This window comes from Pseudomonas sp. TWR2-1-1 (assembly GCF_049897045.1).
Taxonomy (GTDB): domain Bacteria; phylum Pseudomonadota; class Gammaproteobacteria; order Pseudomonadales; family Pseudomonadaceae; genus Aquipseudomonas; species Aquipseudomonas versuta.
Map to the genome: position 1 here is coordinate 647,268 of NZ_JAFCVM010000003.1, position 57,671 is coordinate 704,938.

The window sequence follows — 57,671 nt, forward strand, 5'->3', positions numbered from 1 at the left end:
GTAGTGGCTATTTACAAAGCCCTGGGCGGCGGCTGGCAGGCAGAGACCGTCGCCAGCGCCCATTGATTTAACAGCAGGTTCAAGAGCTCCTTTGGTTGGTCGCATCCAGCCATTTTTAGCCCCGTGGTCATTCGGTCACGGGGCTTTTTTTGCTTCTGGTTTTTACTGTTCGCAACCCTGTAGTCGCGGCCAAAGGCTGCGATCTGGCGCGTAGGGCCCGTACGGCTTTGCCGGATCAGGGTTTGACTCCAACCGGCTACTGTCCCAATCTTGTCCCTCATCCGCACGCCTGTTTCTGGATATTGCATGACCCAGCCTCGCCGTTACCTCGCTATCAGTCTTCTGTCAGCGCTTATCGCAGCCGGTCTTTGGTATTGGATGCGCCCCGCACCCAGCGCAAAAATCCCCGCTGCAAGCAGCAGTTATTCGGCTGCCCTTGCTCAGGCACATAACGGTCAACCCGGAGCCGCCCGAGTGCTTTATCAGCAGTTGGCCCGCACTGACCTGTCCGATACCCGGCGCGTGAGCCTGCATGCAGAATTGCCCAACTATCCCAGCCCCCAGGCGCTGAAACTGGCAGACGCTGACTTGCAGCACCCTTCACCGCAGGTACGCCAGGCGGCCATCCAGAGCATTGTCGGCCTGGTGCCGGGTGCTCAGCGCACACTATTGCTTGGCCCGTTGCTCGATGATGCGGAGCAAAGCGTACGTTTTGCCGCCGCCAATGCACTGCTGGGCCTGTCTCCTGATGAGCAGGGCCTTTACTTCGGGCCGTTGCAGCAGGTGATCGACGAATTCGAACGCGAACTCAAAACCCGTCCCGACGATCCGCAGGCCCAGGGCCAGCTCGCCCGGCTTTATCTGCATGAAGGTCAACTGGATGAGGCCCGGGCTGCACTGGAAAAAGTCACGGCACTGGACCCGCAGAATCTCAAGGCCGTGGTGGCTCAGATAGAGTTGCTGGATAAACGCGGCCAGACCGACACCGCACGTCAACTGCTGGCCAGACAGCTCGAAGCCCATCCCGAGTCTGCATATCTGCAGCATGCGCTTGGCATTTGGCTGCTTAACCACGGGCAGACGGAATACGCCCTGCTCGGCCTGGCCAAAGCCGTGGAACTTGAGCCTGACAACAGTGAGTACCGCTACAGACTGGCGATAGCCCTGCACGATCTCGATCAACTGGAAGCCGCACAACGTCAGCTCGAAGAGCTGTTACAGCGCCAGCCCGCCAATCGCAAGGCGCGCGTGCTGTTGATTCGCTACTGGAAAGAGTCGGGGCAGATCCAGAATGTGCAGGTGCTGCTGGCGCAGATGGAGCAGTTGAACCCGGATGATCCGGCACTGCAGCAAGGGCTTTGAACCCCCCTTCCCGTCTTTACCTGTAGGAGCGAGCTTGCTCGCGAGCGGTTAAAAGCTCGCGAGCAAGCTCGCTCCTACAGTCGGGGGTGGGGCTTGTCAGGCCAGCAGTTTCGTCAGGGTGAAAGGGCTTGCGGTTTCGCGGATTTCTGCCGGGCAGGCGAAAGTCGGTAACCATCAGGTCCATTAGAATGCCTGCTCGCCATTCTCTGCCTGCAGCACTCTATATCCTTCACCGGATGATGTACCTGTAGGAGCGAGCTTGCTCGCGAGCGGTTAAAAGCTCGCGAGGCAAGCTCGCTCCTACTGTCGGGGTGGGCTTGTCAGGCCAGCAGTTTCTGGATTTGTTCTTGAAGGGTGTCGAGGTCGAACGGTTTGGCCAGGATCGGCGCCGTCAGGGTGATAGGGCTTCCGGTTTCGCGGATTTCTGCCGGATAACCACTGATGAAGATAACCTTCAGGTCGGGACGCAACTTGAGTGCCGGTTCGGCAATTTGCACCCCCGAAATCCCGCCAGGCAGGCGAAAGTCGGTAACCATCAGGTCCAGATGCGGTTTGCTCGCCAAAATTTCGAATGCCTGCTCGCCGTTTTCTGCCTGCAGCACTCTATATCCTTCACCGGATAGATAGGCGCTCAGAACCATCAGGATCGAGGGATCGTCTTCGACAATCAGAACAACATCTTGCGCATCTTCACTCATGGGAAACCTTAATCCGGACAATAGCTGCAATTACGACCTCCGGACGGGCCATAGGTTGCGACAAATTCAAGTCTTTTGTTCAAGCGGCAGACATACCCTGAACATGGCGCCTTCGCCCAATGTACTGCGAACCGTTATTTGCCCGTTGTGGGCAGCAACGATCTGCTCCGAGATGAACAGCCCCAAGCCCAGCCCGGTGACCACATGGCTGCCAGCAACACGCTCAAACTGTTGAAAAATTCGTTGCTGGTTTTCTTCACTGATGCCTATGCCCTGGTCAGTGACTTCTATCACTGCCTGATCACCCTGCACATACACAGACACATCAATCGGCTTTTTTGCCCCATAACGCAAGGCATTGGTCAGTAAGTTGGACACCACTTGTTCAATTCTGAACTCGTCCCATTGCCCGATCACCGGTTGCCCTGCCCGGTAGTTGACGCTCGATTGCGCTGCGCTGACCTGGGCCGCAAAGCTCTCCAGCAAATTGCCTACAGCAACCGACAAGTCAAACCTTGAAGGCCGGATCGACAGCTTGCCGGTGCGTATACGCGACACATCAAGCATGTCTTCTATGAGCCGGATAAGGCTCTGGATCTGACGCTCATCGCGCTCGACCATGGCCTTCATCTTGTCCAGCGTGAAGGCAGCCGCGTTATCGCGGGCCAGGTGCATCTTGCGCAGCTGGGTTTCCAGGATCAGGCCGTTGAGCGGCGTGCGCACCTCATGGGAGACAATCGACATGAAGTCGTCCCGCATGCGTACTGCATGCTCAAGCTCGACCTGGGTGACTTGCAGTTGCGCCAGCAGCACTTCCTGTTCGCGCCGGCTGTGCTCGAGGGCCTCGACCTGTTGCCTGACCTCCTTGCGCTGGCGATAAAGGTCAACAAACACGTTGACCTTGCTCTTCACCGCATGGATATCCAGCGGCTTGTGCAAGAAGTCCACGGCCCCACTTTCATAGCCCTTGAAGGCGTAGTTCATCTCGCGCCCGGCGGCGCTGACAAACACGATCGGGATACTTTTGGTTTTTTCGGTACCGCGCATCAACTCGGCCAGTTCAAAACCGTTCATGCCGGGCATTTGCACATCAAGAATGGCCATGGCGAATTCATGCTGCAGCAACAATGACAATGCTTCGTCCGCAGACAACGCTTTGTAGACAGTGCGATCCTCGCGTTTGATCAACGCTTCCAGCGCCAGCAAGTTTTCCGGCAGATCATCGACGATCAGCAACTTGGTTTGAATATCACTTATCAGCATTCGATTCGTTCCAGCTCGCAAAGCAGACGGCCGATGCCGCACAAAGGGAGGATGTAGTCCGGCTGGATGCGATCCAGTGCCGCTTGCGGCATGGTTGCAACCAACGCTTCTTCAGGGTCCTGAACAATGGTCAAACCGCCACGCAGCTTGATCGTTTCCAGGCCCTGAGCACCGTCCTGATTGGCGCCAGTCAGTAATATGGCGGCCAGGCGCTGTTGATACGCATCGGCCGCTGATTCAAACAGATAGTCAATCGAGGGCCGCGAATAATGCACCCGGGCCTCCTGACTGAAGGAAAAGCTGTAATCGTCCTCCACCGACAAATGATAGCCGGGGGCTGCGAAGTACAAGGTGCCGGGGATGATCGGTTCCTTGTCGCCCGCTTCCTTGACCGCTATCGACAAGCGCCGGTCGAACACCTCTGCCAGCTGGCTGCGGCGCTCATCGGGTATATGCAGGACCACAATGATCGGCAGGCCGAAATCGGCGGGCAGGTCCTTGAAGATAGTCAGCAAGGCTTCAACTCCGCCGGCAGATGCCCCTACTACCACGGCATCCACAGGTCTCAAGCGCGAAGTCTCTTCGGTTAAGACACTCATAGCTTTCGGTAGATCCGTTCATGTTTGAGCACGGGTGTGAATTGCTTGCTGTAGTCAGAAAAATCCAGGGTTTCCTTGCTGCCCAACATCAGGAAACCTCGGTGGCACAATGACTCATGAAACAATCCAAACGCCCTATTTTGAAGATTTTTATTGAAGTAAATCAATACGTTGCGACACGAAATTAAATGAGTTTCTGAGAACACGCTATCGGTCGCCAGGCTGTGATCGGCAAAGGTCACGTTCTCACGCAGCGTCTTGTCGAAAATCGCGTAGTCATAGGCCGCGGTGTAGTAATCGGCAAACGATCGCTGGCCCCCGGATTGCTGATAGTTCTGGGTATAGGCACGAATATTTTCAAGAGAAAATATCCCTTGCTTGGCCTTTTCCAGCGATCGCGGATTGATATCGGTCGCGTAAATGATGGTCCGGTCCAGCAGGCCCTCTTCACGCAGCAAGATGGCCATTGAGTAAACCTCTTCTCCGGTGCTGCAACCCGCAATCCAGATTTTCAGCGAGGGATAGGTCTTGAGGATCGGCACCACTTCCTGGCGAATGGCCAGGAAGTGTTCCGGGTCGCGAAACATCTCGCTGACGGGAATGGTCAAGAACTGCAGCAATTGCATGAACATCGTCGGGTCATGCAGAACCCGCTCCTGCAAGGCCGAAATGGTATTGCAGTCGAACTGGCGCAGCGCATGCTGCACCCGGCGCTTGATGGACGCGCCGGAGTAATCGCGAAAGTCATAGCTGTATTTGAGATAGATCGCTTCGATCAGAAGGCGTAACTCGATGTCGGTGTTTCGCTGCACTTAAAGTCGTTCCATTTTCGGTAGCCAGACACGGATCAACGAAAAGAGTCGATCCAGATCAATCGGTTTAGCCAGGTAATCATTGGAGCCTGCCTGCAGGCACCGTTCCTGATCGTCCTTCATTGCCTTGGCCGTGACCGCAATGATCGGCAGCTTGCGCCAGCGCGGGTCTTTGCGAATTTCGACAGTGGCTTCATAGCCATCCATCTCCGGCATCATTACGTCCATCAACACCAGGTCGATATCTTCCACCTCGTTCAGGCGTTCGATGGCTTCCCGGCCGTTACGGCCAATGACCACGATAGCTCCTTTATGCTCAAGCGCACTGGTAAGGGCGAAGATGTTTCGTACGTCATCGTCCACCAGCAAGATCTTGCGCCCTTCGAACACCTTGTCCCGGCTACGGGCGGTTTTGAGCATTGCCTGGCGCTCATGGGACAACCGGGATTCAACTTTGTGCAGAAATAATGTCACTTCATCCAGAAGGCGTTCGGGTGAACGCGCGCCCTTGATGATGATCGAGCGCGAATACTTGCGCAGCTCTGCCTCTTCATCGCGGGTCAGGTTGCGCCCGGTGTAGACGATGACCGGCGGGAACGAGCAGATATCCTCGGTGGACATGCGCTTGAGCAATTCGTTGCCCAACATGTCAGGCAGCTTGAGGTCGATGATCATGCAGTCATAGATGTGGTTGCGCAGCAGGTCCAGCGCCTCCTGGGCCAAGCCAACGGCGGTAATTTCTATATCATCGTCGCCGATCAGGCGGGCAATGCTGTCGCGCTGCAGATCATCATCCTCGACCAGCAACACCCGTTTGACCTTCTGCGTGAGCTTGCCTTCCAGGCGTGCGAATACATTCTTGAGCTCCTCGCGGGAGGTCGGCTTGACCGCATAGCCCACGGCGCCCATGTGCATCGCCGCCTCGACCCGGTCTTCGACGGAAATGACGTGCACCGGGATATGCCGGGTCGGCGCCAACGCCTTCAGACGCTGCAACACTGTCAGCCCGGAATGGTCCGGCAAGCGCATGTCGAGCAAAATCGCATCGGGAATAAACTGTGTCGCCAGGCTGAAGCCTTCATCAGCGCCATGGGCCACCAGGCAGTGATAACCCAGTTCATGCGCCAGATCGAAGAGGATGCCCGCAAAGTTGGGCTCATCTTCAATCACCAGGATACAACGGGTGGTAAAAGGGCCCTTTTCCCGGTCATCCATGAACCGCGGTATGTCCAGAGGGGTCACGATTGCAGGCGGTGCATGCGGTTGTACTACGACCGGGACTACTCTGGTTGCGGCGCTGACAGGCACTGGAACCTCAGGTTCGGCGTGCTCCACAAATTGTTCAGGCAAGACCAGGGTGAATACGCTGCCCTGCCCCGGCGTGCTGCTGACGGTGATGGAGCCGCCGAGCAAGGTCGCCAGATCACGGGAGATCGACAAGCCCAGCCCGGTACCGCCATAACGCCGGTTGGTGGTGCCGTCGGCCTGGCGGAACGCTTCGAAAATGCTTTCCTGCTCCTCGGGGGCGATGCCGATTCCGGAGTCCTGGACCCGGAACGCTATCCCTTGCCCCGGCGCACGGGAGACGCTCAGGCTGACCTGGCCCTTAGCAGTGAACTTGATCGCATTGGACAACAGGTTCTTGAGGACTTGCTCCAGACGCTGGCTGTCGGTGTAGATCATGGCCGGTGTACCTGGCTCTACATCAACCTGGAACTGAAGGGACTTGTCCCCCGCCAACGGTTCGAACATTCCCCGCAGACCTTCGACCACACGGATGACGCTGGTGTTTTCGGGACGCACCTCCAGCTTGCCGGCTTCAACTTTGGAGATGTCCAGAATGTCATTGATCAGGTTGAGCAAGTCATTGCCCGCCGAGTAGATCGACTCGGCGAACTTGACCTGCTCGGCGGTGAGATTCTCTTGCGGGTTTTCCGACAGCAACTTGGCCAGAATCAACGAGCTGTTGAGTGGAGTTCTTAGTTCGTGGGACATGTTGGCCAGGAATTCGGACTTGTACTTGCTGGAGCGCTGAAGCTCCAGGGCCCGTTCTTCAAGTTGCACCTGGGCGTGATTGAGTTCGGTATTCTTGAGGTCCATCGCGTCACGCTGACCGGCCAGCGCCAGCGCCTGGTCCGCCAACTGCTCGTTGGTTTGCTCAAGCTCCGCCTGCTGAGTTTCAAGATGGGTCTGGGATTCCTTGAGAATCCGCGATTGCTCTTCGAGTTCTTCGTTCGCGGTTTTCAACTCTTCCTGCTGCACTTGCAGCTCTTCATTGAGTTGCTGGGTCTCGGCCAGCACTTCTTGCAGGCGCTGACGATAACGGGCGGCTTCAATCGACATGCCGATATTGTCGGCAATCAACTCAAACAGTTCGACGTCACGTTCAGTGAGCGGGCGCAGGAAGCCAAGTTCAATCACGCCATTGACCCGATCATCGTCGCTGGTCGGCACCACCAGCACGCTGCGCGGAGTGCCTTGCCCCAGGCCGGAGCTGACTTTAAGGAAATAGTCCTCAGGCACATCATCCAGGCGTATCAGCTTGTCTTGCTGAGCGGCCTGCCCGACAAGGCCTTCTTCATTGTGGATCAGTTGATGCCGGGCCTCTTCCTCGCGGGAAAACCCGTAACTGGCCACCCGCTTGAGGCCGCCGTGGTCTTCGCGCACATACACGGCGGCAACCACAGTACCCAGATACTGGGCGCAAAATTGCAGAATATTGCGCCCCAGCATATTGAGCGTCAGGCGACCCAATACCTGTTCCGCCAGCTCGGTCTGGCCGTTGCGCAACCAGGCCTGTTGCTCCAGGCGCTGCGCAGTCTGCATTTTCAACTCGAGGTTGTCACCGTAACTCTTTGAAAGATCTAGTAAGTCACGACGACCTCGGTAAGCCAGAAAACCACTCAACCCGAGTACAAAAACCAGATAAAGACCGATGCTGACGATCGTGGTTCTACTCACACTTTCATTGCGGGCAACCCGCAGTTGCTGCTCCATGGCAATGAATTCATCGAACTCTCTGCGGATTTCATCGGTCAGGCGCTTGCCACGTCCGGATTGCACCGCCCCTTTGTAGTCACCGCTCTGGCGGCGCATATCGATCATCGACTGGGCATAGGCACTCCAGTCCGATTGCAGGGCTTCAAGTCGTTTGAGCCGATCAATTTGCTGCGGATTGTCGCTGACCAACTGTTCCAGCCCCTGTAACTGGGCCATGATTTGTGGCTTTGCCACTTCATACGGGTCAAGAAAATGCTCATCACCAGTGATCAGGAAACCCCGCATGCCGGTTTCAAGATCCACGGAGAGCTTTACAGCCTCGTTGGCGTTGTTAATCACCCGGTCGGTGTGCTCAACCCACTGAATGACCGACAGCAGGTAGCTGATCATTGCCACAAACAGTACGGCGCTGAGCACACCTACACCCAAGGGCAATCCGACGTTGCGGCTCAGGAGCTTGCGAAAGCTCTGCTCATCTACCGATGCTGGTGCATTCATATTTCAGTCCCGTGTACGGTGGTCAAAATCGAGAGTCTGACGGATTCTCGAGTAAAAATTCTATTTTCTTATGAAGTAATAGCCAATTCCTACAGTGAAAAAGGATTTAGCTGCTTGCAACGGCTATCCTAACAAAACTTGTACAGCCATTTTTTTTGTACAACTGCGGAACTTGGTTGGGGTTCCAGCTTACTGATAGAGCAAGCAAATTCAGGTTTGCCCCCACCCGCGCTCAATTTTCATTCGGGATAACCATTATGTCTGCAACACCCTCTACCATTCTGGTAGTCGAAGACGACGCCATTGTTCGTATGTTGATCGTTGACGTACTGGAAGAGTTGAAGTTCAACGTGCTCGAAGCCGAGGATGGCGATAGCGCCCTGGCGCTGCTCGAAAACCGGGGCAACACGATAGATTTGCTGATGACCGATGTGGGCCTGCCGGGGATGAATGGCAAGACCCTTGCCAATAAAGCCCGGGAGTTGCGACCACAGTTACCCGTGCTGTTTGCCAGCGGCTATGCCGAGAACATCGATGTGCCTGCCGGCATGCTTGTGATCGGCAAACCATTTTCCATCGACCAACTGCGCGACAAGGTTAAAAGCATCCTCGCCGTCTGAAGTTAAATCTGTAGCCGCTACCCATTGCACGGGCAGCTGATTTGACGGCTCCCGCGCAGCTGTGCTCTCCTACACATCTTGTATCAGGTGCCCTTCACAGGGTGAAACGGGAAACCGGTGCGTCAGGCATTTATTGTCCGACCAGTCCGGTGCTGCCCCCGCAACGGTAAGCGAGAGAAACATCACAACCACTGTGCATCTGCATGGGAAGGAGATGTTTGCAGGCCCACAGCACGTGAGCCCCTCGCAAGCCCGGAGACCGGCCTGGTCATTTCAAAAACAAACCCGCGGTGGGCGGGCGCTGTTAAACCCTGCGATCTTCGTTCGCGGGGTTTTCTTGCGCTTGCACGCCCGCTGTCTGACCAGAGGGAAGCGCCATGTCCATCAGCACCAGCCGTACTCACTCCGCTGCTACCAGTTCCACCCAAAGCCAACGAATCGTAGCCGCTGTCGGTGCTGCCGTGCTGGGTGCCTTGCTGGTTTACTTCGCCGGTTTCTCGCATATTGCAGCGGTGCACAATGCTGCCCATGACACCCGCCACAGCTCAGCCTTCCCGTGCCATTGAGATTGCCTGCCATGATTAAGCGTATTGCTCAAACCGCAGGCTTCACCGGCTTGCTTGGCGCTTTGCTGCTCACTCTGCTGCAAAGCTTTTGGGTCGCACCGCTGATCCTGCAGGCGGAAACCTACGAGAAACCCGCTGCCAGTGAAGTGCACGAACACGCCAGCATGGCTGGTCACACCCACGACGCAGAAGCCTGGGAGCCTGAAGACGGGTGGCAGCGCGTCCTGTCGACAACGGGTGGCAATCTGGTGGTAGCGGTCGGTTTTGCCCTGATGCTGGCGGGCTTGTATACCTTGCGCGCCCCTACCCGCACCTCCCAGGGCCTGCTGTGGGGGCTGGCCGGTTATGCCGTGTTTTGCCTGGCGCCTACCCTTGGCCTGCCGCCTGAATTGCCGGGTACCGCCGCTGCCGATTTACTGCAGCGTCAACTCTGGTGGGTCACCACTGCGGCATCCACTGCAGTGGCCATCGCGCTGCTGGTGTTCGGCAAGCACTGGGCGCTTAAAGTGCTGGGCGTTGCGATTGTGCTGGTGCCGCATATTTTTGGTGCGCCGCAGCCGCTTGTGCATTCCAGCCTGGCACCGCAAGAACTGGAATCGCAGTTCAAGATCGCTTCGCAACTGACCAACTTCGCCTTCTGGCTGGCACTGGGTGTGATCAGCGCCTGGCTGTTCCGCCGCAAGTCTGAAGGCCAGTACTCGGCATGATTGCTGGCGGCACAGCGCCAATTCTGGTCATTGGCCTGGGCTGCCGTCAGGGCTGCAGCGTCGATGAGCTGTTGGCCCTGATTGAACGATCCCTGAGCCAGGCGGGGATCGCACTGCAATCGATTCATGCTTTGGCCAGCATTGATCTCAAGCGCGATGAAACGGGGTTAATCCAGTTGGCGACGCAGTTGAATCTTCAGTTTGAGGTGTTCAGCGCCCGGCAACTGGCCCCGTTTGCGTCGCAACTGAGCCAGCAATCGGCCCGGGCGTTTGAGGCAACCGGCTGTTTTGGCATCGCCGAAAGTGCCGCACTGGCACTTGCCGAACAGCTGAGTGGCGCTACGGCCAGACTGCTGATCACCCGCAAGAACTCCTCTGCGGCCACCTTTGCATTGGCCTGCACCGGATAAAAACCGCGATACTCTCCCGCTTCACTATGAGCGTTGTTCACGAACAGCTCTATCCAGACCCTTTCAAGAGACTGCCATGACTGTTTATTTCATCGGCGCCGGGCCCGGCGACCCAGAGCTGATTACCGTCAAGGGCCAGCGTTTGATCCGCAGTTGCCCGGTGATTATTTACGCCGGCTCGCTGGTGCCGGCCGCCGTGCTTGACGGCCATCAGGCGGTGCAGGTGGTCAACAGTGCAGAACTGCACCTTGAGCAAATCATCAGCCTGATCAAGACGGCAGACGCCAAAGGCCAGGATGTGGCCCGCGTGCACTCCGGCGATCCGAGCCTGTATGGCGCCATTGGCGAGCAAATCCGTTGTTTACGTGAGCTTGGCATCGCCTTTGAAATCATTCCGGGTGTCACCGCTACCGCAGCCTGCGCGGCCATTTTAGGTGCGGAACTGACCCTGCCGGACATTTCACAAACGGTGATTCTGACCCGCTATGCGGACAAGACCGTAATGCCTGCGGGCGAAGAGCTGGCCAGCCTGGCGCAACACAAAGCGACCATGGCGATTCATCTAGGGGTCAAGAATCTGCAAAAAATCATCGATGAATTGAGCCCGCATTACGGCAGCGACTGCCCGATTGCGGTCATTCATCGCGCCAGCTGGCCGGATCAGGACTGGGTACAAGGGACCCTGGAAGACATTCTGGCCAAGGTTCAGGCCAAGGGTTTCAAGCGCACGGCACTGATTCTGGTGGGCCGGGTGCTGTCCAATGACAACTTCTCCGACTCATCGCTGTACCGTGCCGGGCATGCTCACCTCTATCGCCCATGATAGAAGCGATTGCAGCCTCGTTCCTCGCCAGCGGCCACGGGAACCACAGCGGTCGCGGATCGCGGGCATAAAAAAACGGTGCTCACGGGGCACCGTTTTTTCATCAGCTTCGCAGCGGACGCCCTGTTACCGATAACTCAGTAGTAGGCGTTTTCTTTCTGCGAGTGGTCGGTCACGTCACGTACGCCCTTGAGCTCCGGCACACGCTCGAGCAGTGTGCGCTCGATGCCTTCACGCAGGGTAACGTCAGCCTGGCCACAGCCCTGGCAACCACCGCCGAACTTGAGGACAGCAATACCGTCTTCAACCACTTCAATCAGGCTGACCTGACCGCCGTGACTGGCCAGGCCGGGATTGATCTCGGTCTGCAGGTAGTAGTTGATACGCTCGTTGATCGGGCTGTCGGCGGTAACCGTCGGCACCTTGGCGTTTGGCGCCTTGATGGTCAGTTGACCCCCCATGCGGTCAGTGGCGTAGTCCACCACGGCATCGTCAAGGAAAGGCTCGCTGACCGAGTCAATCCAGGCCGTGAAGGTTTTCAGGCCCAGGGCGGTATCTTCGGGTTTCACTTCATTGGGCTTGCAGTAGGCAATGCAGGTTTCAGCATACTGGGTGCCGGGCTGGGTGATGAAGACGCGGATGCCGATTCCCGGGGTGTTCTGCTTGGATAGCAGATCAGCCAGGTAATCGTGGGCGGCGTCGGTAATCGTTATGGCGCTCATGGAATCTCCTCGCAGACATGTGGGGCAGTTTACGCCAATCGGCGCGCCTGACAAAGTCCTAGTATTTTTGTCAGGAAAGCGCCCCCGTCCAGTTCTGAATAATCGGTACGGCTACAGGTTTTCGTAACGGTTCATATCCAGCACACCTGCTTCGACCGGGTCGGTCTCATTGATGTACTGGCCAATATCATGGAAGTAATGCCAAAACTGCGGGTTGCTGCGGCGAATCCCCCAGCGCTCGACAATGGTGTCGAAGGTCTCTTGGTCCTTGCATTGCTCCATCGCCTGAACAAACTCTGGCACCTCGCTTGCCGGAATATTGAACATAAAGTTCGGATAACTGCTGAGCACCCCCGGGTAGATGGTCAAGGTGTCCAGCCCCGGCTGCAACCGGTATTCCTCACCGAGCATGAACGCAACGTTGGTGTGCGCGCGATTGCGCAGCATGCTGTACATCTCGCGTTTGCCGTTGGCACCCTCGATCCGCAGCATGCTGGCTTCGGGCAACTGATTGATCACTGCCAGGCCCGCTGCGGGACGCGAGGTCAGGTGGCTGAGGGATTGCTCGGCATACTTGAACTCCTGCGCAATATCGGGCCGTGAGCAATACGCCCCCGAGCACCGGTTGATCGGGTCCGGCCGCGCATTCAGGGTGCCTGTGCGCTCTATCAACTTGAGCGCAAAGTCCCGCTTGGGATCGACCGGATCCAGCTTCATGCCCGTCGGCGTGTCGGTATCGATCTTCTGATAGTCCATCCACATTTTCAGTTTGCCGCTGTTCTGATACCAGTCGCTCAAGATGGCCGAGCGGGAATCAGCCGGCATCAAACGCAGGAAGTTGACCTCGGCGCCATTACGGATGAGGTCAAAGTACAAGCGCGTCTGCGCCTGATGGGACACATTGCCGAACACATCAAAGTTGACTGCCAACTGGTAATAGGTGCGCTCCAGCAAGGGGTAGTCGAACAGCCACATGGTTTGCGGCACGTCACCGATCAGGCCCTTACTGACGCTCGCGCTGTCAAAGTGCCGAAAGATGGTTAGTAAGGCGTTGTCGTTACCCGCCCACAAGGTCGACCAGCTGGGCGGCGGCATCTCGGCGTAAGCTTGCTGGCGCAACTTCTCATAGTCGTTGCGCTTGTCGCGATAGTTGTGCCACAGCGAAATCACACTGCCCACATCGTCGATTTGCCCCGGCATGGCCAGTAACGGCGTAGCCTTGCCGCGATAAACTGCATCCGTGACATAGCGATCGCGGGCAGGCTCCTGGAACACGGTCCAGAAGTTATCGCGAATTACATCTGTCGCAATTTGCCCCCGGCATACCGGGCCGCGGATAAAGGTACGTACGAAATATTCCGCGTTATCGAGCATGAACTGATAACGCGCAACCGCCGGAATCGCCTCGAAGGTTTCAAACGGGTTGGCCCGCCCGCGCGGCCCGTAGCCCGGCAATGACGTGGCATGCCAATCACCGCTGTAGAACAGTTGTTTGACCCGCTCCAGCTTGCGCGAGCCCATCGGATAAGTGATGTGGGTCTTGTGGACGATCACCCCCTGGACCGGCATCAACCGATAGTAAAAACCGGTGCCCGGATCATCATTCGGACGGCGTGTCGCAATCAGGTCAACCGGCTGGCCGCTGGGCGTGCGCGAACGTACCCATTGAAAGTAATGACCCGGCACACCGTTGTCGAAATAGGCATGGGCCAAAAACAAATGCTCATACAACCAGCGCGCGACAAGGGCTTCAGTGGAGCCCGGGCGATTGAGCAACTCTTCCCACTGCGCGACCTGTGCTGCCTCACCGGCGCTTGGCTTGATTGCGTTCTGATCCACCGGCGCGCCCTGGGCGAGCCAGGTTTGCACGGTCATATATTGCTGATCGGTAAGCCCGGTCACGGCTAATGGCATCCCTTCCTTGGGATGATTTTGCGCATAAACATTGAATTCACCCGGCGCCGGGCAGGCGTTCTCGCGATTGAGGCCCAGCACAATCTCTTCAGGCAATTTGGCATTGGGTGTCAGCGGTGCGCTGTGGCCCAGCTCCAGCATCCGTGCCATCAACGCCGCTTGCGCGCCCTGGGCATCAAGAACCGAGTAAAAGCCTTTGTTGCGCCATTCTGAAGGGCCACTGGCGTCATAGAAAATTCGCGTTGGCGTTACTGCGGTGCTTCGATCGCCCTTATACACAGGGACTTTGCTGGCACCACGGGTGGCACCTTCTGCGCTGCCTAGGTTGAGCTGGCAGGCGGCGTCGTTGCAGGCGTGACAGGCAACGCATTTCTCAGTGAGGATCGGCTGTATGTCCTGGGTGTAGGAAATAGCCGGACTGACCAGCGGGGTTTGTCCCAACGCTGTACTGCACACCACCAGCGTCACGGCGCTGGTGAGTAGGCGAAAAAACATGTGCCATTGTCCTGATATCAAAATATGGAGCAATTCTACCCATGGAGTTGTCGCTTCAACATGAATCAAATTCATGTAAATTAGCGAACGCTCAAATCCCACGCAGGTTTGTTATGATTTCGCATCTTTTGCATGGCTCTAACAGGTAGTCCTATGTCTGACCGCAGCGCTCGTCTCCAAGCACTTCAGCAAGCCCTCAAAGAGCGCATTCTGATTCTCGATGGCGGCATGGGCACTATGATCCAAAGCTACCGCCTAGAGGAACACGACTATCGTGGAACACGCTTCGCCGACTGGCCGAGTGACGTCAAAGGCAATAACGACCTTTTGATCCTCAGCCGCCCGGATGTAATCGGGGCCATTGAGAAGGCGTATCTGGATGCCGGGGCCGATATCCTCGAAACCAACACCTTCAACGCCACTCAGGTGTCCCAGGCCGACTACGGCATGCAGGCACTTGCCTACGAACTCAACGTAGAAGGCGCACGCCTGGCCCGCAAGGTGGCCGACGCCAAAACTCTCGAAACCCCGGACAAGCCGCGTTTTGTCGCTGGCGTGCTCGGGCCGACCAGCCGAACCTGCTCGCTGTCGCCGGATGTGAACAACCCCGGCTATCGCAACGTGACCTTCGATGAGCTGGTAGAAAACTACACCGAAGCCACCAAAGGCCTGATCGAAGGCGGCGCCGACCTGATTCTGATCGAGACCATTTTCGACACCCTCAACGCCAAAGCCGCGATCTTTGCCGTTCAGGGCGTGTTTGAGGCGTTGGGTGTCGAACTGCCGATCATGATCTCCGGGACAATCACCGATGCTTCCGGGCGTACGCTGTCGGGTCAGACCACCGAAGCATTCTGGAACTCCATCAGCCATGCCAAGCCGATTTCGGTCGGTTTGAACTGCGCCCTGGGTGCCCGTGAATTGCGCCCGTATCTCGAAGAGTTGTCGAACAAGGCCGATACCTATGTTTCGGCTCACCCCAACGCGGGCCTGCCCAACGAGTTCGGTGAATACGACGAACTGCCGGCTGAAACTGCCAAGGTCATTGAAGAGTTCGCCCAAAGCGGCTTTCTCAACATTGTGGGAGGCTGCTGCGGCACCACCCCGGGCCATATCGAAGCCATCGCCAAGGCGGTGGCCGGCTATGCCCCGCGCCAGATCCCGGATATCCCGAAAGCCTGCCGCCTGTCCGGTCTTGAGCCGTTCACCATCGATCGCAGCTCACTGTTCGTAAACGTTGGCGAGCGTACCAACATCACCGGTTCGGCCCGCTTCGCCCGGCTGATCCGTGAAGACAATTACACCGAAGCCCTGGAAGTGGCGCTGCAACAGGTTGAAGCCGGTGCGCAGATCATCGACATCAACATGGACGAGGGCATGCTGGACTCGAAGAAGGCGATGGTCACCTTCCTCAACCTGATTGCCGGCGAACCGGATATCTCCCGCGTGCCGATCATGATCGACTCCTCCAAGTGGGAAGTCATCGAAGCGGGCCTCAAGTGCATTCAGGGCAAGGGCATCGTTAACTCGATCAGCATGAAGGAAGGCGTTGAGCAGTTCATTCATCACGCCAAACTGTGCAAGCGCTATGGCGCTGCCGTGGTGGTGATGGCGTTTGACGAAGCCGGCCAGGCCGATACTGAAGCGCGCAAAAAGGAAATCTGCAAACGCTCCTACGACATCCTGGTCAATGAAGTCGGCTTCCCGCCGCAAGACATCATTTTCGACCCGAACATCTTTGCCGTGGCCACCGGTATTGAAGAACACAACAACTACGCCGTGGACTTCATCAACGCCTGCGCCTACATCCGCGACGAGCTGCCGTATGCTCTGACTTCGGGCGGCGTGTCCAACGTGTCCTTCTCGTTCCGTGGCAACAACCCGGTACGTGAAGCCATCCACTCGGTGTTTTTGCTGCACGCGATCCGCAATGGCCTGACCATGGGCATCGTCAACGCCGGCCAGTTGGAGATTTACGACCAGATCCCGGCTGAATTGCGCGACGCCGTGGAAGACGTGGTGCTCAACCGCACCCCGGACGGCACCGATAACCTGCTGGCAATCGCCGACAAGTACAAAGGTGACGGCAGCGTCAAAGAGGCCGAGACCGAAGAGTGGCGTGGCTGGGAAGTCAACAAGCGCCTTGAGCACGCGCTGGTCAAGGGCATCACCACCCATATCGTCGAAGACACCGAAGAGTCGCGCCAGTCGTTCAAACGCCCTATCGAAGTCATCGAAGGGCCGCTGATGTCGGGCATGAACATCGTGGGCGATCTGTTTGGTGCGGGCAAAATGTTCCTGCCCCAGGTGGTGAAATCCGCCCGCGTGATGAAACAGGCAGTGGCGCACCTGATCCCGTTTATCGAACTGGAAAAGGGCGACAAGCCAGAGGCCAAGGGCAAGATCCTGATGGCTACCGTTAAAGGCGACGTGCACGACATCGGCAAGAACATTGTCGGCGTGGTACTGGGCTGTAACGGCTACGACATTGTTGACCTGGGCGTGATGGTGCCGGCAGAGAAAATCCTGCAGGTGGCCAAGGAACAGAAGTGCGACATTATCGGCCTGTCCGGCCTGATTACCCCGTCGCTGGATGAAATGGTCCACGTGGCCCGCGAGATGCAGCGTCAGGATTTCCATCTGCCGCTAATGATCGGTGGCGCAACCACGTCCAAGGCTCACACAGCGGTCAAGATCGAGCCCAAGTATCAGAATGATGCCGTGATCTACGTCACCGATGCCTCGCGCGCCGTAGGTGTAGCCACCCAGTTGCTGTCCAAGGAACTGAAGCCCGGTTTCGTCGAGAAAACCCGCCTTGAATACATTGAAGTGCGCGAACGCACCGCTAACCGCAGTGCCCGTACCGAGCGTTTGAGCTACCCCGCAGCCATTGCCAAAAAGCCACAGTTCGACTGGAGCACCTACGAGCCGGTCAAACCGACGTTTACCGGGGCCAAGGTGCTGGACAATATCGACCTCAAAGTGCTGGCCGAGTACATCGACTGGACGCCGTTCTTCATCTCCTGGGACCTGGCAGGCAAGTTCCCGCGCATCCTGACCGACGAAGTGGTCGGCGAAGCTGCCACCGCGCTGTATGCCGATGCTCAGGAAATGCTCGCCAAACTGATCGACGAGAAGCTGATCAGTGCCCGTGCGGTGTTTGGCTTCTGGCCGGCCAACCAGGTCAACGATGATGATCTGGAACTGTACGGCGACGATGGCCAGCCATTGGCAAAACTGCACCACCTGCGCCAGCAAATCATCAAGACCGACGGCAAGCCGAACTTCTCGCTGGCCGACTTTGTCGCGCCCAAAGACAGCGGCGTCACCGACTACGTAGGGGGGTTTATTACCACCGCCGGTATTGGTGCCGAAGAAGTGGCCAAGGCGTATCAGGATGCGGGCGACGATTACAACTCGATCATGGTCAAGGCGCTGGCAGACCGTCTGGCCGAAGCCTGCGCCGAATGGTTGCACCAACAGGTGCGGACCAAATACTGGGGGTATGCCAAGGATGAGCAACTGGCCAATGACGAACTGATCAAAGAGCAATACAGCGGCATCCGCCCTGCCCCGGGTTACCCGGCCTGCCCGGACCACACGGAAAAAGGCACCCTGTTCGCCCTGCTGGACCCTGAAGCACAAGAGATGCGCGCAGGCCAGAGCGGTGTTTTCCTGACCGAACACTACGCCATGTTCCCGGCTGCTGCGGTCAGCGGGTGGTACTTTGCTCACCCGCAAGCGCAATACTTTGCCGTGGGCAAGGTCGACAAGGATCAGATTGAAAGTTACACGGCCCGTAAAGGTCAGGACCTGAGCGTGACGGAGCGCTGGCTGGCGCCGAATCTGGGTTACGACAACTAAAACCCCTGCCTCTGTAGGAGCGAGCTTGCTCGCGAGCCGTTAAAGCTCGCGAGCAAGCTCGCTCCTACGGTTAAGTGGTATGCATCCCTTGAACTATGCTGTGCTCACAGCAACTCAATAGCGCAGGGATGTATGGACGATCCAGCCAACAAGCCACCTACCTTCTGGCAAGTGCTGCACAGCGTGATGGCTGCAGCTTTTGGCGTGCAAAGCGCAAAAAACCGCTCCCGTGATTTCACCCACGGCAAGCCCGGTCAGTTTCTGATACTGGGCTTGTTGTTTACCCTGTGCTTCGCGCTCGCCCTGTTCGGGATCGTGAAGCTGGTGCTGTATCTGGCAGGGGTTTGATTACTGATGACTCACCCAGAAAATGGCCGTTGAGACCACCAGGATAATCAGAAAAAGAATGGCCCATGCATCGACCTTGCTGTCGCTTTTACGCACTTTGACTGGAGTACTCATCGCATCGCCTTTTTTCGGTTTTATGGGTGAATGCTTGAAGACTTGCGCTCAGTTAAGTTCAGTAATGTCCTCCTCACAAGTAAGGCATTGAGAATCAGACTCTTATAGTCGTTTTGGTTCTTTGCATATGCTTAAACATCACTTTTGCGCATAACTACAAACTGGTATCGTGCCTCGCTCCGTGGGGAGTGCGCGGCCGTGCGCGCAGATAAGCTGTTAGCAGCCTGAGAACAGGACCTATATGTACGTATATGACGAGTACGATCAGCGGATCATCGAGGACCGCGTCAAGCAGTTCCGGGATCAGACCCGACGCTATCTGGCAGGTGAGCTGAGCGAAGAAGAGTTCCGCCCCCTGCGCCTGCAAAATGGCCTTTATGTTCAACGTTTTGCCCCGATGCTGCGGGTTGCCGTGCCTTATGGCCAGTTGACCTCGCGTCAAGCGCGAATGATGGCCAAAATTGCCCGCGACTATGACAAGGGCTACGCCCACATCAGTACCCGCCAGAACGTGCAATTCAACTGGCCGGCGCTGGAAGACGTGCCGGACATCCTGGAAGAACTGGCGACTGTGCAAATGCACGCCATTCAAACCAGCGGCAACTGCCTGCGTAACGTCACCACCGACCAGTTTGCCGGTGTGGCTGCCGATGAACTGATCGATTCGCGCCCATGGTGCGAGATTGTGCGTCAGTGGACCACGTTCCACCCTGAATTCGCCTATTTGCCGCGTAAATTCAAAATCGCCATCAATGGCTCTGCCTCTGACCGTGCCGCCATTGAAGTGCACGATATCGGCCTGGAGCCGGTATTCAACGACGCCGGCGAACTGGGCTTCCGCGTACTCGTGGGCGGCGGTCTTGGCCGTACTCCGGTGATCGGCGCATTCATCAACGAATTCCTGCCGTGGCAAGACTTGCTGAGCTACCTCGAAGCCATCCTGCGGGTTTACAACCGCTACGGCCGTCGTGACAACAAGTACAAGGCCCGGATCAAGATCCTGGTAAAAGCCCTGACCCCGGAAGTGTTCGCCGAGCGCGTTGAAGCCGAGATGGTTCACCTGCGCGGTGGTTCGAACACCCTGACCGAGGCTGAAGTCCAGCGCATCGCCAGGCACTTCGTCGACCCTGACTACAAAGTACTGCCCGACTTCAGCGCTGAACTGGCTGAACTCGACCAGCAGCACCCGGGTTTCGCCCGCTGGCGCAGCCGCAACACCCTGGCCCACAAAAAGCCGGGCTATGTCGCCGTGACCCTGTCGCTCAAACCTACGGGTGTAGCGCCGGGTGACGTGACAGACAAACAGTGGGACGGCATCGCAGACATGGCCGATCGCTACAGCTTCGGTCAACTGCGCACCTCCCACGAACAGAACATCATCCTGGCCGACGTCGAACAAAACCAGTTGTTCACCATGTGGGGCGAGTTGCGCGAGCAAGGCTTCGCCACGCCGAACATCGGCCTGCTGACCGACATGATTTGCTGCCCTGGCGGTGATTTCTGCTCGCTGGCCAATGCCAAGTCGATCCCGATTGCCGAATCGATCCAGCGTCGCTTTGACAACCTGGATTACCTGTTCGACATCGGCGAACTGGACCTCAACATCTCCGGCTGCATGAACGCCTGTGGTCACCACCACGTCGGTCACATCGGGATTCTGGGCGTAGACAAAAAAGGCGCCGAGTTCTACCAGGTCTCTCTGGGTGGCAGCGCCAGCCGTGATGCCAGCCTGGGCAAAATTCTCGGCCCCTCGTTCGCCCAGGACGCCATGCCGGACGTGATCGAAAAGCTGATCGATGTGTACGTTGAAAGACGTACCGAAGATGAGCGCTTCATCGACACCTACCAGCGTATCGGCATCGACCCTTTCAAGGAGCGCGTCTATGCAGCGAATAATTAAAAACAACGAAGTGATCGACGAAACCTGGCACTTGCTGCCAAAGGACGTCAGCTTTGATGACATCTCCAACTGCGACGACCTGATCGTGCCGCTGGCGCTGTGGCGCGAACATGGCCCGGCACTCAAGGCCCGTGATGGCGGCCTAGGTGTATGGCTGGACAGCGATGAAGAAGCCGAGGAACTGGGCGAGGACGTGGCTAACTTTCAGGTCATTGCCCTGAACTTCCCCGCCTTCACCGATGGCCGCAGCTACTCCAACGCCCGCTTGCTGCGTGACCGTTATGGTTACAAAGGCGAATTGCGCGCGATTGGCGATGTCCTGCGCGACCAGCTGTTCTACCTGCACCGCTGCGGCTTCGATGCGTTTGCCATTCGTGCCGACAAAGACCCGTATGAAGCACTGCAAGGCCTGAAAGATTTTTCGGTGACCTACCAGTCTTCCACCGATGAACCGATGCCGCTGTTCCGTCGTCGTTGATCGCCTGACGCGCCCGTGTCACATGGCATGCCTGTGACACGGGCAACTCCTGAGTCCTTACGTGGCTCAAAGAGTCCCGAAAGACAGCAGACTTACCAGAACCGCTGCTGAGTCAAACGGCTCCACAAAGAGTCAACCACCCGCTCTGCCGAACTGCTGGCCGCCAGGCCAACGCGCTCCTGCAAGCTTTTACGCTGTGCATAGTGCAAGTGGTAAAGGTGAGCGTCCCTGGCGCGCTCCGACAAATACTCGTCACTGGTTTTCAGCTCATCCACCAGCAGCTTGTCGACCGCTGCAACCCCCAGCCAGACCTCGCCGGTGGCCACTTCATCGATGGCCAGCTGCGGACGGTACTTGGCGACAAAGTTCTTGAACAACTGATGGGTGATGTCCAGATCCTGCTGGAACTTCTCCCGGCCTTTTTCCGTGTTTTCGCCGAACACCGTCAGGGTGCGCTTGTACTCGCCGGCGGTCAGCACTTCGTAATCGATGTCGTGCTTTTTCAGCAGGCGATTGACGTTGGGCAACTGCGCCACAACCCCGATCGAACCCAGAATCGCAAAGGGTGCGCTGATAATCTTCTGACCGATACACGCCATCATGTAGCCGCCGCTTGCCGCGACCTTATCGATACAGATGGTCAGCGGAATGCCCGCCTGACGGATACGCGCCAGTTGCGACGACGCCAGGCCATAGCTGTGCACCATGCCGCCGCCACTTTCCAGACGCAGCACCACCTCATCGGCCGGGGTGGCCAGGGTCAGCAACGCGGTGATTTCGTGACGCAGGCTTTCAGTGGCCGAAGCCTTGATATCACCGTCGAAATCCAGCACAAATACGCGCGGTTTCTCTTCCGGTTGTTTTTTCAACTTCTTGTCGGTTTTAGCCTGCTGTTTACGCAGTGACTTGAGTTGATCCTTGGGCAGCAACGACTGCTCCAGCTTGTCGCGCAGGCCTTTATAAAACTCGTTCATCTTGCTGACCTGCAACTGCCCTGCAGAGCGACGGCGACCTTTGCCACGCAATGCCGCAATCGTCACCAGCACCACCACAATGGCAATCACCAGCGTCACGGTCTTGGCCAGAAAACTGGCGTAATCGGCAAAAAATTCCACAGCCTCTCCTTAATTAGCGTACGACCCTCGGGTTAGGGCCGCGCAATGACGCCCAGCATACCGGCGTGACCTTCGCCCTGCCAGCCGCGATACAGGGTCAAGGGACGCCCATACAGGCGATTCAAACGAGCGTATGTTTTTTCATTGACAGGTTCTTGCCTTCCTCCTAACCTCGCCACACTTTCAACTGAGCGGGATGACGCGAAAGTGGGCAGCATCTATTTGATAAGACATGGCCAGGCCTCCTTCGGTGCTGATGACTACGACATGCTGTCGCCCCTGGGCGTGCGTCAGGCACAAGTCGTTGGCCAGCATCTGGTTGACCTGGACCTGCGCTTTGATCGCTGCATCTCGGGCGATCTGCTGCGCCAGCAAGACACCGCGCGTCATGCACTGGCACAGTTCACGGCTGCCGGACTGCCCGTTCCCGCCCATGAGATTGACCCGGCATTCAACGAATTTGACGCTTTCGCGGTGCTTGGCGCCCTGCTTCCTGGCCTGTTGCCAGATGAACCTGACGCCATAACGGCCATGAATAATGCCGCCCACAACCCGGCAGAGTTCCAGCGCATTTTTGAACTGATCATCGCGCGCTGGCTCAGCGGCACCTATGACACCCCCGAACTTGAAACCTGGCTGGGCTTTGTAGAGCGGGTTCAGGCAGGCCTGAACCGGATTCTCGACCTGGCCCGCAATCAGCAGACCATCGCCGTGTTCACCTCAGGTGGCACCATCACTGCTTTGCTGCACATACTGACGCAAATTCCGGCCAGCGATGCCTTCAAGCTGACCTGGCAAATTGCTAACACCTCGCTCAGCCAGCTCAAGTTCCATGGCCGCGAGGTCGTTCTGGCTTCCTTCAACAGTCATGTGCACCTGCAACTGTTGAAGACGCCGTCACTCATCACCTATCGTTGAGCGTCGGCAACCGCGACCTGCGGGTCGCAGTAAACCAACCTAAAAGGATCGAACCATGACTTCTGTAGCTGATGCCGTTCAAGCAATGAAAGCCAAATTCAACCCAGCCGCTGCTGCCGGTCTGGACCTGGTATTCGGTTTTCGCATTGATGACACCAAAAACTTCTCGCTGATCGTTAAAGACAGCACTTGCGAACTCAAAGAAGGCGAGAACCCGGACGCCCAAGTCACACTGGTCATGGACGGTGAAACCCTGGACGGCATCGTCAGCGGCGAAACCGATGGCATGCAAGCCTTCATGGGCGGCAAACTGCGCGCTGAAGGCGACATGATGCTGGCCATGAAGCTGAGCGAACTGTTCCCTTCGTAAGCCACACGCAACAGCAAAAAACCGAAGACCACGCGCTTCGGTTTTTTTTCGCCTCGCTTTACTCAACGCTTATCAATCCCGCTGATCGCCCATCAACACCCGCACCTATTAAGGCCGTGCCCGGCTTGTCCCGGGCCCGGTCGACCATTAGATTAGCGAATGTTACCCAGCCACAAATATAAGCAGAAGAGATAAACATGGCGCTAACTGACTCCTCCACCGGCATCCGCCCGGGTGAAGAACTCGACATCAGCCGCATCGATCCTTACCTCAAGGCCCATGTCCCGGGGCTTGTGGGGCAACCCGTGGTCAGCCAGTTTCCGGGGGGCGCGTCCAACCTCACCTACTTGGTTCAATACCCCGATCAGGAGCTGGTACTGCGTCGCCCGCCCTTTGGCCAAAAAGCCCGATCGGCCCACGACATGGGCCGCGAATACCGCATTCTTAACCAGCTCAAGGATGCCTTCGCTTACTGCCCCAAAGCCTTTGCCCACTGCACGGACCAAACCCTGATCGGCTCCGAGTTCTACGTCATGGAGCGGGTCCGGGGCATCATTTTGCGCTCCGACCTGCCCGATGAACTGGCGCTGACTGCCGACGCCACCCAGACCCTGTGCAAGAGCTTCATCGACACCCTGGTGCAATTGCACCAGGTCGACTACAACGCCTGCGGGCTGGGCAACCTGGGCAAACCTGAAGGCTATGTACAGCGCCAGATCAGCGGCTGGAGCGAGCGTTATGAAAAAGCCCTGACCCCGGATGCCCCGCGCTGGGAAGCCGTCAAGCAGTGGCTGCAGGCCAAAATGCCGGCAGATCACCCGACCCCGGCCATCGTTCATAACGACTATCGCTTCGACAACGTGATCCTCGACCCCGCCAACCCGATGCAAATCATCGGCGTGCTGGACTGGGAGCTGACGACCCTGGGCGATCCGCTGATGGATCTGGGCAACACCCTCGCCTACTGGATTGAAGCCGGCGACCCGGCACCGGTTCAACTGATGCGGCGCCAGCCCAGCAACGCCCCGGGCATGTTGACCCGCCGGGAATTTGTCGATTACTACGCCGAGCGCACCGGTATTCAGATAGACAACTACGATTTTTACTACGCCTACGGACTGTTCCGTCTGGCGGGTATCGTTCAGCAAATCTATTACCGCTATTACCACGGCCAGACCCGGGACAAGCGCTTCGCGTCCTTTGTGCAGATGAATGCGCTGCTTGAGCAAATGAGCCTCAACCTCATCCACTCATCCAGCCTCTAAACCCGCGACAACCAGGGAATCAACATGTCCAGGACTCAACTGTTCGACCTTGATGGCAAAATTGCATTTGTTTCCGGAGCCAGTCGCGGCATCGGTGAGGCCATCGCCAAACTGCTGGCCCAACAGGGCGCCCATGTGATTGTTTCCAGCCGCAGGCTAGAAAGCTGCCAGCCGGTGGCTGATGCGATCATCGCCGAGGGCGGCAAAGCCACGGCCATCGCCTGCCATATCGGCGAAATGGAACAGATCACCCGCACCTTTACCCGGATCCGCGAAGAATTTGGCCGCATCGATATTCTGGTCAACAACGCGGCGACCAATCCGCAATTCTGCAACGTCCTGGACACAGACCTGAGTGCGTTCCAGAAAACCGTGGACGTCAACATTCGCGGTTATTTCTTTATGTCGGTTGAGGCCGGCAAGCTGATGCGCGACCACGGCGGCGGCAGCATCATCAACGTAGCCTCCATCAATGGCGTGTCGCCGGGCGTGTTCCAGGGGGTCTACTCAATGACCAAAGCCGCGGTCATTAACATGACCAAGGTGTTTGCCAAGGAGTGCGCGCAGTACGGGATTCGCTGTAACGCCCTGCTCCCGGGCCTGACCGACACCAAATTTGCCTCGGCCCTGGTCAGTAATGACGCCATCCTCAAGACCGCACTGCAACAGATCCCGCTCAAGCGCGTGGCACAACCCGGCGAAATGGCCGGTGCAGTGTTGTATCTGGCCAGCGACGCCTCGAGTTACACCACCGGCGTGTCGCTGAACGTAGACGGCGGCTACCTCTCATAACCCAAACCAACCCCGGCCCCCCCTGTAGGAGCGAGCTTGCTCGCGAGCTCTTAACCCCCAAAAGCTCGCGAGCAAGCTCGCTCCTACAGAGCCAAAGCAATAATTCAATTCCACCAGTTGATATTCCAGAATATTTATTCCATTAATAGCCCTCCCTGAACATAACAATTCAAAGGATCCAGGCTATGCGTGCACTTGGTATTGGTTTGATTGGCACCGGTTTTATGGGGCGGGCCCATGCGCTGGCGTTTCGTAATGTCAGCGCTGCGTTTGAACTGCCGGTGCAATTGCACCTTGCAGCGCTGGCCGATGCAGACGCCGAACGCGCACAACATTGCGCAAACGCCTGGGGCTTTGCCCGCGCCCATGGCGACTGGCAACAGCTGATCACCGACCCGGCCGTGGACATTGTCGCCATCACCACCCCCAACCACCTGCACTTCCCCATGGCCATGGCCGCCATCGCGGCAGGCAAAGCGGTGTATTGCGAAAAACCCCTTGCGGTCAGCCTGCAACAGGCCGAACACATGCACCTCGCCGCCAGAGTCGCAGGCGTGGTCACTCGAGTGGGTTACAACTATCAACACAACCCGATGCTGGTGCTGGCAAAACAGATGATTGAGCGCGGCGACCTGGGCCGCATCATCAGTTTTCAGGGCGAGTTCAGCGAAGACTTCATGGCCGATCCGGCGCAGCCCTGGTCATGGCGCTGCGAGCCGGGTCATGCCGGCGGCGCCCTGGCCGACCTGGGCAGCCATCTGCTGGCCATGGCGCGCTATCTGGTGGGGGATGTTCAAGCTGTGTGCGCCGACAGCCAGACCGTGCACGCACAACGCCCGGCCAGCCGCGACAGCCGCGAACTGCGCGACATCCTGATCGACGACCAGACCCACGCCCTGCTGCGCTTCAGCAATGGCGCGCGGGGCACGTTCAGCAGCAGCTGGCTCAAGCACGGTTACAAGAACCACCTGAGTTTCGAGATCAGCGGCACCCGCGGCACCCTTAAATTCGATCAGGAACGCCTGAATGAACTGCACCTGTGCAAAGTCGGCCAGGCAGGCTTTGAACGGCTTCTGGCGGGGCCGCAATTACCCGGCTATGCCGCGTTCAGCCCTGCGCCAGGCCATCAGTTGGGATACAACGAACTGAAAACCCTGGAAGTCCATGCACTGATCCAGGCCTGCGCCGGCAACCCCGCACCGGGCCCCGACTTTGAAGAAGCCTGGCAGGTAGAACGGCTGGCATCGGCCATTCGCGAAGCGGCACAGCAACAGCGCTGGGTAACCCTCTAACCCCACCCCAACCTGTAGGAGCGAGCTTGCCTCGCGAGCTCTTAACCCCAAAAGCTCGCGAGACAAGCTCGCTCCTACAGGGTTCTATGCAAGCGCCCTAAACAACGCTCAGCCTCAAGCACCATCTGTTGAATCACCTCATCGCAACTTTTCAGCTCGCCAATCGCCGCCGCCACTTGCCCGCTGGGCAAGATCCCTTCATCCGGCACGCCGTCCACCATTGAGCGCTGCAACAGCACCGGCTGGTTGGCCGCCATCACAGTCTGCGACAAGGCGCCCGGATCTTCCTTTACCGACTGGGCAAACACACTGAACATATGCCCCAGGCTCATGCCGGTCTGTTGCTTCCATTGCCAGGCACTGCCCAGCGCAATGCGCAAGCGGCCAAAAGCTCCGGCCTTTTCCAGACGATTGATAAAGGCATTTTCGATCATCCGGTGGCGCATCCCGTCCACCGCCAAGGTCACGCGAATCTGCTGCGCATCTTTGACTTTCACATAGCGTTCCAGGGTCGCCAAAGGGGTAGGCGACTCCCGGGTCATCAAAAACCGCGTGCCCATGGCAATCCCGGCCGCCCCGCTGGCCAATGCTCCGGCCAGGCCGCGACCGGTGGAATAGCCTCCGGCGGCAATCACCGGCACCTGTACCGCATCCAGCACCTGGGGCAGCAAAATGGTGCTCGGCACCCCGCCGGTATGCCCGCCGCCTTCACCGCCCTGAACCGTGATCATGTCCGCGCCCAGCTCAACCGCCTTGAGCGCATGCTTGAGTGCCCCCACCGTCGGAATGCACAGCACCCCGGCCTGCTTGAAGCGCTCAATAGTGTGGCGATCCGGCCCGCGCCCATAACTGACGGCACGCAAGCGGTACTCGATCGCCAGGTCCACGCACTGCGCCGCGTTCTCCTGGAACATATGAAAGTTGAGGCCGAAATTACTGCCACCGGTGGCCTCGATCACGCGCTGGATTTCGGCCTCCAGTTGATCGGCAGCGATGGTCGCCCCCGCCAGAAACCCGAAAGCCCCGGCACGGGTGCTGGCGATCACCAGATTGGCGTCCGCCACCCAGCCCATCGCGGTCTGCACGATGGGGTAGCGGCAACCCAGGGCGTCGGTCAGCGCCGTTTGCAGATACTCACTCATCGACGCTCTCCGGCAGCCGTCTTGTTCGCCTCGATCATGGCCTTGGCGTCGTAGCCACCGAGCTTGTCGCCCGACAGCAGTTCGTTGTGGCTGTGGGCGAAGTGGTGCCAGGCAAACACCGCATCCATCGCCGTGCGCTTGCCCTGCAAATCTTCGACGTGATTGATCGCTTGTTTGGTCAGTGCCAGCCCCATGCGCGGTTGTTTGGCAATGGCCGCTGCCAGCGCATAAGTGCCCGCCTCCAGCGCATCACGACTGAACAGGCGATTGACCATGCCCATCTGATACGCGCGCTCGGCGCTCATGCGGTCGCCGGTAAACAGAAACTCCTTGGCAATGCGCGGGTTCAGTTCGTAGGGATGGGCGAAGTACTCCACCCCCGGAATGCCCATCCGTACCACCGGGTCCTGAAAAAACGCATCGTCGCTGGCCACGATCAGATCACACACCCAGGCCAGCATCAGCCCACCGGCAATGCACGCGCCCTGCACCATCGCGATGGTCGGCTTGGGCAACTCGCGCCAGCGCCGGCACATGCCCAGATACACCTCCTGCTCACGGGCGTACAGGTACTCGCCGCCAGGCTTGTTGGTGTGATCCCACCACAGGTGCGCACGCTCAAACGGCTTGTTGATGTCGCGCCCCGGCGTGCCGATGTCATGCCCGGCCGAAAAATGCTTGCCGTTGCCGCGCAGCACGATGACCTTCACCGCATCGTCATTCACCGCCCGGCGAAAGGCATCGTCCAGCGCGTAGGTCATCTGCGAGTTTTGCGCGTTGTTTACCGTCGGCCGATTAAGGGTCAGGGTGGCAATCCCGTCCGCCACGCCATACAGCACCGGTTCTTCAGTCTCATACACAGCGGTATCAGCCCGCTGCACAAATTCGCTGTCGCTGTTCATCTGGAGTCCTTGCCTTCAGGCCTGACGAATGCCGGGTGGATTACCCTTGAGCGCGGCTGCGCGATAGTCATGCGGGTCCAGTCGACGGATCAGCGCCAATTGTTCCGGGGTAGGCGCCACGGTCTGCTTGATATCGGCCGCCTTGAGCAGCGGGAAGCCGGTATTGTCCTGCACCTGTTCAAAGCTCACCCCCGGGTGCAGCGAGCGCACCTGAACCGCGTGGTCCGGGCCGCCAAAATCCATCACACACAGGTCGGTGACGATCAGGCGGATGTCCATCAGGTCGCGGCGCATGCCTTCTTCCCAACGCTCTGGCTTGAACCCCACGCCAGACACCATGTCCACTTCACCGGACACAAATGCCCGGGTGTTATGGCTCGGCACGAAGAACGAGTTGATGTGGTTGATGCTGTTGCCCGGCAGGCCGCGCACCCCCAGCATGGCCACTTTGGGCTTTTGATAGTCGCCAATGCACGACAGATTGGTCTGGCCCCAACGGTCGACCTGGGTCGGACCGATCATGGCGTGACGACGTCCGCCCCACACGCACTCAAACACCCGCTCAAACGACAGGTAGCCCGAGTAACGCGGCACATAATCACCACGCGGCCCCAAAGGAACCGGCTCTTCCACCAGGAAGGCCTCGCTGTCAGTCATCAACAGTTCCGGGCTGTGGCTCAGTTTGGCCAGGCTCGCGCCCAGGCGCGGGATCACGCCCAGGCCGGAAGCAATCACTTCGCCGTTATCGCGCCAGGCTTCGCAGGCAGCCACGATCAACAGTTCGGCAAGGGTAAATTCGCAAGTCGCAGTCATGTTCATACTCCTCAAAACACTGGCAGCGGCAAAGCGCCCAGCCGGTCGGCACCGCCATTGCTGGCCTGGTAGGCGGATTCGCCCGGTGTCACAAACTCTGCGACATAGCCTTGCCAGCCGCCGTCTTCGCCGGCACTGGCGCTATAGCGCTTGAGATGACTCATGTCCCAGCCGTAATCGGACGGGCACGACGTCGGGTGTGCGCCAAACGGCGCATGCACCACACCACTGACCAGATAGCGTTCAAAGGTATTGAAGCGGGCCTGGGCGGCATCCAGGCTCAAGCGCTCCTCGATCCGTTCGCACGACACAAAGCACTGCCTGGCGGCACGGGCGAACAGATGGTCAAAATACGGGTCGGGCCCGGTGATCAGGGTGTTGCCCAAGCGGTCCGCGACGTTGACGTGCAAAAAGGCCATATCGAGGTTCAGCGCGGGCATCGCCAGCAGTACTTCACCGTCGTCATAGGGTGACTGCACCTGCTTGATGTCCGGGTTCAGGCGGCTGACATCGGTGGCCAGGCCGCAACGGGTCGGCAAAAACGGCAAACGCATGCCGGCGGCCCGCAGGCCCCACTGCAGCATGCCTTCATCCAGCTCCATCAGCTCCAGCTCACCGGCCTCGCGCGCCTTGCGAAAGTAGGCTTCCAGCGGGATCGCATCGAGGGTGGCAAAACCGAACACCAGCTTTTTGACCTTGCCGGCCGCACAGAGCATGCCCACTTCAGGGCCGCCATACGCGACCACGGTCAGGTCCTTGACGTCAGAGCGCAGGATCTCGCGCACTATTGCCATCGGCTTGCGCCGTGGCCCCCAGCCGCCAAAGCCGATAGTCATGCCGTCACGCAATTGGCCGACCACGTCTGCCGCTGTCATTTGCTTGTTCATGGGTTACTCCTTAACCGGTCTGTTACTGCTGGCCGACTGAAAAATCGTGGCCCCACAGGCTGACCCGGGTGAATTCAAAAGCGATGTGGTCTTGCCAATCCACCAGCAAGCCGCCATAGCCGTACTCCAGGTCAAAGCCTGAAGGGGTTTTCATATAAAACGAGGTCATGCGGTCGTTCAGGTGCTGGCCCAGCGTGGCCGACAGCGGCACGTTGTGCGCCAGGTGCCGGTCATGGGCACGGCCCACCTCGGTCATCGACTCGACCTCGACCATCACATGCACGCAGCCGGACGGCACCGGGTACTCGGCCAGGGCCAGGCTGTGGTGACGGCTGTTTTTGCAATGCAGGAAGTGGATACGGATCGGCGGCGCCGACGGGTCGGGCCGGAAGTTGAAAATGTCCGACAACTCGAAGCCCAGTACGTCCTTGGCAAAGGCCAGGGTGGCATCGAAGTTGGTTGCAGGCAGAACGGTGTGCCCCAGGCCCATATCACCGGTGATGAACCCCGGAACCCCTTGCGGGGAAACAAATGGCTGGCAATCGGAGCGATGGCCCCAGCTCAGTTCATGGCGGTTGCCCGAAGGGTCGGTGACGTGCAGCAACGCTTGCACACCGCGCTGATCGCATTGCTCCGGGGTACCCGGGCGCCAGCTGACATCGGCCTGATCCAGGGTTTCGATAGCGGCATTGAATGCCTTCTCATTGGCCAGCTCCCAGCCGGATGCCAGATAGCGTGACTCACCGCCAGGCACGATCAACATCCGGAACGGGCGTTCGTCCATCTTCACGTACAAACCGCCAGCGGGTGCTGCAGTGACCATCATCCCGAGCACATCTTCGGCATAACGCTGCCACTGTACCGGGTCGGCGGACTCTGCAACGAAGTAGCTCAAACCACGAATGTCGATCATGTGCCTGCTCCTCAAAGCCTGTATTTGTTGGCTTGGAGCAGTATGGGAAGGAAGGTTGCCGGGCTCATCGTCCGTTGAGACTAAAGCCATTGGCGACACTGCATAACCTCAACGCGTCGATACCTCATAACTGTAGGAGCGAGCTTGCCTCGCGAGCTTTTAGCGATAGAAAAGCTCGCGAGGCAAGCTCGCTCCTACAGGTCACAGGTCACAGGTAACGCGGGGATCACATATACAGAATCACCAGCTCATTGATCACTGACGGCCGCTCGCTGCCCAGCACGTGGGTGTTGAGTTCAAGGGTCAGTTGGGTGCCGCTTTTAACCCGTTCCACGCGCTTTACCCGCGCCCGTGAATGAATGATCGAGCCTGCCGGCACCGGCGCCGGAAAGCGCAAACGGTCCGAGCCGTAATTGACCATATTGCTGAAACCGGTGATCTCATAATCCAGTTTCAATTGCATGCGCGACTGCAATATCTGCACCAGCGCTCCATGGGCAATGGTGCCGCCAAACGGGCTTTGCTTGCGGGCCCGTTCCGGGTCAGTGTGAATCCAGTAGTCATCCCCCGACAGCAGGGCAAAGGCGTCGATCAAACCCTGATCAACCACAATCTGGTTGCTCCAGGGGCTGAACGTATCGCTGACCAGCGCTTGCAACGCCGCTTCGTCATCCAGTGCAATGCGGCGTACCGACGGCGCTGCAACCGCAGGCTGCTCGACTGCCGCCGGCAAGGCCTTCAGGGCCTGCGGGTCTTTATCCAGCCCGGTAAAGCGCAACAGCCGCGTCCCCTTGGCGTCCACCTCGGCGAACACCGGCTGCAGACGCATGCCGATCTTGACTTCAGACTCGTCCAGGCCCACCAGATTGCTGTTGATCCGTACCCCTTGAGCCAGCTCGATCACCGCCAGCATTTGCGGCATTTCATCGGCAAAGTCCGGCAGGGTGGCGATGCGCGTCACGGTAAAGCTGTACAACGTCGCCTCCCCGTTAACTTCACGCCAGGTCAATTCATGGGCCAGGCATTGCGGGCAATGCCGGCGCGGGTAAAAAACCCAGTGGCTGCATTGATTGCATTGCTGAATCAACAGGCGCTCGGCCTTCAGGCCTTCCCAGAACGGTGCAGAAATCTCGGTCGGGACCGGCATTGGTTTGTTGTTCGACATCGGATTCATGCTCCCTGAAGTATCAATGCGCCCTGCTCACTCATCACCCCGCCGGTGCCTGACACGTACACCGTGTCGCACTGTGCAAGCTGACGCTCGCCTGCCTCCCCGGCGATCTGGGTAACCGCTTCAATCACTTGCGACATGCCGCCGGCAGAACCGGCCTGGCCAAAACTGAGCTGGCCGCCGTGGGTGTTCATCGGGAAATCGCCACGCCAGGTCAGGTCGTGCTCGCGGACAAAACTCATGCCTTCGCCCTTGGCGCAAAAACCCGCGTCTTCCAGCGTCAGCAAGGCGGTGATGGTGTAGCAATCGTAGATTTGCGCGGCATCCACATCCGCAGGCTTGAGCCCGGCCATGTCGAACGCCCGGCGCGAAGCAGGACCGATTGGCGTTTGCACCATGTCGGCGGCATAGGACGGCGATTTGAAGGCCAGATGCTCACCGAAACCGGTGATATACGACGGCCGCTTGCGGGCGCGGGCAGCCACTTCCTTTGACGCGATAATCAGCGCCGCACCGCCTGCCACCGGCATCACGATCTCCAGTACATGCAGCGGATCGGCCACTTTCTTGCTTGCCAGCACTTGCTCAATGGTCAACGGCTGACCGTAAAACATCGCTTGCGGGTTGTACTGCGCATTAGTGCGCTGATCAACAGCGATTTTGGCCAGCGCTCGCGGGTCGTAGCCATATTGCGCGGCGTACCGCTGGGCAATCATGGCGTAGCCGGTGTTCTGGCCCATGTGCCCGTAGGGCAAGTCGAACTCGGCTTCGGGCGCACCAAAGGCAGTGCTGTGGCCGCCGAAGCGCATGGCCCGGGCCATCCAGCTCGGATCTTCATCCGGGCCCATTGGCGCCATGCGCGCAGGCAATACACAAAGCACCGCCTGGCACAGCCCCAGTTCGATGGCCGCTGCAGCGCGCCAGACCATGCCCACCGAGGTGCAGCCGCCAAGGTCGACGACTTCGGCAAAGTTAAGGCGCAAGCCCAGGTATTCGGCAGCCATGGCTGGCACGAACACCGAGGCTTCATGAAATTGCGGGCCGTTGATCACCAGCCCGTCGAGGTCCGAGGCCTGCAAACCGGCATCGCGCAAAGCTTGCGCGGCCAGATCTGCAACTTGCTCCAGATGGAACATGCGCGGCGCCGTGGCGTATTTTTCCGGTTTGTACTGAGCGCTGCCGACAATGGCCGCGTGACCTTTAAGCCCCATAGAATTCTCTCTTTTATCGGTTCACATTTGCCCCGTTGTGGGAGCTGGCTTGCCAGCGATGCAGACCCTGCGCCTTGTCAGACATGCTGCAGCGATCCAATCGCGGGCAAGCCCGCTCCCACAGGGGCATACCTTGATTAGAACGTGTACTTCATCGAAAACGTGGCGTAATCACGGTCTGCCAGCGGACGGTAGATCGGGTCCGGCGAGCCCAGGTACGCGATGTATTTGAGCGACATTTCCAGGTTGCTCAGGTACTTGAAGGTGGTGCCGGCACTCAGGCGGCGGTCACCGGCCACGCCGGAGATCGTGCCGGACATCGGCGCTGCACCGCTGAATACGTTGGAGAAGGTAAACGGCACCTCAAGGTCCCAGCCCTGGAACACACCCGGATAACTGAACGACGCACCCACGGTGTAAGCGCTGGAAGAACGGGTTTTCCAGGCTGAAGAGGTTTTGTAGGTGTAGTCATTGGACGGCTGAATCGCCCCTGCATACGCTGGAGCAATAGGCAGGCCCAACAGGTTCGGGGCACCTGATACATCGTCCACATCATCCACACGCACCGTAACGATTTCACCGGTCAGCGTGGTCTGGCTGGCCCACGGCATGTCACCCAGAATTCGCATGGCCGATAACTGCATCTGCTGGCCCTTGCCCCGGGTCGGCACTGGCCCCAGGCCGGTATTGACCATCACCGGAGCACCGTCACGGTAAGACCACTCGGCACCCAGCTGGTACTCACCCAACTTGGTGGCAGCACTGATACCGGTCAGTTTGATGTCTTCAAAATACTTAACCTTGTAGCCATTGGTGGTGAACGCGTACTGCCCGTTGCCCAAGGCCAGGGGTTGATAGCCAACCAGAGCCGTGGCCGGGTTTTTGTCGTGATACACCACATGGAACAACGACAGTTCAAGGTCGGTAGTGGGACGGAAGCGGATTTGAGCACCCCACTGGCCGCTGTTGCGCGGCTCGTCCGTACCCTGGTAATTAATCCGCGAGCCGTTGGCCCCGAGGATGAATTCGCGTCCGGGACCAATCACGTCAGAGGTCGACAGGTAGCTGCCCACTGGCGGCAATTCGGTGCCCTTCCACTCGTACTGCACATAGCCGCCCAGAGTGATTTTCGGGTTTATCCGGTAAGACGCCGAGAACTGCCCCACCGGCAGCAGCACTTCCTTGACCTCAACCCCTGGCTGCGCCGCCTTGACCGCGTCGGAGGGGTTTTGCACCCCGTTCACGCCCGGGTAGTAAAGGCTCTCGCCCCACGACTCGATATGCCGCCCGGCCTTGACGTCAAGCATGGTGTCGTTTTCAAAACGCCAGCCGCCGAACACATAAGCGTCGAGCAAGCGCGTGCGGCCACCGCTGTAATACTTGGTGTCGCTGGTGAATTCGTCGTTGCTCCCGGTTTTGTTGACCGTCGACGGCGAGTTGTTGTCGTTGGAGCGGTGATACACATCGTCATAAAAGGTACTGGCGCGCACTACGGCACCGTAGTTGTCCTTGCGCAGGATCATCTCGCCCAGTGCGCCCACACGGTTGGTGGTGAGGCTGTGTTGATCAAAGTTACGGTTCGGGTCATCGACGTTGATCCCCATCAACCTGCTGCTGGGGTCCCCCAGACGCATGCCGATGCCATAACTGGTGGTCACCGACCAGTCGATGGTCGTGCCGTCTTCAAACTCAATAGTGTCCCCAGCCCACACCGGGCTGGTGACCAGCGCAACGGCAACCGCCAGGCCGGTGACCTGAAAACTGTGCCCAAGACATTTATTGTTATTTTTATTGATCACTCTGCCTCTCCTGATTAGCGACCCGGTGGTCGCGTCGATGGGTTCAAGCGTCATTGCGTTTGCGGCGCCTATGCCCCTGCTCATAACAACTGAAGCGGGTCGAACTTCACGACTCCTGTCCGGGCCTGCAAATAGCGATGCAGCCCTCCCTGTTCCTCACGAACGAGCGCCCCCTCGGCCATAAGGTAATTGGCGTGCGCCAACGTCTCCCCAACTGCCATCAGCTCGTCAAAACGACCTGACAGCTTTTTAAACAGCACCCCCATCATCTCCAGCGCCGTGAGCGGTTGCGCACAGGCGTCGAGCAGTTGCTGCAAGTGGTTCAGATGGTGGTCACGCAGTTGATCCAGGCGCAGATGCAGGTTAAAAAACGGCCGTTCATGGGCCGGCAACACCAGCACGCTGTCGGGGATGACCCGCAACCGTTCGATAGATTCCAGCCAGTCACGCAGCGGGTTGGCCTCGGGCTCGATGACATACACCGCAATGGTCGAAGTGATTCGCGGCAACACTTGATCGCCCGAAATCAGCAGGCCGTCATCAGCGGCATACAGGCACGCGTGCTCGGGCGAATGACCACTGCCGACCACGACCTGCCAGCGTCGCCCGCCAATGGTCAGCTCGCTGCCATGACTCAACCGGGTGAAGCCGGCCACCAACTGCGGCCGAAAATGCTCGCCCTGGATCAGCGGCAACAACGAAGCCGTGCGCTCAGCACTGAAACCGGCCTTTTGATAAAAATCGACAAACGCCCAATCGGGTGTCTTCGCCCTCGGCGGGCCATGGTGCAGTGCTTCAAACTCGCCATGGGTCATCAGTACCGGGCAGCGAAAACGCTCGGCCAGCCAGCCGACCACACCGGTGTGATCGCTATGGTAATGGGTGCAGATCACCGCTTTGAGCGCCAAGCCCTGGAGCACCTCGACAAACACCTGCTCCCAGACCGCCCGGCATTGCTCGCTGTTCAGGCCGGTATCGATCGCCACCCAGCCATCGCCATGGCGCAGCAGGTACAGGTTGATATGGTCCAGGCCAAAGGGCAGCGGCATGCGCAGCCAGAACACGCCCTCGGCCACCTCCTGTACCTGCCCGTTGGCCGGTGCCTGCGGCCACGGGTAGCGCAAGCCGTCACGCCATTCGTGGCCTTGGCCGTCGATATCACTCATGGCTATGGCCCGCAAAAGGTGCCAGTCCGGCCCGGGCCAGCACTTGCAGCGAGTACGGCTGATAGGTGCGGGTACTTTCGTCACGCACAAACAGCGGGTCGGCAAACAGCCCCGGCGCATAGCCCTGACGCTGCAAATCAACCTTGCGCAACTTGAAGGTGCTGGTCATGTCGGCGGTTGCCGACACCCGTACAAACATCGGCGCGGCGTAACGCGGCAAGCGCGCTTCGGTCAGGTCGTAGAACGCCTGGGGATCAAAGGTTTGCCCGGGCTGCATCAGGATCGCCGCCATGCCTGCCCGGCCTTCATGCCCCGGCACATGCACGCCATACACGTTGATCAACTCAAGCCCCGGCAAGTCACTGAGGGTGCCGGCGACTTCCAGTGTGGAGACGTTTTCACTTTTCCAGCGGAAGGTATCGCCAATCCGGTCGACAAAATAGAAATAACCATCGTCGTCATAACGCAACAGATCCCCCGAACTCCAGTAGGCATCCCCGGCCTGGAACACATTGCGGCGGATCTTGCTTTCGCTGGCAGCGGCGCTGGTATAACCCTCGAAGCGCCCTCCGCCGATTTGCGGATGATCGACAATAAAGCCCATCGCCTCGCCCACTTCTCCCGGCTTGCAGAGCTGGTAAAAGCCATGCTCGTCCCGCGGATGGGTATCGCTTTCGACGTCATAGCGCACCAGCCGCAGATTGGTCCGGCTCCAGTCCGGCACCCGGCCGCACGAGCCCACGTAGTTGTCGACGTTGATCAGGTTGGCGTTGGCCTCAGTGGCACCCCAGCCTTCAAATACCTGGATCGGGCCGAAGCGCTCAAGCCAGCGCTGCCATGACTCAGCCGTCAGACCGGCACCGAGCATGTAGCGCAAACTGTGTTCGCGCTCCCCGGCCACCACGGGCTGGTTGAGCAAGTAGCGGCAAATTTCGCCGATGTACTGGAACACCGTGATGTGGTTGCGGCGCACGTCCTGCCAGAACTCACGCACACTGAACTTGCGCCTGACCACGATGCTTGCACCCACGCGCAGTGCGGTAGAGGTCACCGAGGTCGCCGCTGCACCGTGGTACAGCGGCAGGCAGCAATAGAACACGTCGGCGGCGGTGGCGCCCAGGGTGACTTCCATCACGTCACCCGAGGACATCCAGCGCATATGGCTGTAGCGCGCAGCCTTGGGCAAACCGGTGGTGCCCGAGGTAAAAATCAGCAACGTGGTGCTTTCAGCCGTAATCGCGGCGCGCACGTCACGGGCAAAAGGAGTCGGCGCAGCTTGGGCAATCTGCTCGCTGAAGCTCTGGTCGACACAGCCCGGTAACACGCGGTCGTGGGGGTTCTCAAGGTCTTCAATCAGCCACCAGGGCACATCCGGCAAGCCCTCTGTAGCCAGCAGGTTGTCCAGACACTCCTCACCCACCACCACAGCCTTGGCATCAGTGGTCTGCAGCGCATGCACCAGCGGTTTGCCATTGACCTGGGTGTTGATAAACGCCACCACGGCGCCAAGCTTGACCAGACCAAACCAGCAGAAGAAAAACTGCGGCCGGTTTTCCATGGCAATCGCGCACACATCACCGGGGCGCAGACCCTTGTCGTAAAACACGTGGGCCATGCGGTTGGCCTGCGCGTCGACCTGGGCATAGCTATACACATCAGTGCCGTAGATCAAAAAAGGCTGATCGGGGAAACGCTGTGCCTGGGCCTCAAGACGATCGGCCAGGGTGTACAGGTCTGACGGCTTGATCTGCGCGCTGGCGGCCGAGCGCAGGTCCAGCAATTGCTGGGTCTGTTCCCGCGGCACGGGCAGTTGCCGGGGTGCCCCGAGCGTACTGAAACGCGACATATCGTTCATGGCGCCACCGTTTCGCACTGCGGGTAATCGCTGTAGCCTTCAGGCCCCGGCGAATACAGGGTTTTGCGGTCGAAGCGGGCCAGTGGCAACCCCTGGCGCAGACGCTCGACCAGGTCCGGGTTGGCAATAAAATGCCGGGCAAACGATACCGCCTCACCCTGCCCAGCCTGCAAGGCCGCCTCGGCCGAGGCGCCGTCAAAACCGTCGTTCAAAATAAGCCCGCTGCTGCAATGACGCTGCGCCAGGGCGAAGGCATCCAGCTCGGGCAGGGGCGAGCGCATGATGTGTACATACGCCAGATTCAACGGCTCGGCCGCCCGGCACAGGGCTTCGGCGGTGGCCAGCGGGTCTTCGTCGCTGATGTCATTGAACGGGTTGCCCGGGCACAGGCGCAGCCCCACACGCCCGGAACCGATGGCCGAGGCCATGGCTGCCAGCACTTCGGCAGGGAAGCGCACGCGGTTTTGGGCACTGCCGCCATAACGGTCTTCGCGCAGGTTGCTGCCCGAGGCCATGAATTGCATCGGCAAATAGCCGCTGGTGCAGTGCAACTCCACGCCGTCAAAACCCGCTTCACGGGCATTCAAGGCCGCCTGACGGTACTCCCCGATCACCTCGGCGATGTCTTGCAGCGACATAGCCTGAGGCTCGTCGCTGTCCACCAGCCCGGCCTGATCGGTAAACAATTGAGTGCGTGCGCGCAATGCCGACGGAGCCACGGTTGCAGCACCTGCGGGTTTGTTCTGGGCGCAGGAAGCCCGGCCTACGTGCATCAACTGCAGCACGATCAGGCCGCCTTCGGCGTGCACGGCATCGGTCACCGCTTTCCAGGCTGCGATCTGTTCGGCGTTGTAGATGGCCGGGGTACGGCAATAGCCCAGGCCACTGGCGCTAGGCGCGGTGCCTTCGGCCACGATCAGCCCCGCCGAAGCGCGTTGACGGTAGTACTCGACCATCTCTGCGGTCGGCACCCCGTGCTGATCGGCACGGCTGCGGGTCATGGGAGCCATGACGATCCGGTTGGCCAGTTCAAGCTCACCCAATCGTACGGGTTCAAACAAAATGCTCATAACGGGCTCCTTAGCGCACGCGAATTTTCGGTGCGCCAGCCCCACGGCGCAGGGTGGCAAGAAACTGTTCGACCGGCGCGGCGGTTGCCACTTGCGGCAACTGATCCTTGTCCGGGCGGTTGGCCCAGAACTCGGTCCAGGACGGGAACAGGTCGTGGAATGTACCGGCGTAGGGTGCACGCCCCGGCCAGCGCATCTTTTGCGTGCCGATCGGCGGCTTGTTGAGGTCGCTGGCGTACCAGTAGCACGGCAAGCGGCGGCGGAAATACCAGCGGCCCTGCATGCGCTCGTAGTCATCCCAATAAAGCATTTGCATGGTCACCCACTCGGGGCCGGTCTCGTGCTCGTTCTTGGAATACACCACGCCCACCGCATGGTCAGGGTCAGCGAACTCAATCAGGTGCTGGCCCAGATGGTGCGAGGTGCCGTGGAACTGGTCGCGCAGCGTGTCGTCGACCCAGGCTTTGAGATGCGCGCGCCCGGTTTTTTCGCGACCGACACGGATGTCTTCGGCAAACAGATTGACGTGGGCATCGAGGTCGCGCATATCCAGCGACAACGAATATTTGCCGGCCAGCTGACGGATCTCATCAATCGACTCCAGTCGGTCAAGGCGGGCAAGCAAGGCGTTCTGTTCCATAAAAGTGTCCTTATTCCAAAACCGTGTACAGCTCGCTGCTGCGCCCGCCATCGACCGGCAAGCTGGCACCGGTGATGTACGAGGCTTCATCGCTGGCCAGAAACAGAATGGCGTTGGCCACTTCTACCGGCTGGCCGACGCGCTTGAGCGGGATCAGTTTTTCGGTATTCACCCGGGTCTTGTCGTCAGTCAGCATGCCGGCGGTGGCCGGGGTTTCGACGATGCCGGGAATCACCACGTTGCAGCGGATGTTGTGGCTGGCACCTTCACTGGCGGCCGCGCGGCTGAAGTTGATCACCGCGGCCTTGGCCGCTGAATAACCGGCCATCCACGGCGTGCCGAACAGCCCGCAGATCGAGGCAATGTTGATAATCGAACCACTGCCCTGGGCACGCATCAGGCCCATTGCCGTGCGGGTACCCCAGAACGTGCCGTCGACCGTGGTGGCAAAGTTGGAATGCCAGTCGGCGGTGGAGGTGCTGTCAATTGCCCCCCAGCTGTAGGCCATGGCGTTATTGACCAGAATGTCCAGCCGGCCATTGCGTTCGGCGGCGGCGCCAATGGCACCGACATAGGCGGCCTCATTGCTGACATCGGCCACCGCGCATTCAGCACGGCCACCGGCATCGCGAATCTGCGCCGCTACGGATTCCAGCGGCTCGATGCGTCGACCGCAGAGCACCACCAGCGCGCCCTCCTGGGCAAACCGCAATGCGGTTGCCGCCCCGATGCCCGAGCCTGCGCCAGTGATAAATGCAACCTTGCCTTGTAAACGAGTACCCATGCTCTGCTCTCCCCTGTCTGTGCCAGCCATCAGATAAACGCCATGCCGCCGTTGACCGCGAGGTTTTGCCCGGTGATAAAGCCGGCGTCGTCACTGGCCAGAAAGGCTGCAACCCGGGCGATTTCATCGGTTTCACCCATGCGGCCCAGAGGGATGGCCTTGAGCATGCTTTGCATCCAGTCATCGGGGATGCCGGCCATCATCGGGGTGTTGGTCGGGCCGGGAACGATGGTGTTGACGCGAATGCCATTGCCGGCCAGCTCGCGGGCCATGCTGCGGGTCAGCCCCATCACTCCGGCCTTGGCCGCGCAGTAGTGGCTTGGACCTTCGCCGGTCAGGGCCGAGGTGCTGGAGATATTGATCACCACACCCGGGGTGGCAGCCTTGAGCATCAGCTTCACGGCTTCACGGCTGCAGAAAAAAGTACCGGTGAGGTTGACCCCGATCACCCGCTGCCAGTTTTCGTCCGGGGTCTCGGCGAATGCATCAATGGAACCGATACCGGCGTTATTGACCAGAATGTCGAGGCTGCCAAAGCGCGCCTGGACCGCAGCCATGGCAGTGGCGACCGAGTCGCTGTCGGCCACGTTGCAACACACGGCCAGCGCTTTATCACCAAGCCCCTCGATGCTCTGGTTAGCGGCATCGAGATTGATATCTGCCGCTACCACCACAGCGCCCTGTTCGGCGAAATGGCGCACAATCGCCCGCCCCATGCCTTGTCCTGCACCGGTCACAAACGCAACTTTATTCAACAACTTCATGGTGTTTCTCCCGCCTGCCAGATGTCGGCCGCCCGTAAGCCCTGGGCGGTGTATGGGGCAATCATTGACTGCGGGAAAAAGCTGAACATCGTCCGATGGGACTAAGCATTGAACCCGTAGCCGCGGGCCCGCCCACACAGCTGGTCTGAATGGACGATGTCCCTGGCGACGGGTTCGTGGAATAACTCGCTCACTAGAACAAAACCGGGAGAACCCGTCGTGTCGATAACTTTGCGTCCCACCTGGCGAACTCACTACGCGTTAGGCGTACTGGCTGCCATCTATGTTTTCAACTATATCGATCGGCTGCTGATGGCCATTTTGATCGAGCCGGTCAAGGCCGAATTCGGTATTTCCGACACCGGCATCGGCCTGCTCTCGGGCGTGACGTTCGCGGTGTTCTACACCGTGTTCGGTTTTCCGCTGGGGCGCCTGTCCGATCGCATCGGGCGCAAACCGGTGATCGCGCTGAGCTGTATCGCCTGGAGCGTAATGACCATGTTCTGTGGTCTCGCCGCCAGTTTCACGATGCTGGTGGTGGCGCGGATCGGGGTGGCTATCGGCGAAGCCGGCGGCACTGCGCCGTCGATGGCCATGGTCTCCGACCTGTACCCGCCGGAACGCCGCTCCACAGCGCTGTCGGTGCTGATGCTGGGTTCAAGCCTGGGGGCGATTTTCGGCCTGGGCCTGGGCGGCTGGATCGCCCAGCACTATGGTTGGCGGTTCGCATTTATCGTCATCGGCGCACCGGGGATTTTTCTCGGCCTGTTGTTGATGTTCACCGTACGCGCGCCCAAGCCTGCGCAGCTGGTCAAGGCCAATCAGGTGACGCAAGCACACTGGGCGGTGACGGTGCGCGAACTGTTCCAGACCCCTTCGTTTCTATGGATCGTGCTCACTGGTGGCTCGGCGGCCATTGCCGGTTATGCCATCGGTACCTGGAGCCCCAGCTTTTTGATCCGCTCCCACGGCCTGAGCCTGCAGGACGCCGGGCTGCTGGCGGGCGTTGCGGGCGGTGCAGGTGCCACCTTCGGCACCCTGACCTGCGGCATCTTGTGTGACCGCCTGGCCCGCCGCGACAAAGGCTGGCAAATCGGTGTGCCACTGCTCGGCACACTGATCAGCATCCCTTTTGGCCTGGCGTATTTCCTCTGGCCGACCGGCACTGCGTTCCATGTCGGCACTACACCCGTACCCACTGCATTCCTCTTCTACGGCGTATTCAGCTTCTTCGGGACCTGGTGGGCAACACCCTGCCTGGGCGCCATTTCGCACCTGTTCCCGGCCACCCGCCTGGCGCAGGCCACTGCGATTTTCGTGATGGCCATGACCTTGCTCGGAGTGGGCGTCGGCCCGTTACTGATCGGCATGCTCAGCGACGGCTTTGCCCACACCCTGGGTAACGAAGGTCTGCGCTATGCACTGGCGTCCTGTATCTCGCTGCTGGTACTGGCCTCGATATTTCTGGCCATGGCGTTGCCGCGTTATCGCAACCATTTGAACAACACCCCTGCCCCTACGCCCCTGGCCGTAGCGGTCAGTGCCTGAATTTCCGGAGATAAAGTGATGACTGAACAAGACCTGCCACTGCCCGTTGGCCACTTCGTGACACTGGATAGCGGCCTGCGCCTGCACTTTCTCGATGAAGGCAGCGGCCCGGTAGTGCTCTGGCTGCACGGCAGCGGCCCGGGTGCCAGTGGCTACAGCAACTTCAAAGGCAACTACCCGCAATTTGTCGCCGCCGGCTTTCGCAACCTGGTGGTGGATTTACCGGGCTTCGGGCGCTCCGACAAACCTGAAGACGCGCAGTACAACCTGGACTTTTTCGTTAACGCGATATCGGGTTTTCTCAAGGCGGTAGGTGTCAAGCGCGCCACCCTGCTCGGCAACTCCCTGGGCGGTGCAATTGCCCTGGGCCTGGCGCTGGCCGAGCCCGAGCGGGTCGAGAAGCTGATTCTGATGGCCCCCGGCGGCGTCGAAGATCGAGAAACCTACTTCAAGATGGTCGGTATTCAGCGCATGGTCGAGCTGTACAACGCCGGGCCACTGGGCATCGAACAGATGCGCCGGATCATGAGCCTGCAACTGTTCGACAGCTCGCAACTGGAAGACAGCCTGCTGGCTGAACGCGTGGCCGTGGCCGTGCACCAGCCGCGCAATCTGTTCACCACCATGATGGTGCCGAACATGACCGAGCGCCTTGAAGAGCTGCAAGTGCCGATCCTCGGTTTCTGGGGCTCTGACGACAACTTCAACCCGGCCAGCGGCGCGCTCAAAGTACTCAAGCATGCACCGAACGCGCGCTTTATCATGCTCAACCGCTGCGGCCACTGGGTCCAGGTTGAGCACCGTGAGTTGTTCAACAAGGCGTGCCTGGACTTCCTGAAAAACTGAACAGGCAACATTGACGGCGGCCTGCGGGTCGCCCTCAGCCCTTCTTATCCCGCTCGGACTGAAAAACAACAATGACAAAATTCTCTCAGTTGCTGGCACCCGGTCGCATTGGTTCAATCGAACTGCGCAACCGCATCATCATGGCGCCCATGGGCTCCAACTATGCCGAAGCCGATGGCCACTGTGGCGAAAGGATTCAGGCTTACTACGAAGCCAGGGCCCGAGGCGGTGCAGGACTGCTGATCATGGGCGTGTGCTCGGTGGCGTTCCCGGCGGGCACCGCAGAGCCGTACCAGGTCGGCGTGTCCAGCGATGACTTTATTCCAGGCCTGAGCCGACTGGCCGAGCGCGTCCATCGCCACGGCGCGAAAATCGCCATGCAGTTGCAGCACGCGGGCAAGACCTCGGTTCGCGATATGGCCGAAGGCCGGCAACTGTGGGTACCGTCGGTGCCACCGGTGCTGCAAAGCGACATGATGGCGGCCCTCACACCCGAGGAGCTGGCCAACTTCGTCAGCTCCATGAAGCGCCGCGCCGAAGGCTCACCGATCCGCGTAATGGACAGTGCCGACATTGCGCAAATGATTGACTGGTTTGCCGACGCGGCCGATCGCGCCAAACGCGCCGGTTTCGACGGGGTTGAGCTGCACGCCGCCCACGGCTATATCATCGCCGGCTTTCTGTCGGGCTATTACAACCAGCGTGACGACGAATACGGCGGGTCGCTGGAAAACCGCGCTCGGCTGCTGCTGCAGATCATTGCCGCGGTGCGGGCCAAAGTCGGTTCGCAATTTGGCGTATGGCTGCGTCTGGACGCCGAAGAGCTGCATACCCCCGGCGGCATCAGCCTGGATGACGCCAAGGCGGTGGCGCGCATGGCCGAAGCCGCAGGCGTGGATGCGGTCAGTGTGTCTGCCAGTGCCCGGATTACCAGCGGCGTGGTGTTCACCGAAGCCCCGCTGGTGCATCAGCCCGGCGGGTTCATGGAGTGGACGGCGGCTATCAAGCGCAGTGTGCAGATACCGGTGATTGCCGTAGGCCGTATCGAGCCGCAAGCCGGTGAGGCCGCCCTGAAGCGCGGCGACTGCGACTTTATCGCCATGGCCCGCAAGCTGCTGGCCGATCCCGAGCTACCGAACAAACTGCTCAATGATCAGGAAAACACCATCCGCCCGTGCATCTACTGCTACGTGTGTGTGAGCCAGATTTTCATCAATGAGCGGGTCAAGTGCGCGGTCAACCCCATGACCGGGCATGAATTCGAATACGTCATCAGCCCCGCCGCCACCCCCCGGCACATTGCGGTTATCGGCGCCGGACCGGCCGGTATGGAGGCCGCCCGTATCGCCGCCCTGCGCGGACACCGGGTAACCCTGCTGGAACGCAGCGACCGGCTGGGTGGCACCTTGTTCTTTGCCGGGCTGGCCTACGCCGAAAACGCCCGCCTGCTGGACAACCTCAAGGTCCAGGTGCAGCAGTCTTCGATTGATATCCGCCTCAACACGGTGGCCAGCCCTGCCCTGCTCCGCGACCTGGGCGCCGATCAGGTGCTGGTGGCGGTCGGCGCCGAACGCGCGGCGCCGGACATCCCCGGCGCCGATCAGGACCACGTCTGGAGCGGTGACGAACTGCGGCGCTTGATGACCGGCGACCGCGCGGAAGAAATTGCCAAACGCAAATTGTCCTTCACCCAGCGCACCCTGATGAAAGCCGGGAGTCTGGCGGGCGTCACCGACAGCAGTGAAGCCATGCAAAAGCTGTCACGGGTATGGATGCCCCTGGGCAAGCGCGTAACCATCATCGGCGGCGGTCTGGTTGGCCTGGAACTGGCGGAGTTCCTGATTGCCCGCGGGCGCCAGGTGACCGTACTCGAAAGCGGTACCCATCTTGGCCGCGAACTGGCGATCGTGCGCCGCTGGCGGGTCCTGCACGAGATACGCGTGCATGGCGGCCAGTTGCTCACCGGGGCCAGTGTCACGGCCATTGAAGGCAACCGCGTACGCTATCAACTGGCAGATGGCAGCACAGGACAGAGCGAGGCCGACTCAGTGGTACTGGCCATTGGCGCGCAACCCGACACCCGCTTGCTCGATGAACTGACCCGCGCCGGTTTGCCGGCCAGCAGCATTGGTGACTGCCACAGCATTGGCTATATCGAAGGCGCAATCAGCGCCGGGCACAAGGCCGGGCGCGAAGCCTGAACACTCCGGGGGCGGCATCTCGCCCCCGGCATTGATCTGTTCTACCTCCTGAGTGCAGCTATAGTGCTCACTCTCAAGGAGATGAGCATGACTACCGACAACCGCCCCTACAAAATCGACAACATCGAATTCAACGTCCACGACATTGAGCGCAGCAAAGCCTTCTATGGCGCCGTGTTTGGCTGGACCTTCACTGACTATGGCCCTGCCTATACCGAGTTCAGCGACGGTCGCCTGAGCGGCGGCTTCACCACCGGTGAACCGGTGCGTGCGGGTGGCCCGCTGATCATTCTCTACGCCGACGACCTGGCCCTGGCCCGACAGGCCATCACCCGGGCCGGTGGCAGCATCTGCCGCCCCGAATTCAGCTTCCCCGGCGGCAGCCGCTTTCACTTCACCGACCTGGACGGCTATGAACTGGCGGTCTGGACCCATGGCTAACATGTAAAACTGCGCCAGGACCATCGCTGGCAAGCCAGCTCCCACAAGTTCTGCCCCCCCTACACCCCCAAAGCTGGTGGGAGCTGGCTTGCCAGCGATGAAGGCAACCCTGCTCCCACAGGTTCTGTAACCCCCCACACCCCCAAAGCTGGTGGGAGCTGGCTTGCCAGCGATGAAGGCAACCCTGCTCCCACAGGTTCTGTAACCCACCACACCCCCAAAGCTGGTGGGAGCTGGCTTGCCAGCGATGAAGGCAACCCTGCTCCCACAGGTTCTGTAACCCCCCACCCACCCCCAAAGCTGGTGGGAGCTGGCTTGCCAGCGATGAAGGCAACCCTGCTCCCACAGGTTCTGTAACACCCCCTACACCCCCAAAGCTGGTGGGAGCTGGCTTGCCAGCGATGAAGGCAACCCTGCTCCCACAGGTTCTGTAACCCGCCACACACCCAAAGCTGGTGGGAGCTGGCTTGCCAGCGATGAAGGCAACCCTGCTCCCACAGGTTCTGTAACCCACCACACACACTCTGTAGGAGCGAGCTTGCTCGCGAGCCTTTGTTCCTCAGCGACGAAGAGCTCGCGAGCAAGCTCGCTCCTACACTGGCTGGCCAGCACCGGTTAAAAACAAAAAGCCCCGTCGTTAACCGACAGGGCTTTTTGTTTTTGTTACAGGTTTAATCCAGCGTCTTAACGTCCCATCGCCCGTGCAGCATCGGCGGTGTACTGATCAGCCGTGAACTTCCCTTCGTTGAGGATCGGGCCTTTCTTGGCTTCGTTGGTCATGCCGTAACCGGTGTACTGCCCCGAGTTCAAGTCCATGAAGAACTGGGAACCCGCCTGCCAGCCACTCATGTCAGGGTGGTAGTAGTAGTTGATCATCGCGTGCTTCCACAATTGCCCACGGGCATCGTAGTTATCCGCCATCACCGAGTTCCAGGTGTCTTCGTCGATAAACAGCACGCGCTTGCCGTACAGGTGGCGATAGCCTTCTTTCAGGTCGGCTTCCACTACCCACACACGTCGCAATTCATAACGCATCAAGTCCGGGTTGGGATGGTTGGGGGTCAGCATGTCGGCGTACTTGACCGTACCCGCGTTCGGTTTGTAGGCGTTGGCCGGGCTGTAGATCTCACGCTTGCCCAGCAGTTTCCAGGTGTAGCGTTCCGGCGAGCCGTTGAACAGACGGTCTTCATCAACCGTCATGGTGCCGTTGGTGCCGATCATCGGCTGGTCATAGCCATAGCCTGGCAACAACCGCACGCGACGGGTCGAGGGGCTGTAGCTCCAGGCCTGACGCGGGTTGGTCTGGAAGTCGTAGGGTTCGTGGGAGATGCTGATCACACCGTTGTCACGCGCCGGTTTAAGGGTGGTGTTGTTGCCCATGGCCTGAATCTTGTCTTCGGTTTTGGGTTCAACCGTCGGTGAGTTGGCCTGTGACAGCCCCCGTCCATAGGCACGCCCCCAGCCAATGCTGCCATTGGGCAGTACCGAGGCCAGGTCACTGGTTTTTTCTTCGGTCCAGGCGCGGGCTGGCAGCTGGTGGTTCCACAGCACTTCCATACCGTTTTTCGGGATCGGGAACGGCACCTGACCCAGCCCTTCAACACCCATGCCGTCGTTTACCAGCTTGGCATTCAGGGCGTTACTCATGGCGCGGCGGCACACGTAGTCCGGGTAGCGGAAATCACGGTGCCCCGGATAAATGTTCATCTTGTAGGTGGTCGGATAACGCTTGAGCAGCGCTTTCTGGCCTTCGGTCAGTTTGTCTTCGTACTGAGCCATATTTTGCGCAGTGATCACCAGGATCGGCTTTTCAGCAGCATAGGGATCAACCGGCTGATCACCGGAAAACTTAACGTGGTTCCAGCCCGGTACTTCGCCCAGGTATTTACCGGTGTAAGGCGGAATGGTGCCCGCCGCATTGCCGGCCTGCTCAGCACCCACACAGGTCAGCTCCTTGCCCAGCTTGGCCGCTTCTGCGGCTGATACCTGGGCCAATGCAGGGCCGACGGCCAGTACATTGACGGCCATGGCGGCTGCGAGCATTACGCCTGTTCTTGTTATTTTCATGTATTGCCTCCTACGCGAATAAGGCTTGTTAGGGGTCCATTCTTCGCCATTTGCCGGCGACTACATCGTCCACAAAGACTACTCAGGGCGTTACCAACAACTCTTTGAGCAAACCTTTAAGCATCTTGCCCGACGCATTGCGGGCAAAAGGTGTGTGCTGGACATGGATCTGCGCCGGCACCTTGAAACTCGCCAGACGCCGGGCAATGAAGCTGCGCACCGCCTCACTGTCCGGAGCGTCGGACGGGTCACCGCGCACCACCAGAAACACCACTTCGCCCAGCACGTCGTCCGGCACCGCAAAGGCCGCGGCTTCAATCACGCCAGGCATTTCGCAGGCGCAGGATTCAACCTCGGCCGCGGAGATTTTCTCGCCGCCACGGTTGATCAAATCCTTGGCCCGGTCGGTGATGTAAAGAAAACCTTCGTCATCCAGCAGGCCGATATCACCCGTGTCGAGCCAGCCATCGCGCAAGGTCTGGGCACTGGCCTGGGGCAGGTTCCAGTAACCGCTCATCAAGGTCGGTGAACGCAGCCAGATCAGCCCGCTGACACCAGCGGGCAACGGCTGGTCCGGACTGTCGCCGATGCGCACATCGACGATCGGCAATGGCCAGCCAGCCGCCGCCGGCTTGTAGACAAATTGATCGCCGCCAATGGCCGCGCAAATACCGTTGCTTTCAGTCAGGCCGTAACCACTGCCGCCGACCGCTTCTGGTTTGCGCTGGGTCAAGTGCGCCAACAAGCTGCTGGACGGTGCCGCCCCCCCCAACCCCAGGCCAAACAGACTCTTGGTATCGGCACTGCCGAAACGCGGCGAGGTCAGCAGTTGCTGCATCATCACCGGCGCGCCATTGAACTGGGTACAGTGCTCATCGCGGATCAGGTCGAAGGCCTTTTCCACGTCCCACTTGTACATCAGCAGCAAGCGGCGACCGCTGCGCAAGGCCAGCAAGAATTGCGCATGCAAGCCGCTGACATGGAACAACGGCACCGCCATCAGGGTGGTCGGGGCATAGCCGCTGTTGATCACGACGCTGATGCGCTCAGGGGAACTCAGTGCACAGAACGCGCCCTGAAACTCCAGCGCCACCAGGGCCTGGCACACCGCGCCATGGGTCGACAACACGCCCTTGGCCAAACTGGTGGTGCCCGAGGTGTAGAGGATCATGGCCGGGTCATCGGCTGTCACTTTAACGGCCGGTGCGTCCAGCGCCGGTGCTGCCAGCAGGTCTTCAAGACGCTGACAGTGTTGCGCCAGGGCCTGACCGGCCGACAGGCCGACCACAATCGTCGCCAGGCCCTGTTCGCGCAAATCGGTGTCGAGCAACTTCAGGCGCGGCTCGTCACACAACAACAAACGCGCGCCGCTGTCTTGCAGGCCGTGGAACAGCTCGTCGCGCAGGCCCCAGCTATTGAGGGGCACGCACACGCCACCACAGCGCTGAATGGCGGCAAACGCCACCAGCCACGCGGGCTGGTTGCGCATGGCAATCGCCACCCGATCGCCCTGACGCACGCCAAAACGCTCTACCAGTTGACCCGCCAGGCGGTCCACCTGATCAAAAAACTGACTGAACGTCAGACGCTGTTGTTCCCACACCAGAAATTCGCGCTCGCCGTGCACCCGGCCACTGTCAATAACGGCCCAGACGTGGGGCGCGGTATGACGAAATCGTTTCGCACCGCCCTGCGCTTGCGTGACCACTTCAAAAGGTGAACCGGCACCTGTCAATTGCTGCCAGGCGCTCTGCCACTGTTCAAGCTTCATCTTATTATTCTCCTGACTGGCAATTGGCCTAGGCGTGCGCGGGCATCAGATCTGCGTAACGCTCGCAGTGAAAATCGGCATCCCCCAGACTCGCCTGGGCTACCCGTATACGTTTAAGAAACAGCCCCACATCCAGCTCATCGGTTACGCCAATCCCGCCGTGCATTTGCACCGCTTCATTGGCCACATTGAGTGCCATCAGCCCGGCTTTCCACTTCGCCAGGCTGGCAAGGCGTTGACGCTCGACATCGCTCAGGCCTGTATCGTCCAGCGCCGCAAGCCCTGCCATGACCGCACTGCGCGCCAGCTGCAACTGCACGTAAAGCTGAGCCGAGCGGTGCTGCAACGATTGAAAGGAGCCAATCGCCACGTCGAACTGGACCCGGGTCTTGAGGTAGTCAAGGGTCATGGCGAACAGTTTTTCGGCCATGCCCAGCATTTCCGCCGCCAGGCACACGCGTGCGCGATCCAGTGCAATGTTCAGTGCGGCAGTGGCCGATCCGGCCTCCCCCAGCAGGGCGTCATGCCCGACCTGTACCTGCCTGAGTTGCAGTTGCGCATGGTTGCGCGAGTCAATCAGTGGCAGTGCCTTGACGCTCAGACCCGGCGCATCGGCCGGTACCAGAAACAGGCTGATCCCCGCCTCCGGCACGCGTGCAACTACCAGGTAGGCATCAGCACCCACCCCGTCGATCACGCAGAATTTTTCGCCGCTCAGGCTGTAGCCATCGGCATTCGGCACCGCTTGCAACGCCACCTGCGCCGGGTTGTGCCGGGCCCGCTCGTCCAGCGCCAGAGCCAGGCGGCGCTCGCCACTGATAGCCGCCGACAACCAGTAATCCTGCTGCTGCGGGTTGCCCTGCAGATGCAGCAACGAGCCGCTGAGCACAACACTCGAGAGCAGCGGCGAAGCGCTGAGGTTGCTGCCGATGGATTCAAAAATCGGTCCCAGCCCCATGCAACCGAAATCCAGCCCGCCGAGATTTTCCGGGAATGGAATTGCGCTCCAGCCCAACGCCACGGCGTCCTGCCACAGTTGCAGGTCAAACCCTGTGACGCTGCCCTTGTCACGCAGCTCGCGCTGACGCGAGACAGGGCTGCGCGCGGCCAGAAACTCTCGGGCGCTGTCGGCCAACAGCCGGTGATCTTCGCTATAAACCAGGTTCATGGTCAGTTCCTTACTTCACGTCAGGCAGGCCAAGGACCCGCTTGGCAATGACATTGAGCTGGATTTCCGACGCGCCGCCGGAAATGGTCAGGGCAAAGCTGTTTAACCATCCGCGGGTAATGGCCTGCTCCTGGGGGCTGAAAGCCTCCTTGTCCCACCCCAGTGCGTGATACCCCATCACGTCCAGCAACACTTCGAACTTGTCGCGTTCCTGCTCGGTGTGCACCAGTTTCATGATCGACATCACCCCGCTGACGTCCTGCCCTGCGCGAGCCTCCTGGCCCATGCGCTGGACGGTCAGGTTGTAGCTTTGTTCGTTCATGGCGCAGGCCACGGCGCGGGCCGTCAGAGCCCGCTCGCTCTGGCTGGCAGGCTCGGGCAAGTACTCGTTGACCAGTGGCAGCAAATGGAAATGCGACGGCAGGCTGAACTCGCCGAATTTGGACATGGCCTTGCGTTCGTGTTGCAACAAACGCTTGGCCAGGTTCCAGCCGCCGTGCAACGGGCCAATAAGCTGGCTTTTAGGCACTTTGACGGCGTCGAAAAACACCTGGCAGAACGCCGACTTGCCACTGATCAAATCAATCGGCGCAACGCTGACGCCGGGGCTTTTCATATCGAGCACGATCAGGCTGATACCCGCATGCTTGCTGCTCGTAAGGTCTGTACGCACCAAGGCATACATCCAGTCCGACTTGTCGCCATAGGAGGTCCAGATCTTGCTGCCATCGACCACGAAGTGATCGCCGGCATCGCGGGCCGAGGTTTTCAGGCTCGCCAGGTCCGAACCGGCGTTGGGCTCGGAAAACCCCTGGCACCAGCGCACTTCGCCGCGAGTCATCGGGGTCAGCAGGTTTTTCTTCTGCTCTTCAGTACCGAACTCCAGCAAGACCGGGCCGAGCATCCAGATGCCCAGGTTGATTTGCGGAGGGCGGCATTTAAGCCGGCGCAGTTCGCTTTCGAGGACCGCGTTGTACTCATCGCTCAGGCCTGCACCGCCATACGCCTGCGGCCAGTCCGGGCAAAACCAGCCCTTGTCACGCATGCGTTCGAACCACAGTTGTGCATCGGCACTTGGAAACTCGACATGGTTGCCGCCCCACACCAGCTCGCCTTCAGGAATGGCTTTGCGCTGCGTGGGCGGACAGTTGGCTTCAAGCCAACTGCGGGTTTGCTCTCTGAACTGATCAATGGCGTTCATGTGTTTCACCTGTAAATGGAGCATCTGTATCCGGATACTCGTAGCAGCTGCCGAGCTGCGCGAGGTTGCGTACGAGGACGAAGTCCTCGCAACACCTGACAACTCGATGTATCAGACTTGCCTGAGGGCAGGACTTACGACTGCTACGCAGCCGGACGCGGCCTCGTTCCACTCGACCACTGCTACGCAGCTGGCAGAATTACCCGTTCTCAGCGCTGGGTACGCGGCATGCCCATACCGAACTGGGCAATCAGCTCGCGCTGGATTTCGTTGGTGCCGCCGCCAAAGGTCAGGGTTACCGAGGCACGGACTTCGTACTCCAGTTCGCCTTGCAGCAACGAAGCCGCCGAGCCGCCGCGGATCAGGCCATTGGCCCCGACGATATTGCTCAGCAGGCGCAGGATCTCGATCGCCGATTCCGAGCCGTAGACCTTGGTGGTCGATGCCAGCGCCACGTCCATGCGCTCACGCTCCAGATCGGCGGCAATGCGCAGGTTGATCAGGCGCATGGCTTCAAGCCGGGCATAACATTGCGCCAGACCGGCACGCACCCAGGCTTTGTCAGTGGCGCGAACCCCCTGCTCATCAGCCTCGCGGGCCCACATGAAGACCCGGCGAAACAGCCCCACCACTTTGTCGGACCATGCCCCCAGACCCAGCCGCTCATGGTTGAGCTGCGCTGTAATCAACTTCCAGCCACCGTGCAACTCGCCCACCAGCATGTCCCGGGGCACCCGCACGTTGTCGTAGTAAGTGGCTGCAGTCGGGTTGCTGGTGGTCGGAATCACCGTGGTGGTAAAACCCTCAGCCGCGGTCTCCAGAATCAGGATCGATATGCCCTTGTGCCGTGGTCGCTCAGGGTCGGTACGGGCCGCCAGCCAGATGTAATCGGCCGACTCGGCACCCGAGGTCCAGAGCTTGGTGCCATTGACCACAAAATCATCGCCCTCGGGCCGGGCATGGGTTTTGAGCACCGCCAGATCGCTGCCGGCATCCGGCTCGGAGTAACCGATGGCGAAAATGATTTCGCCGGCCGCGATGCCCGGCAGGAACTTGGCTTTTTGCAGCTCGGTGCCATAGGCCATCAACGCAGGCCCCACCGTGCTGATGGTCACAAACGGCAGCGGCGCACCGGCAATATTGGCTTCTTCAAAGAAGATGAATTGCTCGGTAGGGCCGTAGCCCTGCCCGCCATGTTCCTTGGGCCAGCCCACGGCAAGCCAGCCGTCACGGCCCATCTGGCGGATGGTGTCGCGGTACAGCTCGCCGCCCTCTTTGCCGCGCAGTTGTTCTCGCAGCTGCGGGGTCATCAGGTTCTGGAAATAGTCCCGCACCTTGTGGCGCAGGGCGTGTTGTTCAGGTGTGAGGTCGACGAACATGTGAGCTCCTTAGACGCCGAGAATCAGGCCGCTGGTAGGCACGCCGGTACCGGCGGTCACCAGCACGTTTTCTACGCTGTCGACCTGGTTGACCGCAGTGCCGCGCACCTGGCGCACCGCTTCAGCCACGCCGTTCATGCCGTGGATGTAGGCCTCGCCCAATTGTCCGCCGTGGGTGTTGATCGGAAATTTGCCGCCACGGGCGTGGTGACCGGCGCGAATGAATTCCTTGGCTTCGCCGCGTTCGCACAGGCCGAACTCTTCGAGCTGAGGCAGTACAAACGGCGTGAAGTGATCGTAAATGACCGCCGTTTGCAGTGCCTCCGGGCCTAGCCCCGACTGGCGATACAACTCTTTGGCCACCACGCCCATTTCCGGCAGACCGGTAATGTCGTCGCGGTAGAACGAAGTCATGATTTGCTGGCCCGAGGTAATCCCCTGCGAACCGGCCTTGATCGTCACCGGCTTCTGGCGCAGGTCTTTGGCCCGCTCGGCAGAGGTGATCACCATGGCCACGGCGCCGTCGGATTCCTGGCAGCAGTCGAGCAAATGCAGCGGCTCACAGATCCAGCGCGAAGCCTGGTGTTCTTCAAGGGTGATCGGCTTGCCGTAAAAGAACGCGGCCGGGTTGGTCGCGGCAAAATCACGCACCGCCACCGCAACGCGACCGAAGTCTTCGGAGGTGGCGCCGTAGGTGTGCATGTAGCGCTGGGCGAACATGCCCACCCATGACGCCGGGGTGTGCAGGCCGTGGGGCATGTACCAGCCGTAGTTGACGTTCTCGAAGATCGGCGTCGAGGCGAAACCGTAGCTGCCGCTGCCGAAGCGATACCACGAACGCTCGTTCATGGCGCGATACACCACCACGACCTTGGCCACACCTGTGGCCACGGCCATGGCCGCATGCATGATCGGCGCACAGGCGGCACCGCCGCCGTGGGGCACCTGGGAGAAGAACTTGACGTCCTTGCAACCCAGCAGGCGGGCGATTTCGTATTCCGGGACTTTATCCACCGAGTACGAGCTGAAGCCTTCAACCTCGGAGGGGTCGATACCGGCATCTTTAAGGGCGGCCAGAGTCGCTTCGAGGGCCAGGCGCAGTTCGGTGCGCCCGGAATTTTTCGAGAATTCGGTCGCACCCAGGCCAACAATGGCGGCGCTACCGGAAAGGGACGATTGCGTCATGTGTGCTGTCTCCCGCTATCAGGGCAGAACCAGCGTGACCGTACCGGTCACGTGGTTGCCCATCGAATTTTTGCCGCCAAGGGTTATTTCCACCGTGCGGGTGGCAGCATCCAGCGCGGTCACCGCGCCGTTGAAGGTCATGCTGTCACCGGGGTAATTCGGTGCGCCAAGCTTGATCTTCAGCGAGGTGAAACGTGCCTCGGGGCCGGACCACTGTTCGACATAACGCTGCACCAGACCGTTGGTGGTGAGGATGTTCATAAAAATGTGCGGCGAGCCGAGGGCCTTGGCAGCATTCAAATCGTGGTGGCCCGGGAAGTAGTCACGGGTGGCGATGGCGCCGCCGGTAACCAGGCCCACGGTGATCGGGATCGCCAGTTCCGGCAGGGTTTCGCCGGGGCGCACATCGTCAAAGCGCTTGGTGTTCTGCAAGGTCATATTTCCATCCCAGCTTGTCGTTATGGCTCAGCCAGTCGCCGAGGCGTTCCAGGCTTGCTGCCGATCCACCCAGGGCACAGCCCAAAGCGCGGCTCCAGTAGAGAAAGCGATGCATCGGGTACGTCAGATCGACGCCAATGCCGCCGTGTACGTGCTGGGCGTTGTGCCCGATCAGATGCCCGGCTTCGCAGGCATGCCAGGCAGTGGCCAGCGCTTCGGACGGCGCGGGCAAGCCGGCATCCAGGCGGTAGCACAGCTGCCACAGGTTGCTGCGCAAGGCCTCAAGGGCGATGTGCGCGTTGGCCATGCTCATTTGCACCGCCTGGAAACTGCCGATGCTGCGTTCGAACTGGCGCCGCTCGGTGACGTACTCCACGGTGCGGCGGATCTGCTCGCTGCTGACTCCCAGTTGCAAGGCCGCCAGGGCCGCAATGCTGCGCGGCTCCAGCCAGTCCAGGGCGGCAGCCGGGAGCAATTGGTGCGCGTCGATCAACAAGCCGTCGATTGACAAATCAGCAACCGCTTCGCCGTGGGTCATGCGCCCCGGGACACGGGTGATCGGCGCAGCGTCGAGTTCGACAAATGCCAGACGCGGTTGACCGTCGACACTCACCAGCAACAACGCCGCTTGTGACTGCTCTGCCAGCGCCAGGGCTGCAACACGGCCCTCGAGTCGCCAGCCCTGACCGTGCGGTGTGGCCAGCAATTGCAGGCCACGGGCAGTGCTCAAGCCGCTCAGGTCCAGGGTCAACAAGGCGCGGCCCGCAGCCGCTTCTGTCGCCCAGCCCTGCAACGCCGGATCAGCCCATGCGGCCAGGGTCGCGGCCGTCAGTTGATGGCGCCACAACGGCACCTGCCCCAGCGCCCTGCCCTGCGCTTGGAGCACGGCCAGCAACTCGGTCATGCCCAGCCCGCTGCCGCCATGGGTTTCAGGGATGGCCAAAGCCTGCAGCCCGGTCTCTGTGCACAGCTGCCACAGCGGCTCCATAAAGGCATTTTCGCTGGTGTCGAACTGGCGCAGGCGGTCATCGGTGCAGTAATCGGCAAACACGCTGCCAGCCATTTCGGCGATAGCGTTTTGATCTTCGGTGAATTCGAAATCCATGCTCGCTCCTTACTCGGCCGGCGGTAAAGAAAGTGCCCGGAACAGCGGCAACGTCAGTTCGCCGTCGAAGGTCTTGAACTCAAGTTGCAAAGGCATGCCGATGCTCAGGTCCTCACGCTCGACGCCCGCCAGCCCGGCAACCAGGCGTACGCCCTCCTCCAGCTCGATCAGGCCGATCGGGTTGGGATGGTCGAACGGCGCAACTTCGGGGTAATGCATGATCACGAACGAATAGAGACTGGCGCGGCCGCTGGCCTGC

The 57,671-nt window shown here is 59.7% G+C and carries 50 protein-coding genes, 3 pseudogenes and 1 riboswitch (2 of these 54 cut by a window edge); of the genes and pseudogenes, 20 read left to right on the forward strand and 33 right to left on the reverse strand.

Annotated elements, in window-relative coordinates:
* Positions 1 to 66 carry the end of an efflux transporter outer membrane subunit gene (locus ACP7BO_RS11005; RefSeq protein ID WP_426210297.1) on the forward strand. 1,344 nt of this gene lie to the left of the window's left edge, so the window shows 66 of its 1,410 coding nt (coding positions 1,345–1,410); the start codon falls outside the window, past its left edge; it ends in the stop codon at positions 64 to 66.
* Positions 67 to 306: 240 nt separating this feature from the next.
* The gene (locus ACP7BO_RS11010; RefSeq protein ID WP_426210299.1) at positions 307 to 1,362 is read left to right on the forward strand and encodes a tetratricopeptide repeat protein; all 1,056 of its coding nucleotides are present in this window, start codon (positions 307 to 309) and stop codon (positions 1,360 to 1,362) included.
* Positions 1,363 to 1,510: 148 nt separating this feature from the next.
* Here ACP7BO_RS11010 and ACP7BO_RS11015 read toward each other — a convergent pair.
* The 7 genes and pseudogenes from ACP7BO_RS11015 to ACP7BO_RS11045 form a co-directional block, all read right to left on the reverse strand.
* A pseudogene (locus ACP7BO_RS11015) lies at positions 1,511 to 1,599 on the reverse strand (response regulator); the annotation flags it as partial.
* 83 nt (positions 1,600 to 1,682) lie between these two features.
* The gene (locus tag ACP7BO_RS11020; RefSeq protein ID WP_060692274.1) at positions 1,683 to 2,060 is read right to left on the reverse strand and encodes a response regulator; all 378 of its coding nucleotides are present in this window, start codon (positions 2,058 to 2,060) and stop codon (positions 1,683 to 1,685) included.
* Positions 2,061 to 2,126: 66 nt separating this feature from the next.
* Entirely contained in the window at positions 2,127 to 3,320 is a 1,194-nt protein-coding gene (locus tag ACP7BO_RS11025) for a hybrid sensor histidine kinase/response regulator (protein WP_397457231.1), read from the reverse strand.
* Positions 3,317 to 3,922 carry a chemotaxis protein CheB gene (locus tag ACP7BO_RS11030; RefSeq protein WP_397456660.1) on the reverse strand — a complete coding sequence of 202 codons (606 nt, stop codon included), beginning with the start codon at positions 3,920 to 3,922 and terminating at the stop codon, positions 3,317 to 3,319. Before ACP7BO_RS11030 ends, ACP7BO_RS11025 begins: the two co-directional genes overlap by 4 nt.
* The gene (locus ACP7BO_RS11035) at positions 3,919 to 4,734 is read right to left on the reverse strand and encodes a CheR family methyltransferase (protein WP_060692268.1); all 816 of its coding nucleotides are present in this window, start codon (positions 4,732 to 4,734) and stop codon (positions 3,919 to 3,921) included. Before ACP7BO_RS11035 ends, ACP7BO_RS11030 begins: the two co-directional genes overlap by 4 nt.
* A pseudogene (locus ACP7BO_RS11040) lies at positions 4,735 to 5,967 on the reverse strand (response regulator); the annotation flags it as partial. It abuts the gene before it with no gap.
* A gap of 95 nt (positions 5,968 to 6,062) precedes the next feature.
* Positions 6,063 to 8,232 (reverse strand): annotated as a pseudogene (locus ACP7BO_RS11045) (CHASE3 domain-containing protein); the annotation flags it as partial.
* Positions 8,233 to 8,489: 257 nt separating this feature from the next.
* Here ACP7BO_RS11045 and ACP7BO_RS11050 point away from each other — a divergent pair.
* The 5 genes from ACP7BO_RS11050 (at position 8,490) to cobM (ending at position 11,358) form a co-directional block, all read left to right on the forward strand.
* Positions 8,490 to 8,852: a response regulator gene (locus tag ACP7BO_RS11050; protein WP_397456657.1), complete on the forward strand. Its 363-nt coding sequence runs from the start codon at positions 8,490 to 8,492 to the stop codon at positions 8,850 to 8,852.
* Between the two features lie 68 nt (positions 8,853 to 8,920).
* Positions 8,921 to 9,134, forward strand: a riboswitch (cobalamin riboswitch).
* Positions 9,135 to 9,229: 95 nt separating this feature from the next.
* The gene (locus ACP7BO_RS11055) at positions 9,230 to 9,418 is read left to right on the forward strand and encodes a CbtB domain-containing protein (RefSeq protein ID WP_397456656.1); all 189 of its coding nucleotides are present in this window, start codon (positions 9,230 to 9,232) and stop codon (positions 9,416 to 9,418) included.
* Between the two features lie 11 nt (positions 9,419 to 9,429).
* Positions 9,430 to 10,125 carry a CbtA family protein gene (locus ACP7BO_RS11060; RefSeq protein ID WP_426210302.1) on the forward strand — a complete coding sequence of 232 codons (696 nt, stop codon included), beginning with the start codon at positions 9,430 to 9,432 and terminating at the stop codon, positions 10,123 to 10,125.
* Positions 10,122 to 10,535, forward strand: coding sequence for a cobalamin biosynthesis protein (locus ACP7BO_RS11065; RefSeq protein WP_426210304.1), 414 nt, complete (start codon positions 10,122 to 10,124; stop codon positions 10,533 to 10,535). The genes ACP7BO_RS11060 and ACP7BO_RS11065 overlap by 4 nt, the downstream gene beginning before the upstream one ends.
* Positions 10,536 to 10,611: 76 nt before the next feature.
* Entirely contained in the window at positions 10,612 to 11,358 is a 747-nt protein-coding gene (gene cobM / locus ACP7BO_RS11070) for a precorrin-4 C(11)-methyltransferase (RefSeq protein ID WP_397456653.1), read from the forward strand.
* A gap of 137 nt (positions 11,359 to 11,495) precedes the next feature.
* Here the strand turns inward: cobM and nfuA are convergent, their stop codons facing one another.
* Both nfuA and ACP7BO_RS11080 read right to left on the reverse strand, forming a co-directional pair.
* Positions 11,496 to 12,080, reverse strand: a complete 585-nt coding sequence (gene nfuA, locus ACP7BO_RS11075; RefSeq protein ID WP_060692252.1) for a Fe-S biogenesis protein NfuA — start codon at positions 12,078 to 12,080, stop codon at positions 11,496 to 11,498.
* A gap of 111 nt (positions 12,081 to 12,191) precedes the next feature.
* Entirely contained in the window at positions 12,192 to 14,489 is a 2,298-nt protein-coding gene (locus ACP7BO_RS11080) for a fatty acid cis/trans isomerase (RefSeq protein WP_397456652.1), read from the reverse strand.
* Positions 14,490 to 14,642: 153 nt separating this feature from the next.
* Here ACP7BO_RS11080 and metH point away from each other — a divergent pair, with 153 nt between their 5' ends.
* The 4 genes from metH to ACP7BO_RS11100 all read left to right on the forward strand — a co-directional run bounded on the left by metH (position 14,643) and on the right by ACP7BO_RS11100 (position 21,193).
* A complete protein-coding gene (metH, locus tag ACP7BO_RS11085; RefSeq protein WP_397456651.1) occupies positions 14,643 to 18,353 on the forward strand; it encodes a methionine synthase in 3,711 nt (1,236 codons plus the stop codon).
* 132 nt (positions 18,354 to 18,485) lie between these two features.
* Positions 18,486 to 18,701 (forward strand): DUF2970 domain-containing protein, encoded by a 216-nt coding sequence (locus ACP7BO_RS11090; protein WP_073510462.1) that lies wholly within the window; start codon positions 18,486 to 18,488, stop codon positions 18,699 to 18,701.
* Positions 18,702 to 19,056: 355 nt separating this feature from the next.
* A complete protein-coding gene (locus ACP7BO_RS11095) occupies positions 19,057 to 20,715 on the forward strand; it encodes a nitrite/sulfite reductase (protein ID WP_397456650.1) in 1,659 nt (552 codons plus the stop codon).
* The gene (locus ACP7BO_RS11100) at positions 20,699 to 21,193 is read left to right on the forward strand and encodes a DUF934 domain-containing protein (protein ID WP_060692240.1); all 495 of its coding nucleotides are present in this window, start codon (positions 20,699 to 20,701) and stop codon (positions 21,191 to 21,193) included. Before ACP7BO_RS11095 ends, ACP7BO_RS11100 begins: the two co-directional genes overlap by 17 nt.
* 92 nt (positions 21,194 to 21,285) lie before the next feature.
* Here ACP7BO_RS11100 and sohB read toward each other — a convergent pair whose 3' ends face one another.
* Positions 21,286 to 22,308 (reverse strand): protease SohB, encoded by a 1,023-nt coding sequence (sohB, locus tag ACP7BO_RS11105; RefSeq protein WP_060692238.1) that lies wholly within the window; start codon positions 22,306 to 22,308, stop codon positions 21,286 to 21,288.
* Positions 22,309 to 22,515: 207 nt separating this feature from the next.
* Between sohB and ACP7BO_RS11110 the strand changes: the two genes are divergently transcribed.
* The 5 genes from ACP7BO_RS11110 to ACP7BO_RS11130 all read left to right on the forward strand — a co-directional run bounded on the left by ACP7BO_RS11110 (position 22,516) and on the right by ACP7BO_RS11130 (position 26,945).
* Positions 22,516 to 23,226 (forward strand): histidine phosphatase family protein, encoded by a 711-nt coding sequence (locus ACP7BO_RS11110; protein WP_426210309.1) that lies wholly within the window; start codon positions 22,516 to 22,518, stop codon positions 23,224 to 23,226.
* Between the two features lie 55 nt (positions 23,227 to 23,281).
* Positions 23,282 to 23,596, forward strand: coding sequence for an SCP2 sterol-binding domain-containing protein (locus ACP7BO_RS11115; RefSeq protein ID WP_060692234.1), 315 nt, complete (start codon positions 23,282 to 23,284; stop codon positions 23,594 to 23,596).
* Between the two features lie 197 nt (positions 23,597 to 23,793).
* Entirely contained in the window at positions 23,794 to 24,861 is a 1,068-nt protein-coding gene (locus ACP7BO_RS11120) for a phosphotransferase family protein (protein ID WP_426210311.1), read from the forward strand.
* A gap of 24 nt (positions 24,862 to 24,885) precedes the next feature.
* Positions 24,886 to 25,653 (forward strand): SDR family oxidoreductase, encoded by a 768-nt coding sequence (locus tag ACP7BO_RS11125; RefSeq protein WP_397456646.1) that lies wholly within the window; start codon positions 24,886 to 24,888, stop codon positions 25,651 to 25,653.
* A 185-nt stretch (positions 25,654 to 25,838) separates the two neighbouring features.
* On the forward strand, positions 25,839 to 26,945 hold the full coding sequence (locus tag ACP7BO_RS11130; protein WP_426210314.1) for a Gfo/Idh/MocA family protein: 1,107 nt from the start codon (positions 25,839 to 25,841) through the stop codon (positions 26,943 to 26,945).
* A 74-nt stretch (positions 26,946 to 27,019) separates the two neighbouring features.
* Here ACP7BO_RS11130 and ACP7BO_RS11135 read toward each other — a convergent pair whose 3' ends face one another.
* From ACP7BO_RS11135 to ACP7BO_RS11200, 14 genes are all read right to left on the reverse strand, one after another.
* Positions 27,020 to 28,087, reverse strand: coding sequence for an NAD(P)H-dependent flavin oxidoreductase (locus ACP7BO_RS11135; protein ID WP_426210316.1), 1,068 nt, complete (start codon positions 28,085 to 28,087; stop codon positions 27,020 to 27,022).
* Entirely contained in the window at positions 28,084 to 28,989 is a 906-nt protein-coding gene (locus ACP7BO_RS11140) for an enoyl-CoA hydratase (protein WP_073510425.1), read from the reverse strand. Before ACP7BO_RS11140 ends, ACP7BO_RS11135 begins: the two co-directional genes overlap by 4 nt.
* A gap of 15 nt (positions 28,990 to 29,004) precedes the next feature.
* Positions 29,005 to 29,802 carry a CoA-transferase subunit beta gene (locus tag ACP7BO_RS11145; RefSeq protein ID WP_397456643.1) on the reverse strand — a complete coding sequence of 266 codons (798 nt, stop codon included), beginning with the start codon at positions 29,800 to 29,802 and terminating at the stop codon, positions 29,005 to 29,007.
* Between the two features lie 11 nt (positions 29,803 to 29,813).
* Complete coding sequence (locus ACP7BO_RS11150) at positions 29,814 to 30,689, reverse strand: CoA transferase subunit A (protein ID WP_073510429.1); 876 nt, start codon at positions 30,687 to 30,689, stop codon at positions 29,814 to 29,816.
* A 22-nt stretch (positions 30,690 to 30,711) separates the two neighbouring features.
* Positions 30,712 to 31,602, reverse strand: a complete 891-nt coding sequence (locus ACP7BO_RS11155; RefSeq protein WP_426210319.1) for a VOC family protein — start codon at positions 31,600 to 31,602, stop codon at positions 30,712 to 30,714.
* A gap of 226 nt (positions 31,603 to 31,828) precedes the next feature.
* Positions 31,829 to 32,767, reverse strand: a complete 939-nt coding sequence (locus tag ACP7BO_RS11160) for an OB-fold domain-containing protein (protein WP_426210321.1) — start codon at positions 32,765 to 32,767, stop codon at positions 31,829 to 31,831.
* 5 nt (positions 32,768 to 32,772) lie between these two features.
* Positions 32,773 to 33,984 carry a thiolase family protein gene (locus ACP7BO_RS11165; RefSeq protein ID WP_073510435.1) on the reverse strand — a complete coding sequence of 404 codons (1,212 nt, stop codon included), beginning with the start codon at positions 33,982 to 33,984 and terminating at the stop codon, positions 32,773 to 32,775.
* A 137-nt stretch (positions 33,985 to 34,121) separates the two neighbouring features.
* Positions 34,122 to 35,783, reverse strand: coding sequence for a DUF1302 domain-containing protein (locus tag ACP7BO_RS11170; protein ID WP_397456639.1), 1,662 nt, complete (start codon positions 35,781 to 35,783; stop codon positions 34,122 to 34,124).
* A gap of 80 nt (positions 35,784 to 35,863) precedes the next feature.
* Entirely contained in the window at positions 35,864 to 36,949 is a 1,086-nt protein-coding gene (locus tag ACP7BO_RS11175; protein WP_426210323.1) for an MBL fold metallo-hydrolase, read from the reverse strand.
* Positions 36,942 to 38,804, reverse strand: a complete 1,863-nt coding sequence (locus tag ACP7BO_RS11180) for a long-chain-acyl-CoA synthetase (protein WP_426210325.1) — start codon at positions 38,802 to 38,804, stop codon at positions 36,942 to 36,944. Before ACP7BO_RS11180 ends, ACP7BO_RS11175 begins: the two co-directional genes overlap by 8 nt.
* The gene (locus ACP7BO_RS11185) at positions 38,801 to 39,874 is read right to left on the reverse strand and encodes an alkene reductase (protein ID WP_426210327.1); all 1,074 of its coding nucleotides are present in this window, start codon (positions 39,872 to 39,874) and stop codon (positions 38,801 to 38,803) included. The genes ACP7BO_RS11180 and ACP7BO_RS11185 overlap by 4 nt, the downstream gene beginning before the upstream one ends.
* Positions 39,875 to 39,884: 10 nt before the next feature.
* Entirely contained in the window at positions 39,885 to 40,514 is a 630-nt protein-coding gene (locus ACP7BO_RS11190; protein ID WP_426210329.1) for a nuclear transport factor 2 family protein, read from the reverse strand.
* A gap of 10 nt (positions 40,515 to 40,524) precedes the next feature.
* Positions 40,525 to 41,298 (reverse strand): SDR family NAD(P)-dependent oxidoreductase, encoded by a 774-nt coding sequence (locus ACP7BO_RS11195; RefSeq protein ID WP_426210331.1) that lies wholly within the window; start codon positions 41,296 to 41,298, stop codon positions 40,525 to 40,527.
* A gap of 29 nt (positions 41,299 to 41,327) precedes the next feature.
* Complete coding sequence (locus ACP7BO_RS11200) at positions 41,328 to 42,062, reverse strand: SDR family NAD(P)-dependent oxidoreductase (RefSeq protein ID WP_397456632.1); 735 nt, start codon at positions 42,060 to 42,062, stop codon at positions 41,328 to 41,330.
* 219 nt (positions 42,063 to 42,281) lie between these two features.
* Here ACP7BO_RS11200 and ACP7BO_RS11205 point away from each other — a divergent pair, with 219 nt between their 5' ends.
* The 4 genes from ACP7BO_RS11205 to ACP7BO_RS11220 all read left to right on the forward strand — a co-directional run bounded on the left by ACP7BO_RS11205 (position 42,282) and on the right by ACP7BO_RS11220 (position 47,098).
* Entirely contained in the window at positions 42,282 to 43,610 is a 1,329-nt protein-coding gene (locus tag ACP7BO_RS11205) for a spinster family MFS transporter (RefSeq protein ID WP_397456631.1), read from the forward strand.
* An 18-nt stretch (positions 43,611 to 43,628) separates the two neighbouring features.
* The gene (locus ACP7BO_RS11210; RefSeq protein ID WP_073510446.1) at positions 43,629 to 44,456 is read left to right on the forward strand and encodes an alpha/beta fold hydrolase; all 828 of its coding nucleotides are present in this window, start codon (positions 43,629 to 43,631) and stop codon (positions 44,454 to 44,456) included.
* A 71-nt stretch (positions 44,457 to 44,527) separates the two neighbouring features.
* Positions 44,528 to 46,657 carry an FAD-dependent oxidoreductase gene (locus ACP7BO_RS11215; protein ID WP_426210334.1) on the forward strand — a complete coding sequence of 710 codons (2,130 nt, stop codon included), beginning with the start codon at positions 44,528 to 44,530 and terminating at the stop codon, positions 46,655 to 46,657.
* Between the two features lie 87 nt (positions 46,658 to 46,744).
* Positions 46,745 to 47,098, forward strand: coding sequence for a VOC family protein (locus ACP7BO_RS11220; protein ID WP_060692194.1), 354 nt, complete (start codon positions 46,745 to 46,747; stop codon positions 47,096 to 47,098).
* Positions 47,099 to 47,782: 684 nt separating this feature from the next.
* On the opposite strand, the gene ACP7BO_RS11225 is transcribed toward ACP7BO_RS11220, so the two are convergent.
* The 9 genes from ACP7BO_RS11225 to ACP7BO_RS11265 form a co-directional block, all read right to left on the reverse strand.
* A complete protein-coding gene (locus ACP7BO_RS11225) occupies positions 47,783 to 49,165 on the reverse strand; it encodes a DUF1329 domain-containing protein (protein WP_397456629.1) in 1,383 nt (460 codons plus the stop codon).
* An 82-nt stretch (positions 49,166 to 49,247) separates the two neighbouring features.
* On the reverse strand, positions 49,248 to 50,936 hold the full coding sequence (locus ACP7BO_RS11230) for a class I adenylate-forming enzyme family protein (protein WP_426210336.1): 1,689 nt from the start codon (positions 50,934 to 50,936) through the stop codon (positions 49,248 to 49,250).
* 28 nt (positions 50,937 to 50,964) lie between these two features.
* Complete coding sequence (locus ACP7BO_RS11235; RefSeq protein ID WP_397456628.1) at positions 50,965 to 52,104, reverse strand: acyl-CoA dehydrogenase family protein; 1,140 nt, start codon at positions 52,102 to 52,104, stop codon at positions 50,965 to 50,967.
* A gap of 10 nt (positions 52,105 to 52,114) precedes the next feature.
* Positions 52,115 to 53,305, reverse strand: a complete 1,191-nt coding sequence (locus ACP7BO_RS11240) for an acyl-CoA dehydrogenase family protein (protein ID WP_426210338.1) — start codon at positions 53,303 to 53,305, stop codon at positions 52,115 to 52,117.
* 209 nt (positions 53,306 to 53,514) lie between these two features.
* Positions 53,515 to 54,684: an acyl-CoA dehydrogenase family protein gene (locus ACP7BO_RS11245; protein ID WP_426210340.1), complete on the reverse strand. Its 1,170-nt coding sequence runs from the start codon at positions 54,682 to 54,684 to the stop codon at positions 53,515 to 53,517.
* Positions 54,685 to 54,693: 9 nt separating this feature from the next.
* The gene (locus ACP7BO_RS11250; protein ID WP_060692184.1) at positions 54,694 to 55,869 is read right to left on the reverse strand and encodes a lipid-transfer protein; all 1,176 of its coding nucleotides are present in this window, start codon (positions 55,867 to 55,869) and stop codon (positions 54,694 to 54,696) included.
* An 18-nt stretch (positions 55,870 to 55,887) separates the two neighbouring features.
* Positions 55,888 to 56,307, reverse strand: a complete 420-nt coding sequence (locus tag ACP7BO_RS11255; protein ID WP_060692182.1) for a MaoC family dehydratase — start codon at positions 56,305 to 56,307, stop codon at positions 55,888 to 55,890.
* The gene (locus ACP7BO_RS11260) at positions 56,279 to 57,412 is read right to left on the reverse strand and encodes an acyl-CoA dehydrogenase family protein (protein WP_426210343.1); all 1,134 of its coding nucleotides are present in this window, start codon (positions 57,410 to 57,412) and stop codon (positions 56,279 to 56,281) included. The genes ACP7BO_RS11255 and ACP7BO_RS11260 overlap by 29 nt, the downstream gene beginning before the upstream one ends.
* Before the next feature lie 9 nt (positions 57,413 to 57,421).
* Positions 57,422 to 57,671, reverse strand: the end of a protein-coding gene (locus ACP7BO_RS11265) for a bifunctional MaoC family dehydratase N-terminal/OB-fold nucleic acid binding domain-containing protein (protein WP_426210345.1). Its footprint extends 740 nt past the window's final position; the window shows 250 of its 990 coding nt (coding positions 741–990); its start codon lies beyond the right edge, outside the window; it ends in the stop codon at positions 57,422 to 57,424.

Coding starts and splice junctions, on each gene's coding strand:
- ACP7BO_RS11020 (WP_060692274.1), bottom strand. CDS start 2,060: ATGAGTGAAGATGCGCAAGATGTTGTTCTGATTGTCGAAGACGATCCC.
- ACP7BO_RS11250 (WP_060692184.1), bottom strand. CDS start 55,869: ATGACGCAATCGTCCCTTTCCGGTAGCGCCGCCATTGTTGGCCTGGGT.
- ACP7BO_RS11180 (WP_426210325.1), bottom strand. CDS start 38,804: ATGAACGATATGTCGCGTTTCAGTACGCTCGGGGCACCCCGGCAACTG.
- ACP7BO_RS11190 (WP_426210329.1), bottom strand. CDS start 40,514: ATGGAACAGAACGCCTTGCTTGCCCGCCTTGACCGACTGGAGTCGATT.
- ACP7BO_RS11155 (WP_426210319.1), bottom strand. CDS start 31,602: ATGATCGACATTCGTGGTTTGAGCTACTTCGTTGCAGAGTCCGCCGAC.
- ACP7BO_RS11115 (WP_060692234.1), top strand. CDS start 23,282: ATGACTTCTGTAGCTGATGCCGTTCAAGCAATGAAAGCCAAATTCAAC.
- ACP7BO_RS11240 (WP_426210338.1), bottom strand. CDS start 53,305: ATGAACGCCATTGATCAGTTCAGAGAGCAAACCCGCAGTTGGCTTGAA.
- ACP7BO_RS11260 (WP_426210343.1), bottom strand. CDS start 57,412: ATGGATTTCGAATTCACCGAAGATCAAAACGCTATCGCCGAAATGGCT.
- ACP7BO_RS11010 (WP_426210299.1), top strand. CDS start 307: ATGACCCAGCCTCGCCGTTACCTCGCTATCAGTCTTCTGTCAGCGCTT.
- ACP7BO_RS11135 (WP_426210316.1), bottom strand. CDS start 28,087: ATGAGTGAGTATCTGCAAACGGCGCTGACCGACGCCCTGGGTTGCCGC.
- ACP7BO_RS11200 (WP_397456632.1), bottom strand. CDS start 42,062: ATGAAGTTGTTGAATAAAGTTGCGTTTGTGACCGGTGCAGGACAAGGC.
- ACP7BO_RS11150 (WP_073510429.1), bottom strand. CDS start 30,689: ATGAACAAGCAAATGACAGCGGCAGACGTGGTCGGCCAATTGCGTGAC.
- ACP7BO_RS11160 (WP_426210321.1), bottom strand. CDS start 32,767: ATGTCGAACAACAAACCAATGCCGGTCCCGACCGAGATTTCTGCACCG.
- ACP7BO_RS11235 (WP_397456628.1), bottom strand. CDS start 52,104: ATGAACCTGGTTTATAGCGAAGATCACCGGCTGTTGGCCGACAGCGCC.
- ACP7BO_RS11030 (WP_397456660.1), bottom strand. CDS start 3,922: ATGAGTGTCTTAACCGAAGAGACTTCGCGCTTGAGACCTGTGGATGCC.
- ACP7BO_RS11145 (WP_397456643.1), bottom strand. CDS start 29,802: ATGACTGCGACTTGCGAATTTACCCTTGCCGAACTGTTGATCGTGGCT.
- ACP7BO_RS11050 (WP_397456657.1), top strand. CDS start 8,490: ATGTCTGCAACACCCTCTACCATTCTGGTAGTCGAAGACGACGCCATT.
- ACP7BO_RS11060 (WP_426210302.1), top strand. CDS start 9,430: ATGATTAAGCGTATTGCTCAAACCGCAGGCTTCACCGGCTTGCTTGGC.
- ACP7BO_RS11055 (WP_397456656.1), top strand. CDS start 9,230: ATGTCCATCAGCACCAGCCGTACTCACTCCGCTGCTACCAGTTCCACC.
- metH (WP_397456651.1), top strand. CDS start 14,643: ATGTCTGACCGCAGCGCTCGTCTCCAAGCACTTCAGCAAGCCCTCAAA.
- ACP7BO_RS11080 (WP_397456652.1), bottom strand. CDS start 14,489: ATGTTTTTTCGCCTACTCACCAGCGCCGTGACGCTGGTGGTGTGCAGT.
- ACP7BO_RS11220 (WP_060692194.1), top strand. CDS start 46,745: ATGACTACCGACAACCGCCCCTACAAAATCGACAACATCGAATTCAAC.
- ACP7BO_RS11195 (WP_426210331.1), bottom strand. CDS start 41,298: ATGGGTACTCGTTTACAAGGCAAGGTTGCATTTATCACTGGCGCAGGC.
- ACP7BO_RS11100 (WP_060692240.1), top strand. CDS start 20,699: ATGCAGCGAATAATTAAAAACAACGAAGTGATCGACGAAACCTGGCAC.
- cobM (WP_397456653.1), top strand. CDS start 10,612: ATGACTGTTTATTTCATCGGCGCCGGGCCCGGCGACCCAGAGCTGATT.
- ACP7BO_RS11095 (WP_397456650.1), top strand. CDS start 19,057: ATGTACGTATATGACGAGTACGATCAGCGGATCATCGAGGACCGCGTC.
- ACP7BO_RS11255 (WP_060692182.1), bottom strand. CDS start 56,307: ATGACCTTGCAGAACACCAAGCGCTTTGACGATGTGCGCCCCGGCGAA.
- ACP7BO_RS11225 (WP_397456629.1), bottom strand. CDS start 49,165: ATGAAAATAACAAGAACAGGCGTAATGCTCGCAGCCGCCATGGCCGTC.
- ACP7BO_RS11175 (WP_426210323.1), bottom strand. CDS start 36,949: ATGAGTGATATCGACGGCCAAGGCCACGAATGGCGTGACGGCTTGCGC.
- ACP7BO_RS11215 (WP_426210334.1), top strand. CDS start 44,528: ATGACAAAATTCTCTCAGTTGCTGGCACCCGGTCGCATTGGTTCAATC.
- ACP7BO_RS11210 (WP_073510446.1), top strand. CDS start 43,629: ATGACTGAACAAGACCTGCCACTGCCCGTTGGCCACTTCGTGACACTG.
- ACP7BO_RS11125 (WP_397456646.1), top strand. CDS start 24,886: ATGTCCAGGACTCAACTGTTCGACCTTGATGGCAAAATTGCATTTGTT.
- nfuA (WP_060692252.1), bottom strand. CDS start 12,080: ATGAGCGCCATAACGATTACCGACGCCGCCCACGATTACCTGGCTGAT.
- ACP7BO_RS11090 (WP_073510462.1), top strand. CDS start 18,486: ATGGACGATCCAGCCAACAAGCCACCTACCTTCTGGCAAGTGCTGCAC.
- ACP7BO_RS11185 (WP_426210327.1), bottom strand. CDS start 39,874: ATGAGCATTTTGTTTGAACCCGTACGATTGGGTGAGCTTGAACTGGCC.
- ACP7BO_RS11130 (WP_426210314.1), top strand. CDS start 25,839: ATGCGTGCACTTGGTATTGGTTTGATTGGCACCGGTTTTATGGGGCGG.
- ACP7BO_RS11065 (WP_426210304.1), top strand. CDS start 10,122: ATGATTGCTGGCGGCACAGCGCCAATTCTGGTCATTGGCCTGGGCTGC.
- ACP7BO_RS11230 (WP_426210336.1), bottom strand. CDS start 50,936: ATGAAGCTTGAACAGTGGCAGAGCGCCTGGCAGCAATTGACAGGTGCC.
- ACP7BO_RS11140 (WP_073510425.1), bottom strand. CDS start 28,989: ATGAACAGCGACAGCGAATTTGTGCAGCGGGCTGATACCGCTGTGTAT.
- ACP7BO_RS11120 (WP_426210311.1), top strand. CDS start 23,794: ATGGCGCTAACTGACTCCTCCACCGGCATCCGCCCGGGTGAAGAACTC.
- ACP7BO_RS11245 (WP_426210340.1), bottom strand. CDS start 54,684: ATGTTCGTCGACCTCACACCTGAACAACACGCCCTGCGCCACAAGGTG.
- ACP7BO_RS11165 (WP_073510435.1), bottom strand. CDS start 33,984: ATGGGGCTTAAAGGTCACGCGGCCATTGTCGGCAGCGCTCAGTACAAA.